Consider the following 54,221-nt stretch of genomic DNA (forward strand, 5'->3'; position numbering starts at 1 on the left):
TGACCTTTGGTGGGTCGCCACCCCTGTAGGTCGAGATCAATATCTACCCGCACCACTTTATATGGTGCAAGGAAACCATCCTCGATACCTTCTTTTAGGGAGTACATATAGGCGGGCTCACCAAAGTAATCGGTGTTGGACACTTCTTCGGTTTCTTTGGGGGTAGCGGTTAAACCTATTTGTGTAGCCGCACTAAAATATTCCAGTATTTCGCGCCAGGCGCTGTCATCGGCGGCACTACCACGATGACATTCGTCGATGATAATTAGGTCGAAGAACTCTGGATCGACTTGCTTGTAAGCTTTTTGATGTTCTTCCGGGCCGGTTAGCGCCTGGTATAAGGCCAGATGCACCTCGTAGGCAGGATCGACTTTACGACCAGTAATTTTGGTCATGGCCTGGCCGAAAGGCTGAAAATCATTGTTGCGCGTATGATCGACCAATACATTTCTATCGGCTAAGAACAAAATGCGTTTTTTGGCTTTGGCTTTCCATAACCGCCAGATAATCTGAAAGGCGGTATAGGTTTTGCCGGTTCCGGTTGCCATTACTAACAGCACCCGATTTTGCCCTTTTGACACTGCCTCGATAGTTTTATTGATAGCCTGCAACTGGTAATAACGAGGCGATTTACCGCTGCCGTCGTCATAGTAGTCTTGAGTAATTATGGGGAGTTGTTGATCGGTATAGCCTTTATAGGCGCAGAATTTAGTCCACAACACCTGGGGGCTGGGGAAGTCTTCTAAGGTGATTTCGGTTTCGAGCTGACTGGGATTGGTTTTATCGTGAAAAATAAAACCATCACCATTTGAAGCGAATACAAAAGGCACGTCTAAGAGATTGGCATAATCCAAACCTTGTTGAATACCCTTCCCTACTTCATGTTTGTTGGCTTTGGCTTCAATGACTGCCAGCGGCATCGACACCTTGTGGTAAAGCACAATATCAGCCGATTTCACCTTTTTACGCGCTGCCGCCATGCCGCGTACCACTACTTTACCATCGCGAAGTTTTACCTCCTGACGGATTTGGTACATATCATCCCAACCGGCATCCTTAATGGCAGGCATGATGTATTTGCTGATAATGTCGGCTTCGCTGAGTGCTTTTTTATTGATTGGAGCCACAATCAGTTCCTTAATCGTGTTTATTTAGTAATATCGTTACTTACAGCAAGCAGAACACCTATTGTTTTTTATGATTTTACTTTCTTTATGAAGAATAACAACGGGTTATATCAAACTACCATCTGTAAGCGAACCAGAATTTGTTAAGTGTTTCTCAAGCAATGTTAGTACTCTACTTATTTTGGTGATTTTATAGATAAGTTAGTGTGCGAACATTTTATGTCGCTACATGCGACAATGACCTGAAAGACCAATTTGACTGGTTTTTCGCGCAACATCGGGCACTAAACCGGTGAATTTTTGTCCCGACATGGTCGTGAAGTTCAGGTTGATTTCGGTAAGAAATAGTTCATTAGCACTTATAATTCTGCCTTCAGTATCCAGCGAGACATGTAACATTTCAGATTTTAGACTGGCAAAAATTTGTTCGTAAGCGGTAAGTTTTTCTTTAGCGATTGCTAATTTTTGCTCTGAGGCTTTATTGCTGAAGTTATACATATCTTGGAATTCCCTTAATTTAATATAAGTCGTAGCCCTGTGAGGCTTGTACTTACAATGTAGGAAATAAAATATAAATTCACTGAAATTTTTAACAATATCAATGCGTTAAATGTACCTTTGTTTATTTTTTAGAGAATTTATATTGAGTAAGGTTTATTTACAAAGCTAAAAAGCTCTCCGAAGAGAGCCTTTTTAATACAGACAATAAATAAATCTAAAGACGGGTAAAGGTTAAATTCACTATAGTTAACGGCGTTTTACCACTGTTAAGCAATCTAATTGTGTTTGTACCTTCATATAATGAAATATTATTTAGTGTGGCGAATTCTAATCCTTTTGAATCAGTTACTTTTGTTGATGCTGTCTGCTGATTATTGATCAATACCGATATCTGTCCTTTGGGATCTTCCGCTCGATATTTAATGCTAAGACTGTAACGACCTGCCTGTTGCGCATTTACGGTATATTGCATCCATTCCTGGTGAGTAAAGTCGTTAACAACCGGCTCTGATGCTAAATAGGTTATGTCGACACCATCATTTCTGTATGTCATGCCCTGGTTCCAGCGTTTACCTCCAGGCCGTGTACTAACGTTACTGGCCAGTTCATCATAATACCCTACTCCCTGCCCACCTAAATCATAATTTACAGCAGCGATACTGGTTTTATTAGTGATAACATTGTCTTTATAAGCACGGGCTTTTTTGTTGTGTGGCTGAATTAACATGGCGTCGGCAACATCCGGGTGTTTGATATTATTTTCGTATTTTACATCCTGAGTGAGTTGCATAAGTGCTTTGTAAGCATGTTCTGAACTGGGCTTTTCGCCGTTATTTAGCAGATAATTAACCACATCCAGATAGCCCTCATTGGCAGGCACCTGCAGAGGGTTATTTAACCTGATTTTTTTCAATGGCCAAAATGCCCATCCGATGCCATGGCTTTCGGCCAGACCAATAGCGTCGCTAAACCACTGATTGGAGTTCTCACCGGATTCACCCAACCAAACCGGCTTATTATATTTTTCACGCATGGCTAAATGCGTTTGAATGCTATCTGTGGTGGTATCGTTCCAGTATTTGTGGAAACTGATGGCCATATTATCATCCCAGTCTGGCGATATTCCCTGATAATTATTCCCCCAGCAGTTCCCTTCAATAATGATCATATGCTGTGTATCTTCACTGCGAATTGCCCTGGTAATATCTTTTAACAGGCTATCTAAAGGTTTATTACTGGTTTCATTACAACCATGTTTATCATCGACACTCTCAAATCCCCAGTTAGGCTCATTAATTATGTCATAGGCAGCAATCATGGGTTCATGTTTATAGCGACGTGCTAATTCTTTCCATAACGCAATGGTTTTATTACGGTTTTCATCGCTTTGCCATAAAGATGGCAAGCTTATATCGCGGTCGGAAATATTAATGTCATTGCCCTGCCCGCCCGGGGCCGCGTGCAGATCAAGGATTAAATAAATGTTATTGGCTTTACTCCAGGCCAGTAACTCATCAACCATATCAAAGCCTTTTGCCAGCCATGTTTGCTCGCCTTTCACCGGCTCCTGTTCGACAGGTAATGTAAATAAATTAAAATGCATAGGTAAACGCACTGAGTTGTATCCCCAGTTTGCCATTGCGTCGATATCTCTTTTGGTAATAAAGTTTTTAAGCCAGGCATCATAGAAATTTTGTGTTTTTTCAGGCCCAATAAGTTCGCTAAAGGCCTGTTTTATTTTGGTTTGTGTACCAATTGGACCAAGCTCCAGCATATAACCTTCCTGAAGCATCCAGCCACCTAAGCCCATTCCACGTAAAATGAGAGGCTGGTTGTTACCATCAACTATTTGCTGTCCCTCTGCATGCACAAATCCCTGTTCTGCCTTAGCGTAACTGCTGACAGATAATGCAGTGAAGAAGATTGCAATACTGGTTAACCTGATTTTATTCATTAATCTGAACCTCTTAATTGTAATAATTTTATTAATGTAAGGTTTCAGAAAATAACACACATACCATGAAATGTAAGCGCTTTCATGAATATGTATGTATCAAAGGGTTACCTAGGGGGAAATATAGTAGTGAGATGGCAGGCTAATTAATTTTAACCGATTTCGACACGATTACGACCAGACATTTTGGCTTTGTACAATGCATTATCTGCCCGTTTAAATAAGGTATCAGCATCGTCATTATGTTCATAACAACTTACCCCAATGCTAACTGTAAATGCAGGCAAATTATCATCACTAATAATGGCGATATGCTGTCGTATGGCTTCCGCTGTGACTCGTGCAGCCCCAAGGTCTATTTGTCTCAACAAAATGGCAAACTCTTCACCGCCTAAACGATAAATATGATCAGTCGCACGCAATCTGGAACGCAGACGGCTAACCAACATTCTCAGGACTTCATCGCCCGCATCATGACCATACTTATCATTAATGGTTTTGAAGTGATCGACATCCAGTAATAACAAACTCAGATAACTGCCTCGGGCAGCCAGTTTAAGTTCCACCTCTATTTGTTCATCCCATTTATGACGATTATAGGCATTGGTTAATTTGTCACGAGTTGCAATCTCTAACAGATGCTGTTGAATTTCTTCTCTGTCTGTCAGGTCCTGAGACAGACGTTCCATCATGCGTTTTAGTTCACTTTCAAGTTCGGTTAACTCATCATCCCCCTTTTGCATGTCTGGCATGACTTCATCAGGTTGCATCGTTTTAATTGAATGATTAAGTATTTGTACCTGGCCTTGCAAACGACCAATACGTTGTCTGAAGGTTTGAATAATATAAAGAGTAAGATAAATTCCGATTAATAAAGCACTGATACCAAGTACACTATTTACCAGTAAAAAATCCCTTTCATGTTTTTCGGTATAACTGGCAATTTGCTCTGTGAGGTTTTCAATTGATTTAAGCAACGACTCAATTCTACTATCCAGAACCAGATCCTGTTCATCTACTTTTTGCCATATTTGGAACTGATCATGCGTGGCATTGATGGCTGTTAAGAAATGTTGCTCGAATAACTGTCGTTGTTGATGTAACTTTTCCACCTCTTTAATAAATGTCCGGTGCTGTTCACGGTCTACCCGAATATTACCGTTGTTAAGACCGTGTCGGACAATATCTACTGCATTATCGAGTTGTTGAGATAATTGTTGGTTGAACTGATTAAATTCCTGAATAAGATTATGTTTATTCGCCTGATTACCTGTTGATTTATCAAGATATTCAACTTTTTCCATTAACAAATGTTGATGCAATTGCAGTATTTCAACTTCATCCATGACATCCGTTAACGGGATATCTATTTCAGCGACTTCACGCATTTCAGTATCGATTTGCTGTAGTGTATGCACCGAATAGATGATAACCAGGAACAAAAAGGATAAAAGTATGGCCGACAGGCCACCAATTTTTCGGGTGAGTGATGGGGAAAACCAGTTAAACATCAGAACTACATCTATACCTCAAGTAATTGAAATTCTATCAAATTTTTATCGGTAACAAATTTATACAGGCGTAAATTATGCGTAATAATTTACGCCTGTATAAGAGTAGCTATTGGCCTGTACTCTCCTGCCCTAATATATGTAACAGACCGTTAAATTAAAAATGATATTGCATCGTTAATCTGACGGTTCTGGGTTCCACAGGGTGATAATGCAAATCTTCAACACCTTCTACAGCTTCACCAGATAAACGTGAGGCATAATAATAGTCAATATCATGGTCGTTACTATCCAGCAGATTGAGCACTTCCAGGCTTAATGCCCAATCATGCCAATGTTTTGCCACACGTAAATTAACAATAGTACCGGGCTCCGCACGCTGTGAATTATCTTCAATCAGTGGACGACTCCCAAAGTAACGCAAACGAACCGTTGCCTGCCAGTTATTCGCAAAATTGCTTGTTGCCCCCAGTTGAACGACGTCACGAAGTGCTCCGGGAATATATTTTCCGTCGTCATTCTTGTCGGTAAACTCGGCTTGTGTATAGGTATACTCAGCATCAAAGGTCCACTGCTGGTTCGGGCGAAAATAACTGGTCACTTCAATGCCCTGGCGACGACTCGGACGGCTAGCTTCGGTATTACCGGCATCGCCCACAAAAAGCAGCTCTGAATCTAATGTCAGTCGCCAAAACGCAAAAGACGTATTCCATCTGTCCTGCCAGTTGAAACGATAGCCAATTTCACTGCCATGTGATTTAACCAGCGGATCAACCGGGTCAATATGACTGCCATCATTAGGATCTATTCTCGTTGTGGTACCACGCGCATCATTGGAATGGAAACCCTGTCCCGCCGCCAGATATATTTCGCTATTGTTGTTAAGTTGATAAGTGGCGCTGCCTTTAATACTCCATAAACCTTCTGACGTATTACCGTTGTTAGTACTAAGCGGTATATCATTGATGTTGTTGCTAATTAAACTATCAACCCCAAAGCGGTAATAATCATAACGTACACCTATGTTTGTGCGCAGATTGTCATTCCAGTCGTCACTTTGCTGAACATAAATGGCAGCACTTTTTTCATCAACGGCATCACTTCTTACTGCTCCCTGCCTGACGGTTTGGCGGGTTTTATATAATCCCACCTCGTCTATATCATCAAAACGGGTCTCAAACCCAACCGTTGTGCGCGACGCCTTACTAAAATCAACGTGATAGTGGCCCGCTGCGCCATAGATACGTCGCTTATCCACCTGTTCAAACTGATCACCTTTATCAGTATTATCTAAAAAGTAAGTGAAGTTAGAAAATAAATTAAGATCGTAATCTATGATGTAGGCAGATAATGCCGCGTTTTTAGCGTCCCAGTTTGCACTAACACTATAACGGCCAGACTCACCACCTAACGTTTTATCAATAGAGCCTAATTCATCAATTAAACCGCTGTTAGCTGCGCGCTGTGGGATTTGGTCTGCACTATTCCAACTATTGTCGTACCCCATAAAACTGAACGAGAGTTGTCCGTCTGCTACTTTGCTGGTGTGTTTAATTAATACGTTGGTTTTATTTACATCTTCGTTAATGTCAGTCCATGGACCATCGTAAGTTTGTTTTTCAACGGCATACAACAACTCACCATTGGCTATATTTTTAACACTATCAGCAAGCAAAACCCGGGCATAGGCATCTTTACCTAATGTTAATTTTGCAAGGCCACGAGACAGCTGCTGACGCAAACTAAAAAATGCACTGCCAGCGCCGGAGAAATCGCCGGTTTGAGCATAATACGGCCCTTTTTTGTAGGCCATACTGCTGACCATTTCCGGGATAAGGAAATTAATATCGGTATAACCCTGTCCATGCCCGTGAGTGCGCATATTTACCGGCATGCCATCCACAAACGTGGCAAAATCAGTACCGTGATCCAAATTAAATCCACGTAAAAAATACTGGTTTGCCTTACCGCTACCGCTATGCTGGGTTGCAACCATACCGGGGACCAGCTCGATTAACTCCCCTGCTCTTAATAAAGGGCGAACACTGATTTCCTGCTCACCCACCCATCCTTCAGAAGCAGAAATTGAAGAACCAATAAGATTAGTGTTATGACCAAGAACGGTGATTTTTTCCAGAGTGTCATCGGCAAAAGAGACAGAGTTCTGGCATATCAGGGCAACGGCAAGGCTAATACGAGCGGGATAAATAGATTTCATAAAATACGGCTTCCTGCATCAAAATATAATTTGATAAATTAATCTGCAAATAAAGATAGGCCGCGGAATTTACTGTTTTTTTACGGTTAAAACCAGCCAATTACTATCAATACCGTATTAGATAAGCTGGATTGCATCTGTCTGTTATTGCGTAACATCACTCCTTTTAAAGTAGCAATGACAATGTGGGTACAACTTGATTTCGACCACTACTTTTAGCCTCATAAAGCGCGATGTCGGCGTTGTTATATAACTGATCGAAATCATACTCCTGCTGACAGGAAGCTGTTCCAATTGAAGTGGTTAACTGAATACTTTTATTATTGTGAGTAAAAAACTGACCGGCAATGTAACAACGTAGTCTTTGCATAATATCCAAAGACTGCTTCTGGTTTGTATTTGGCAATAAAATACCAAATTCCTCTCCCCCCATACGGCCAAAAACATCATACTGACGTAGTGTTGGTTTTACCTTGTCAGCAAACATTTTTAAGACCTTGTCGCCAAAAACATGCCCGTATTCATCGTTGACTTGTTTAAAGTAATCAATATCCAGCAAACAGAATGTCACCGGATTATTAAAGCGATTAGCCCGGTTCAGTTCCGTCTTGGATTGCGCAATGAAACTTCGTCTGTTGGCTATCTGAGTTAACTCATCAATGGATGCCAGATTAGATAACTGGAAGGAATGTTCGTAGAGTGTCATCTCGCGTTGTTTTTGCTTGGTGATGTTTTTCGCCTGTACCAGCATATCGCCTGAACCAAGCAAAATTTGTTCTGAAATCAGAAACCATCGCCCGTCACTTAGTTCAATTTCAAACAAACAGTACGCTTTTGAACGCCTTTGCTGATTAACCTTTTTTAGCCAGCTATGTGGGTCAGAATCAGATATTTTGGGCCCCATGCCGTCTGCGACAGACAATAAAATAATATCATTAAAACCTTTACCAATTAGTTCTGCCTCATCCCGGTACAGGATGTTTGCATACGCTTTATTGCATCCCAACAAAATATCCTGCGGCGAATAAATGGCGTAGCCATCTTCACTGGTTCCCAGAAAATCACCAATACGTGACGTTAGTGTGGAAATTGCGGAATCCATATCAATGCACCTTTATATTATTTGCCTTGTTACCGCATGGCATAGAATGAATTACGAAAAGTATAGTAAGCCTTTAAGTATCACGCGATGAAGACATCGTATTCCCCTGAAATTTCATAGAAATAAGCAGAAAACTGAATAAATAGTGATATTGACTAAAATTGATGTTTCAAAGTGAGTGAATAAAATTAAAAACTTTCTATCCACTTGTTTTTAAAGGGATAGTTGGTTTGGCACAAGGCATGCAACAGATAAGATATTGAAAATAAAAATGGTTAATTTGACCACTGTTTAAATATATCTTAGGGAACATTGTTATGGCTCAATCAACGCTCAAACCTCTTTTATTCACCGCATTAATTGCGTCTTTACCTTTGCTTAACGGCTGTGGTGAAGCTGAAGCAACCGCACAAACTGATAAAGCAGCTGAAGTCATCAATATTCCTGTAGAAGTTGCAAGGGTAACAACAGGTAGCATCTCATCAAACTATTCAACCACTGCTGTGCTGGAAGCGAAAGAAGAAGCCTTTGTTGTGGCCAGAGCTTCGGGCATTATTCACGAGATCCTGGTAGAGGAAGGTGATTATGTTGAAAAAGGCCAGGTGCTCGCCCGTCTTGAAACAGAACGTTATCGCCTGAATTTACAAAAAGCGCAGGCCAATCTCACGGGTATTGAAAAAGAGCTGAGTAAAATTAAAGATGTTTATCAGAAAAAACTGGTTAGCGATGACGCATATGACAAACTGCAAGCTCAGTATAAGTCAGCTAAAGCATCACTCGATCTGGCTGAGCTGGACCTGCAGGAAACCACGATTCACGCGCCTATTTCCGGCTATATCGCTGAGCGCAATGCCAAAGTTGGTAATCTGACGGAATCTTTTCAACGTGAAAGAATGTTTCATATCGTGCAACAAAAGCAATTGTATGGTGTGGTTTATTTACCCGAAAAAGAATTGTCCAGGGTGCATAAAGGTCAATTGGCCAGCCTCAGTTTAAGTGCACTGCTCAATAAAACCGTCGCGGCAAATGTAGAGCGTATCAGCCCGGTTATAGATGCTAAAACGGGAACCTTTAAAGTCACCTTACGTGTGCCAAATGACGACAACAACCTTAAAGCAGGTATGTTTGCACAGGTTAAAATTAATTATAACACCTTAAACGATGCCATATTGTTACCGCGTCAGGCGTTGCTTGATATGGACAATAAACTTAACGTATTTGTTGTAAAAGATGGTATTGCAAGCAAAGTTGCGGTGAAAACAGGCTATCAGGAGGATGGGCTGATTCAAATTACTGAAGGTCTGTCCGGACAGGAACAGGTGGTGATAACCGGGCATCACAATCTAAAAGATAACGCACACGTTGAAATTGTAAACAGTTAATGTCAGGGACGAACCAATATGAATATTGTAGATGTTGCCGTAAAACGTCCCGTTACTATCTGGATGTTTACTTTTGCCATATTGTTATTTGGCTTTGTATCTCTGTCGCGTTTATCGCTTAATCTGTTGCCGGAACTCTCCTATCCGACACTGACTATCCGTACCAATTATGAAGGTGCAGCGCCTGGCGAAGTTGAACAACTTGTCTCAAAACCCATAGAAGAAGCCATCGGTGTGGTTAAAGGTGTACGACGGGTGGAATCCATCTCAAAAGCAGGGCAATCCGATGTGGTGCTTGAATTTGAATGGGGCACAGAGATGGACATTGCCAGTCTGGAGGTACGCGAAAAGCTTGACGTATTGTGGCTGCCGCTGGATGTTAAGCGTCCATTATTACTGCGCTTTAATCCAAGTCTCGATCCTATTATGCGACTGGGGCTTGGTTTTCAGAATGAAACAACGGCCTCCACAACTGATTTAGCACAAATGAAATCCTTACGGACTTTCGCCGAGGAACAGATAAAACGTAAGCTGGAATCGGTTACCGGTGTAGCATCGGTTAAAGTGGGCGGAGGACTGGAAAATGAGATTCAGGTTTTATTTAATCAGGACAAGGCCAGCCAGCTTAACATTAAAATAGAAGACATCATCAAACGTCTGAAAAGCGAAAACGTTAATCGCTCAGGCGGCAAGGTTGAAGACGGTAATCAGGAATATTTGGTCAGAACCCTTAATCAGTTTAATACCCTTGATGACATGCGTGATTTGTTTATTGCCACCCGCGATAACCGTCAGATACGCCTTGGCGATATTGCCGAGGTTTATGATGCGCATAAAGAACGTGATTCAGTGACACGTTTTAATGGGCTGGAAGGTGTGGAGATCACCATCTACAAAGAAGGTGACGCCAATACTGTGCAAGTTGCGCGAAATGTTGGTCAGCGACTTCAGGAAATAAAAAAGGAATTATCGGAACAATACAAGTTGTACACGGTTTATGACCAGTCGACTTTTATTGCCAACGCGATATCGGAAGTAAAATCAGCAGGGATAACCGGTGGATTACTTGCCATGCTGGTACTGTTTTTATTCCTTAAAAATATCTGGCCCACTCTGATTATATCCTTGTCTATTCCGGTATCCGTTATTGCCACTTTTAATCTTATGTACAGTAATGACATTAGCCTGAATATCATGAGTCTGGGGGGAATTGCTCTGGCGATTGGATTGTTGGTGGATAATTCAATTGTGGTGCTGGAAAATATTGATAGGCTTAAGCAATCATTGTCGGTTAAGGAAGCCGCAGCCAAAGGAACCAAAGAGGTATCAACTGCAATTATTGCCTCCACTTTAACCACTATGGCAGTGTTTTTTCCACTGGTATTTGTTGAAGGCATCGCTGGCCAGTTATTTAGCGATCAGGCTTTAACTGTTACCTTTGCTCTTGGTGCGTCACTCATCGTTGCCCTGACCTTAATTCCTATGCTGGCAGCTCGTGAAAAACAACCTGCGAGCACCGATACACTTGATCTGGATACACAATCATCAACATCGGTTCCTCACAGTGTGACGGCAAAAATATTTTATTATCTTACCCTGCCTTTTAAGTGGCTATTTAGTCTGACAGGAAAACTAATTTATGTTGTTTGCCTGAGTTTTTCTGCGGCAGTCGCTACACTATTTCGAATTGTAAAAAAAGGGTTAGGTCTGATATTTACGCCCGTTTTGGCTGTGTTTAACTGGGCCTTTGAAAAGGTAAACCACAGTTATCAACTTACATTAGCTCGTGCGTTGAAACGCCCCATCGCATTATTAGTGGTTATTTTAGGCTTGTCTGCGGCATCCCTGTTACTGGTACCTAAACTGGGCATGGAGTTAATCCCGTCCATGACACAGGGTGAGTTTTTTGTTGAGTTAACTCTGCCCAATGGCGCGAAGTTAGAACAAACAGATAACGCCCTGAAGTCACTGGCAGACTTCACTCAAACACTTACCGACGTTGAACGTACTTATTCTCTGGCTGGAACCGGCAGTTTAATGAACGCGTCTCCAGGTCAGGGAGGTGATAACTGGGGACGGCTAAATGTCGTGTTAGCTGCACACAGTAACGCACAGCAGGAAATACAAGTGAAACAAAAAATGCGTGAATTCCTGCGCGACCAGGCTGGAGTGACTGCAAAATTTGGTAAACCTCAATTGTTTAGTTTTTCTACTCCCCTTGAAATTGAAATTAGTGGATACAACTTGCAGCAATTGACGACTTATAGTGACAAGCTGGTTAACTTAATGCAGGAAAATCCGCGATTTGCAGATGTAAAAACCAATTTGCAAGCTGGCAACCCCGAATTGCGTATATATTTTAACCACGCAAAGTTGGCACAACTCGGTCTTAAAGCGCCTGATGTATCAAAACTCGTTTCAGCCAAAATTGGTGGAGAGGTGGCCACTCAGTTTACCTTAAATGATCGCAAAATTGATATTCTGGTGAGAGTACAGGAACAACAGCGCGATTCAGTCACCGATATCGGTAATGTGGCGGTTAACCCTGGCGGCTCCCCTGCTATTCCGTTATCAGCCGTTGCGACAATTGATATGGCAGTTGGCCCAAGTGAAATCACCCGCGTTAGTCAGCAAAGAGTTGCGGTTATTTCCAGTAACCTTGCCTATGGTGATTTAGGTGAAGCCGCTTTGGAAGCTAAGCAACTAATTGCAGAGCTGCAATTACCGGTTGGATTTAAAGCCAGTGTTGCAGGTCAGAATGAAGAGATGGAGGTGTCATTTGACTCTCTGAAATTTGCTCTGATCCTTGCCGTGTTTATGGTTTATCTGGTTATGGCGTCACAGTTTGAGTCACTATTACACCCTTTCCTGATTCTCTTTACAGTACCTCTGGCCTGTGCGGGCTCCATTTATGGCCTCTATTTAAGTGATACCAATGTATCAGTTGTGGTATTTATCGGGCTGATTATGCTGGCAGGTATTGTTGTAAATAACGCAATCGTACTGGTTGACAGAATAAACCAGTTACGTGAACAAGGAATGGAAAAACAACAAGCTATATTTGAATCTGCGGCCAGTCGATTACGCCCAATTCTAATGACGACGCTGACAACCACATTAGGACTGCTACCCATGGCTATGGGGCTTGGTGAAGGCGCCGAAATTCGTACCCCCATGGCGATCACTGTAATATTTGGTTTATTGTTCGCCACCCTGCTAACTCTGTTTATGATCCCGGTGTTGTATAGCCTTTTTGACAAAAAGCACTATAACGGAGAATCTGCATGAGTAAATTAGACCAAATGGGTGCATCCCTCGCATCATTTGCGATTAAAAAGCCCGTTACCATTTGCATGTTATTTTTGTCATTGCTGATTCTGGGGCTGTTTTCCAGTCGTTTATTGCCACTGGAGCGCTTTCCGGCAATTGATGTGCCTTTTATTGTAGTGGTTGTGCCCTACAACAACGGTACACCAGTGGAAGTGGAAAAAATGATCACCAAACCACTGGAAGAAGTATTAGCCACTATGTCGGGCATTACACGTTTACGCTCACGTTCAAATGAATCTCAGGCAGTGGTTGAAATTGAGTTTAAATGGGACGAAAACCTTAAAGCCAAAAGCGTGGAAGCCAGAGAAAAAGTCGACAGTATTCGTCATTTGTTGCCTAAAGACGCAGAACGCGTGTTGGTTTATCAGTTTAATACATCTGACAGTCCGATTTTTCAGTTTCGGGTATCCAGCGAGCGGGATTTATCCAATGCTTATGATTTGCTTGACCGTAACCTGAAAATGCCATTAGAACGGGTTGCGGGTGTATCAAAAGTTGAACTTTATGGTGTACAGAAACGCCAGATTTCGATTCGGTTGGATAGCGATCGTATTGCTGCGTTGCACGTCAACACTCTGCAATTAATTCAGCAATTACAGGCTGCTAATTTCTCTATCAATGGTGGTCACTTCTTTGAAGCAGACCGCAAAATTACGATTAATCCTCAAGGGCAGTTCAGCTCTAAACAGGATTTCGAAGATCTTTACATATCAAAGGGTATTCGTTTAAAAGATATTGCACAGATTAACTATGAAACGCCGGAACGCACAGAAGGACGTCATCTGGACCGTACTTATGCTGTTGGGTTTAATATCTTCCGTGAATCGGGGGCTAATCTGGTTAAGGTATCTGAACGCGTTAAAAAAGTGATTGAAGAAGCACGTGCCAACCCCGCTTTTGACGGCATTAAGTTATTTATGATGGATGATGAAGCACACAGTGTCACCAAGTCACTGGATGATTTACTGAATGCCGGACTTTTGGGGGCTGCGCTGTCGGTACTTGTTTTATATGCCTTTTTACGCCAGTTTACCACCACCATGATAGTGGTTTTATCTGTGCCCTTCTCTATTTGCATCACTCTGGCCTGCATGTATTTTATGGGTTACACCCTGAATATTTTGTCTATGATGGGATTAATGCTCGCGGTGGGCATGTTGGTGGATAACGCGGTTGTGGTGACAGAGAGTATTTTTCAGGAAAAGCAATCTACCAGTGATCCTGTTGAAGCCACCAGACAAGGTGTAAGCAAAGTCAGTTTGGCCGTCATTGCCGGTACCGCAACCACAGCCATTGTCTTTTTGCCAAATATCGTGGGTAAAAAAATAGATCTTACGGTGTTTTTGGAACACGTTGCCATTGCGATTTGTATATCTTTGTTTGCTTCATTATTAATTGCACAAACATTGATCCCACTGCTCACCACTAAAATGAAAGGCACCGCGCCTCAGCCTGATTCTGTCAGATCACCCAATGCAGTTGCTCGCTGGTATAAAAATGCACTGCACTGGACATTAACTCATCAGGGAAAAACAGGGCTTATTGCTTTAGCCATTTTAGTGAGCACTGCTATCCCCATGGGAGTCGTTACCAGTGATAATGACAATAATAACAACAATCGTATCTGGCTTAATTACGGTATCACCAGCAGCTATACGCTGGAAGAAGTGGAAAAGACCGTGAATAAAATGGAAACCTATTTGTATAACAATAAAGAGCGGTTTCATATCAAGCAGGTATACAGTTATTACAACCCGGGTCATGCCGTATCTGGTATTACATTAAATGATGATTTGCCGGTTACTCAGGCCGAAATTAAACAAGCGATAAGCAAGGATTTTCCCGCTTTCGTGCGGGCTAAACCCAGCTTTAACTGGGATGAGTCTGGCGGTGGCGGGGTAAAAATCACTCTGTTAGGTCAATCTTCAGAAACGTTAGTTAAATTATCTGACCAATTGGTACCGGTTATCGCGAATATAAAGGGTTTGAGCGACGTAAAAACCGATCAGCAAAGTCAAAAATATGAGTTACGCATAACTATAGATCGGCAAAAAGCCTACCGTTTCGGGCTCAGTGCCGAGGATATTTCCGGTATTATTTCAACTGCTTTACGAGGCCAGAACTTACGCACTTTCAGGCACAGTGAAACCGGTGAAGTGGGCGTAAAAGTCTTGTTTGATCAGGCTCTTCAACATGATATTACAGAATTAAAACGTCTGAGTTTAAAGCGAACAGAGCAACAAAACATTACGCTGGATATGGTTGCTGATATGCAAGTGGTACCGAGATTATCTGAAATTACCCGTCATTATCGTCAGACAGCAATCGTTATTGGTGCAAATCTGGATAAGGACACCACGATCGAGCAAGCCCGGGAGCGAATTGAAAACGCTCTGGCGAATATAGAATTGCCGGCCGGTTATAACTGGACGCTGGATGGTAGTTTTCGTCGTCATGATGAAGAAACGCAGGTAATGAAAACCAATATGTTACTGGCAATATGTATGATTTACGTTGTCATGGCGGCGTTATTTGAGTCTATTTTGCTTCCAACTGCAGTGATCACATCGTTATTATTTTCGTTTACCGGCGTATTCTGGGCATTTTTATTTACCGGAACCAGCATGTCGGTAATGGGCATGATAGGCATGCTTATATTAATGGGGATCGTGGTTAATAATGGTATCGTGCTGGTCGACAGAATTAACCAGCTGGTAAATGAAGGCTTATCTGTTGCCAATGCCATTGTTGAAGGTTGTTTAAATCGGGTAAGGCCTATTTTAATGACAGTAGCAACCACTGTACTGGGATTATTACCACTGGCGATTGGAAATACTCAGGTAGGCGGTGATGGTCCTCCCTATTCCCCTATGGCAATTGCCATTATTGGCGGACTGGTATTCTCAACCATGACCAGTTTATTTCTTGTACCACTGGCATATCTGACATTGTTAAAAATAAGACGTAAAACCGGCAAAATGGTAGCTAAAAGTCAGCTTTTGGTGGCAAAAGTTATTCAGTAGTTTAAACATTTCTGGAAGAGAGGCCGCTTTGAGCGGCCTTTTTACTGAGACTCAGTACCAAAGAGCCGGATCTGTTGGGGTTGTTTCCGGTAACCGAGGATTGTCCAGTGTAAATACTTTGCGTTGTTTCAGTCTGGCTTTTTGTAAGGCAATTTTGTGTTTGGCAAATCCGAATAACAACGCGTCAAACTGGCCATTTTGCTGCATAATTTTCAATCCCTTTTCGATAGCACTGGCAAGTTTTTGGTTGTCTTTTTGAACAAAGAAGTAAACCGCGGTTGGATACCTGATTAATAAGGTCTGTTCGATTTGTAAATCATCGAAGGAATGTTGGTTCAGTTCAGTATTTGCTTCGATCACTGAGCGGGGATAATAATCAAAATATCCATTGTGCAGCATTTTATAAATGGATTTATACCAGCTGGTAGTTTCAACTTTGTATTGGTTATCACGCAATATCGCCACATCCTGCCAGCCCAAACCCTGAATTGCAGTGAGGCGTTTTAGCTGATTTTCGTAGCTTATTTGCCTAAACATTGCCTGATCCTGCTTACGGATAACAAATAAACGATATCCTAACAATCCTTTTAATAATGGAATGCGAATGGGTAAAGTCTGTTCTTCGAGTTCGTTACTGGTCATTTTCCACATCACATTGATATCACCATTATTTAAAAACATCATATAACGCTGCTCAATATCCGGGATGTCGGCATGACGAGCCTCATACTCAGTTCCCGAAGCCTTAAGTGCCGCAGTTAATAACAGACAATAATATCCTTCACCTTTCACCTCACTGGCAGGATCAATATGATCTACAAATTGCACTGCTTTCGCCGAAAAAAGCGGGGCTGCTAATAATAAACACCCCTGAATAAATTTTGTGAATGGCATAGTGATATCAATATTAAATATGTTTGTTTTTATTATAACGTTGACTGCAACGCCTTAAATTAAAGCCCTGGCGTTTAGCTGTTAACGTTACCACTAAACTCTAAATATTGTCGATTTAAATGCATTTTGGTTACTTTTCTACATTTAATTTCCCCGCGATTTAAACTTTTTTGATTTCTACTTCGACTTATCTCCTGATTGTTCAAATTTTTCATACACAGGGGATGAAATGAAAATTTCAGATACCAGCGGGCAGGATGTAGTTCTGTCCCCCAAAAACAAAAGTAAAAAATACCTGTTGGCTGGCGCTGTTGCCGTCGCACTGTTGGCTGGGAGTGCCTTCGTGCTCCCTGGCCTCACAACATGGTCTAGTGCGGAAGCATCAATTAATGCCGAACGTATCCGCACTGCGGTGGTGACCAGAGGAGACTTTGTACGTGATTTATCCGTTCAGGGACAGGTTGTTGCAGCTGTTAGCCCACGTTTATACAGTACAGCACAAGGCACAATTACCTTTAAAGTTGATGCCGGTGATCAGGTTAAAAAAGGTCAGGTACTGGCCATTATCGACAGCCCTGAATTAACTAACCAGTTAAAACAGGAAGAATCCTCTGAACTAAGTTTAAAAATGGATCTGGATCGTCAGCGTATTCAGGCGAAAAAGCAGGCACTTGAGAATCAAAAAGAAGTGGATATGGCCAAAGTGTCGTTAACCGCAGCAGACAGGGAAAAACGCCGCGCTGATGCAGCCTATAAAACCAACGCGATTAGTCAGATCGATTTTGAAAAAGCTCAGGATGAACTGGAAAACGCCAAACTTGTATACAAACATGCGGTTGAAGACGCTCAGTTAAACAAAGAGAGTCTCAACTTTGAAATTCAGACTATGGAGCTTAAGCAAGAGCGTCAATCCCTGCTGGTTAAGGAACTCACGCGTAAAGTTAATGAATTGACACTTCGCTCACCGGTTGACGGTTTGGTTGGTAACCTTGCTGTTGAACAAAAAAATCAGGTCGCTAAAAATCAGCCTATTTTAAGTGTGGTGGACTTATCCGAGTTCGAACTGGAAGTCGCTATCCCGGAAAGCTATGCCGATGATCTTAATATCGGTATGGAAGCGGAAGTGACACTCAATGGTGAAACGCATCTGGCTAAACTGGTCACTATCTCCCCTGAGATTGAGAACAATCAGGTGACCGGCCGGGTGCGTTTTGCCGCCCAATCTCCTGCTGGTCTTCGCCAAAATCAGCGTCTTACCACGCGTATTCTGATGGAAAACAAATCCGATGTATTGATGGTTCAACGTGGACAGTTCCTCGAAAGCGGCAACGGTAAAGTGGCGTATGTTGTCCGTGATGGTGTTGCAGAGCGTCGCCGCATCAATACCGGAGCCCGCAGCCTTTCGAGTGTTGAAGTTATCGACGGATTAAACGCCGGCGACCAAATTATTATCTCTGGACTGGATCAGTTTCAGGGAGCTCAAACCGTATTAATCAATAATTAAGATAAGGGATCACACCATGTTAAGCATGAACAATGTGAAAAAGATTTTCAGAACAGATTTAGTCGAAACCCATGCGCTAAATGATTTTAACCTGCAAGTTGATGAAGGTGAATTTGTCGCGGTAACCGGTCCTTCCGGTTCAGGTAAAACCACCTTCCTTAACATCGCCGGCTTACTCGAAACATTTGAATCCGGAACCTATATGTTAGACGGCAAAGATGTCAGTAAATTAAATGACAATCAGCGAAGTGTTTTACGAAATCAGAAAATTGGCTTCATTTTCCAGAGTTTTAATTTAATCCCTGATCTTAGCTTGTTTGATAATGTTGACGTACCGCTGCGCTATCGGGGCTTCAATGCAGCGGAACGCAAACAACGTATTGAGCAGAGCCTTGAAATGGTGGGACTGGCAAACCGTATGAAACACCTGCCCTCTCAGCTTTCCGGTGGACAACAGCAACGTGTTGCCATTGCCCGGGCGCTGGCAGGTGAACCCCGTTTTTTATTAGCAGATGAACCAACCGGTAATCTGGATACCAAAATGGCACACAGCGTCATGGAGCTGTTGCAGGAAATCAATCAGAAAGGCACCACTATTGTGATGGTAACTCACGATGCCACGCTGGCCGCTCAGGCCGCACGTAATATTTATGTACGTGATGGCAGGGTAAGTGAATTACATGACGTTTCAGCTATGCCCGAAGCCGTAAACAGTTAAGGAGCACCGCATGTTTCAGTATTATTTGAAGCTGGCGCTGCTCAGCATAAAACGCAATCCCATATTGAGTGGACTAATGGTGACCGCTATTGCACTGGGCATCGGTGCCTGTATGACCACCATTACCGTCAATTATCTAATGTCCGCTGATCCTATTCCGCAAAAAAGTGACAAGTTATTTTATGTTCAACTGGACAGCTGGGATCCAAACGACCCCTTTGATGAGCCAAATGAACCACCCGACCAGCTCACCTGGACGGATGCAACAAACTTATTAAAAGCAAAGAAAGCAACACGTCAGGTGATGATGGCCCAAAGTGTGGGAGCCGTAGAACCGGAACAACAGGATGCAAAGCCCTATATGGCCAGCATTCGCTTAACCAGCAAGGATTTCTTTGGCGCGTTTGATACCCCCTTTTTATACGGCGGAGGCTGGTCCGACGAAGCCGATGTTAATCGTGAATTTGTCACCGTTATCAGCCGGGAAACCAATGATAAATTATTTGGTGGGCAAAACTCTGTAGGAAAGACTATTCGTGTTCTGGGTAATAACTTCAAGGTCGTCGGAGTGTTAGACAACTGGGTACCGGTACCGCGTTTTTATGACTTAACCACAGATCAGTTCGCAGAGCCTGAAGAAATGTTTATGCCTATCATGCTTAAAGAAGAGCTGGAACTACCCTCTAGTGGTAATACGAATTGTTGGAAACGTCCGGATGATGGCTTCAAAGGTTTCTTAAATTCGGAATGTGTTAATTTTCAGATGTGGGTTGAACTGGAAAGCGAGCAGCAAAAACAAGCCTATAAAGACTATATCGATAATTATGTTAAGGAGCAAAAAACACTGGGTCGGTTTGCCCGCCCATTAAATAATCGCTTGTCTGACGTAAATGAGTGGATGGAAAATCAGGAAGTGGTGGCTGACGATGCGCAAATCATGTTGTGGTTAAGCTTTATGTTCTTGCTGGTTTGTTTGCTCAACACTATCGGCTTGTTGCTGGCTAAATTTACCGGTAAGACTGGCGAGATCAGCCTGCGTCGCGCTGTAGGTGCATCCAGAAAAGACATTTTTGTACAACATTTAATTGAAACCGCCTGTATTGGTCTGGCTGGAGGCATTGCAGGGCTGGGACTGGCAATGCTTGGATTGCAGGGCATTAAAGTACTGTATGGCAGTTTTGCCGACCGGGTCAGTTCTCTGGATTTTAATTTGGTTATTATCGCGTTAATACTGGCATTGTTATCCAGTATTGCTGCCGGCCTGTACCCTACATGGCGAGCCTGTGCTATCGCACCTGCGCGCGCATTAAAAGACCAATAAGGAGAGCAGTTATGTTCGAAACAGGACCGATTTTACGCGCGCTGATGCGCAATAAAGTGGGTGCGATTCTAATCGCACTGCAAATAGCAGTCACCATGACCATTATTGTAAATTCCATTTTTATTATTATGGAGCGTAAGGAGCTGATGGCACGTGAAAGTGGTATGGATGAAGCCAACAGTTTTTATATTCGCAGTTCCGGGTTTGCTAAGGATTTTAATAATCAGGTCACTGTGCAGGAAGACCTGGCCATGATACGCGGCCTTCCGGGGGTGGTTGATGCGATCCAGGTTAATGCCATTCCAATCAGTGGTGGTGGCTGGTCTATGGGATTGCAAACCAAACCCGGTGACGATCAGGATGGTGTTGGCGTCGCCGTTTACATGGTAGATGAGCATGGCACTAATACCTTTGATGTGGATGTTATTGCCGGCCAGGACTTTAATGCGTCAGATATCATCTGGCGCGATGGGGATAGAAATGACTGGCCTGATCAGATCCTTATTACCAAAGCGATGGCTGAAGACCTCTACCCCGATGAAGATTATCGTAATGCGGTAGGAAAAACGGTTTATATTAATCGTAACGAGCCCATCATTATTAAAGGGATCATTGATAAACTGCAAGCGCCCTGGATCGGCTGGAACGGGCTGGAGCGAGTGATGTTAGTACCGCAATTAATGGACTTTAGCGCGTATCGTTACTTGGTACGCACTGAGCCAGGACAGCGCGATATTATTATGCCCAAAGTGGAAGAAATGCTTGCCAGTAGCAATAAAGGCCGGATCGTTCGTGAACTACGCAGTATGCAAGAAACCCGTGACCGTAGTTATCGTCGCCATAGTGCCATGATCAATATCCTAACCACGGTAATGGTGATTCTGACAATAGTGACTGCACTTGGCATCGTTGGACTGGCGAGCTTTAGTGTTAACCGTCGCAAAAAACAAATTGGTACCCGCCGGGCGTTAGGTGCAACCCAGGGCGCTATTTTGCGTTATTTTATGCTGGAAAACTTTATGATTAGTACGGTTGGTGTGATGGTGGGCGCGGCGCTAACCGTGGGTTTAAATATGTGGTTAATGCAGGCATTTGAATTAAGCCGTATTGACTGGTATCTAATCCCGGTTGGCATGGTGGTACTGTGGTTAGTGGGACAAATTGCTGTTTTGGGGCCTGCCAAACGTGCAGCGGCTATTCCTCCGGCAATCGCTACCCGTAATGTATAACTAAGTGATATATCTCAGGGCTGCATCGCAGCCCTTTTCTGCTTATTGCTGTAATAACGCACCAATCTTTTGCTGATTAGCATATTTTATGTAATTGGTCAGGGCCGCACTAACAGACTGATTTGTCATTAATTCCTGCATCGCAACTTTACCAACAACTTCAAATGAGTTTTTTAAGGCTTGAGGATCCTGCTTGTTAGCACTCATGAGTTCCTTCGGACAATCATCGGTGAGAAGCCTTGTGATTAATGTACCAATATTTTTATCCATTGATTCTTTCGCTTCGTCAGTTAATGTCGTGTACCCGGTGATTTCTGGATGAGCTGCCATTGCCATGAATACCCAAACCGCTAAATTTTTTCTCTCCTTGCCATTTAAGTGATCAACCAGACAAGTAGTTAAGTCTGTTGTATTGGCTGATACTGTGAAGGAAGAACACAACAGTCCCAAAGAACATAAAATTTTTGATAATTTTTTCATTTAATCTCCTGATAATCAGACATTGTTTGACGTTTGTCCTGAAGCCATCATACAAAACTATTCAAATAACAATCACCAGAAAAACATGTGACTTAAATTTTGTTTCTTATTTGAATTCAAATAAGTTTAGTTTTTAACAAAACCTGAATATTTGATTATGCTGCTTTGCAAAACAGAATTTGAATAGTCTAACAGCATGAAAACACCCCTATATTTACGACTAACGTTTGCCACCGTCTTTGCATTTTCAATTCAGGCACAAGCCAGTGTGAAATACCAGTTGCTGGTGGCTCAGGATGGCAGTGCAGATTACACCAGCATTCAGGATGCCATAAATGATACAAAGTCTTTCCCCGATAAACAGATTCAAATCCGCATAAAAAATGGCATCTATCACGAAAAAGTAAATTTATATGCGTGGAATCCCAGAGTAGCCTTAATTGGTGAAAGTAAAGATAAAACGATTATTGAATTTGCCGATCACTTCAAACACATTAACAAAGGGCGTAACAGTACTTTTTTAACCGCTACACTTGAGGTAAATGCTGACGACACCCTGATTAAAAATCTGACCATCAAAAATAATGCAGGCCCGGTAGGTCAGGCTATAGCGCTAGCGGTAAATGCCAATCGTGTTGTTGTAGATAATGTGGCGATTATTGGTAATCAGGACAGTTTGTATGTGAGTGGTGAAGGTAATCTGCAACTTTTTAAAAACTGCTACGTGGAAGGTACGACTGATTTTATTTTTGGCAATGCCAGCGCAGTATTCGATCACTGCCATATTCATGCGAAATCCTCCTCTTATATTACTGCTGCCTCCACAGATGACAATGCACCATTTGGTTTGGTGTTTCTTCACAACAAAGTGACTCTGGGAAATGGCATTGACCAGGTTTATTTAGGTCGCCCTTGGCGGCCTTACGCCCAGACAGTATGGATAGACAGTCAATTGCCAGCAGGTATTCACCCTGAGGGCTGGCATGACTGGTCAAAACCTCAGGTGCATCACACGAGTTTTTATGCTGAGTTTAATAACGTTGGCGCTGGCGCCAATACCGATAAACGAGTGAGTTGGAGCCATCAGTTAACCGGGAAACAGGCAAAAAAATACCAGTTAGATAACCTGCTTAATCAAGCCGGATACACAAACTGGTATTTACGTGACGCGACGTTTTTAAAGTAAAAAGGACTGAGATCAGTCCTTTTTGTCAACGCTCACTTTCTTTGCTTCTGCCGGCGTTTTGTCCAGCATCGCAATATCCTGATCCGAAATAATAGGCCCTGGTTGCATATTGATATCTTCAATTTGCTGTTCTGACAAATAAGTCAACATACAACTACTGTAATTTGATGTTGCCTTGGCCAGACGACGTCCATCATTGCTTCTCACCAAAATAGTATCACCTATCGAAAAGTCCCCTTTTACCTCAACAATTTCTTCCGAGGTTAATTGTTCGGAATTTTGGTTAAGCGGCTCGGAAAAATCTTTATCGACAATCACCTCACCCTGTTCCTTGGTGGTGTGCGTCATCCAGTGCAAACGTTCATGCAAAGGACTTTTATAAGGGGTGAACTGAGTACCCGGGTTAATGCCATTTAACAGGTCATTAAAAGCCGCTTCCTCAAAACCATTAATGATGAAGGTGGAAATACCATGTGATGTCGCTTTTTCCGCTGCTTCAATTTTGGTTTTCATTCCCCCGGTGCCAACGGCGCTATCTGCCCCACCTGCCATTGAATAGATACTTTCATTGATTTCGTGCACTTCCGGGATCAACTCTGCATCGTCAAATTTATTGGGGTTTTTGTTGTACAACCCTTTTACATCAGAACAGATAATAAGAGTATCAGCATCAGCCGCCGCTGCGACCATCGCCGCCAGATTATCATTATCCCCCACTTTTAAATCATCAGTGGTAACGGTGTCATTTTCGTTGATTATCGGCAATAAACCACCTTGCAATAACGAAAATACGGTTTCACGAATACTGACATAGCGTTCGCGATCGGCTAAATCGCCGTGGGTTAATAATATTTGTGCACAAGGGAAATCAAAAAAACGATCCCAGGTAGCCATCATACTGGTTTGCCCTGCAGCAGCCATTGCCTTTTTAAGCGCGATGGTTTCCTCCTCAATGTTGGAGAACAGGTGTCTTCCGGCTGCCACTGAGCCGGAAGATACCAATATGACCTCGATTCCATGCATACGGCAACGTAATATAAATTGAGCGATGCTGAGCAGATACTGGGAACTACAGCCCTGATTATCTGGCGCTATTAGTGCACTGCCTACTTTAATAACGACGCGTTGCCACTGGAATTTATTCATCATAATCCTTCTTGGTTAATTAACTATATTGCTCAAGTTGCTGTTGAGCAGCGAGAAATTGCTTTTGCACCGCTTCTTTTGGAGAGCCATCAAAATGACTGACCAACATAATGCTGAGTGAACTGACGATAAAGCCAGGGACAATTTCATAAATAACGGAACTCAGGCTCGCCCCATCAGCCAGCACAGGGGCATAAATCCAAAACAGTACAGTAGCAGCACCGGTTACAATACCCGCTACCGCACCGCGGTGTGTCATACCTTTCCAGAACAAACTAAATAATACCAATGGGCCAAACGCCGCTCCAAAGCCAGCCCATGCATTACTGACTAAATCAAGAATAGTACTGGAACGGTCCAGCGCCAGTAAACTGGCAACAATTGCGACCACTACAACGCCAATACGACCAATTTTAACAATCTGCCCTTCACTGACATTTTTATTTAAAAAGGCGCGGTATACATCTTCGGTAAGTGAACTTGATGACACCAAAAGCTGAGACGAAATAGTACTCATAATGGCCGCTAAAATGGCTGCCAGTAGAAATCCGCTGATAATCGGATGGAATAATATCTCTGAGAACAAAATGAAAATGGTTTCAGGATCGTCAATGGTTTGTGGAAATTTATTAATATAAGCCACACCAACTAATCCTGTCATAACAGCACCGATAAGCGTGACAGTCATCCAGCTCATGCCTATGCGACGCGCAGTTTTAATATCAGGTACTGAACGTATCGCCATAAAACGAACAATAATATGAGGCTGACCAAAATAACCTAATCCCCACGCCAGACTGGAAATAATCGCCAGCAAACCAACATCGTTAAACATGGAGGAAAAAGGTTTAATGGTTTGTTCTGCACTACTCATTAGGTCACTGGCATTATCAAACTGGGTATAGGCCACAAACGGCACCAAAACCAGCGCAACAAACATAATGCAACCTTGCACAAAGTCAGTCATGCTCACGGCCAAAAAGCCGCCCAGTAAGGTGTATGCCACAACCACTGATACGGTGATAAACAATCCCAGTTCGTAGCTTAATCCAAATGCAGATTCAAATAACTTACCGCCTGAAGTAATTCCGGCAGAGGTATAGAGTGTAAAGAAAATAATAATAACTGTGGCTGATATCACCCGAATCGGACCATTTTGCAAACCAAAACGTTTGGCGAAATAGTCGGGTAACGTTAAAGCGTCATCCGCCACTTCAGTAAAAACTCTTAATCGAGGTGCCACAAGCAGATAATTTGCCAGCGCGCCTATTAATAGCCCTAATGCAATCCACAGGGTTTCAAATCCCATAACAAACATTGCACCCGGCAACCCCATTAACATCCAGCCGCTCATATCCGAAGCGCCTGCTGATAATGCAGTGACCTGAGGACTAACTTGTCGGCCCCCTAAAATATAACCCGAAATATCACTGGTTGAATTTCGATAGGCAAAAAGCCCAATCATTAACATAGCGATGAAATAAATCGCCAACGATATATAAGTACTGTAATGCATATTTTTATTGCCCTACTTGGCTCTTGTTATGATTAATTGATGCAGAGTGGTTTTTGTTTTTTTGAATAGACGTAATTGTTAACACGTTTACCAATCTTAGGTGTAACCCCGAACCGACAACTCTGGCAAGCTGAAAATTCGTTTCAGGTAAATCAAACATCTACATCCTCTCGTTAAAAGTACGTTTTTTTTGAATAAAACCAGCTGAATTAATCAGCGATTAAAATAGTACTCTAATCATTAGTTCTCTAACTATTATCCGGATTATCCTGCAAAATTCAAGGCCGATGCCGGTTTTAGGCCTGTTGAAAGTACCGTTTTAGCCATGCCCGTTCTTTTAAAGTAAAACAAAATCGTTAGATTTACTCATCAACACAGCTAGTTGATACATAAGGATTAATGACTAGTTTAAGCGATAAAAGCAGGATAAAATTCAATGCAAATTAATTTAAATATTTGATAGAGTTCTATCGATTTATTCATTGTCGAGATATAACATGCAAAAATATGATGAATTGCTCGTTTCACTAAGGCGCGTAATACGCGCGATAGATCTCTACTCCAAAAAACTCAGCAAGGAATCAGGCTTAACCACACCTCAACTTATCGTGTTACAGGAAATTTCTGTTAATAGCGGCATTATGGTTCGTCAGATTGCCGAAAATATTAATTTAAGTTCGGCAACCGTTACCAATATTCTTGATCGTCTGGAAAGCAGGCAGTTGATTTTACGTGAACGTTCGACAACAGATAAACGTAAAGTAGGTATTTGGTTAACGGAGTTGGGAACCGAAGCGATTAAACAGGCACCCCGCCCGTTGCAGGATCACTTCATTAAACGGTTTGAAGCTCTCGACGAATGGGAACAGACACAATTAGTTGCAACCATGCAGCGTATTGCCGCAATGATGGACGCAACTGATATTGATGCTGCACCATTATTGGAAGTGGGTTTAATCAATAGCAGTAAGTAAATTTCTTTAAATCTTAATTATTTATTCAAATAATCGAAAACAAACCGATAAATAATAAAGTGTCTGGCTCATATTTCCATGTTGGGCTAGGCTTTTTATTGGGTGTGCTTTACGCCAGGATGCGCTAAGCCTAAACGGACAGGTTGGTATATCACTCAGGCTTAAAACTGTTCGCAATCTGTTGGAGTATCGATTTTGATTAACCTGAATACGATCAAACATAAACTCATTCTTATTTCAGCACTGGTTATTGTTGGCATGGGTGGGTTAATACTATTGCAAAACAACCTCAATTCTACCCTGTTAGACTTAAATCGTACCGATATGAAAGTCGCTGACATTAAAAGCGCAATGTTAAATTTACGACGCGATGAAAAAGATTTTTTAATGCGGCTTGACCTAAAGTATGCCGATGAATTTTCAAATGAATATGCTTCTTTAAGTCGCCATCTTTCCGAGTTACAGCTACTCCTTAGCAAGCATGATCTTCCAGATAATAAAGCCAATCAGTTAAGTTCAATACTTAAAGATTATTCTGAGCAATTTAAAGTCATCGTTAAGCAGCAACAAGTAATTGGACTGGACCATGAAAGTGGTTTGTATGGCGATTTACGAAATGCTGTGCATGATGTTGAGGCTCGGGTTAATAACGCCAGTAACGTACAACTGTTAGCAGATATGTTGATGCTACGACGCCATGAAAAAGACTTTATGCTGCGGGTTAATCAAAAATATATCGATAAATTTAGCAGTGCATTTACCAGCTTCATGCAACATTTAGATAGCTCCAATTTGTCAGCATCAGAAAAGTCTGCTGTCAGGCAGTCAATGCTTGAATACAAGCAAAAATTTTCCAGTTTTACTGATGGTAAACAACAACTGGGTTTTACCAGCGCTGATGGCATGATGGGAAACATGCGCGCAACAGTCAGACAAACAGAGGATTTATTACATGAACTGGCATCTGAGATCGAAGAATCAATCATTAGCAGCAGACAACTGTCAGATGTGATCACTCAAATCACAGCAATCGTTATTGCGGCGGTACTGGTCGCGATAGTGGTATTACTGTCACTGAGTATTTCACGGCCTATCGCCTATTTAGACGAATTAATGTCAAAAATCAGTGACAATAAAGATTTAACCTTAAGGTATGACTACGACGGCGCTGAGGAAATTAACCATGTTGGTCATTCGCTGAATCTTATGTTGACCAGTTTTGAACAGTCAATGAACGAGGTATTGCAATCAACCTTAATGCTCAGTGCCTCAGCAGAGGAGCTAAGCCATATAACTCAGAACACCAGTAACGGTGTAAAGCGACAACAAACTGAAACAGAATCAGTAGCAACAGCCATGAATCAGATGACCTCGACCGTACAGGAAGTTGCGAGATCAGCTAATGATGCGGCTGAATCGTCAACTCTGGCTGACAGTGAATCGGTTAAAGGTCGTCAACTGGTGGATGAAACCATTAAGCGTATTCGTGTACTGGCAGATCAGGTAGTGAATACAGCACAGGAAATGGATCAGTTACGGCAGGAAACGGACAATATTAATACCGTATTACAGGTAATTGGTGGGATAGCAGAGCAAACAAACTTACTTGCGTTAAATGCTGCTATTGAGGCAGCCCGCGCCGGTGAGCAAGGTCGTGGTTTCGCGGTTGTTGCAGATGAAGTACGCACACTCGCCTCCCGAAGTCAGGATTCAACCCAGGAAATTCGGGAAATTATTGAGCGTTTACAGGCAAAATCACACTCTGCTGTTAACGTAATGAATCAGGGAAAAGAACAGGCTCAGCGCTGCGTGGAACAAGCTGATGTTGCGGGGACGGCTCTGGAAGAAATCACCAAAGCGGTATCAGCCATCAGTGAAAGAAATTATCAGATTGCCAGTGCCGCTAAGGAACAAAATCAGGTTGCAGAAGAAATTAACAAAAGTGTGACCAACATAAATGATATCGCCCAGGAATCGACCATTTCTGCAAGACAAACCCTTGAAACCAGTGAGTCTCTGGCCAAATTGTCGACTGAGCTTGAAACAATTGTAAGTCAGTTCAAGGTTTCTAAAGCCTGATTAAACAGGTAACAGACATATCATCTGTTGCCTGCTTTTCTTTATTTTAGTAACGATACTTTGTACAAATCATGACGTCTGTCGATTAAATTACGTACAGTCCCTTCACTGTGCAGTATTTTGAGTTTAGCCATATCCAAATCAGAAAAGAGTAACATCTCAGTGTTTGGGGTAGCTTCCGACAAGATCGCATCATGTGGGAATGGGAAATCTGAAGGTGTCAGAACCGCAGATTGGCTGTACTGAACATCCAGACTTTCTACTTTGGGTAAATTACCCACACTGCCAGCTATGACTACATAACATTCATTTTCAATTGCACGTGCCTGAGCACACAAACGCACCCGCAAATAACTGTTTTTGGTATCTGTCCAAAAGGGAACAAACAGTATTTCAACCCCCTGCTCCGCTAAAATACGTGACAACTCAGGAAACTCAACGTCGTAACAAATCAGGATCCCAACCCGACCGGCATCGGTTTCAAATACCCTGACTTTATCCCCCCCCTGAATAACCCAGTCATTTTGCTCATGTGGGGTGATATGTATTTTGCGTTGTTCGTCTACCTTTCCGCTGCGGTGACATAAATAAGATACGTTATAAATATTGCCATCTTCAGCCAGTGGCATTGATCCGGTAATAATGTTGGCATTATATTCAATCGCCATTTGCGACATACGTTCACGAAAAACTTCAGTATATTCAGCAAGATTACGAATGGCCTCTGTTTGGGAGGATGCCTTGCGTAACCCCATTAGCGGCGCGTTAAAAAACTCAGGAAAAACAATGAAATCACTTTTATAGTCTGACACCGTATCCACAAAGAATTCAATTTGATCAAGCAGCTCCTGCACTGAATTAACTTCTCGCATTAACCACTGTACAGCGCCAACCCGTACAACAGATTTTGGTGAAGTTAATACAAGGTCGCTGGCTTCATATAAGATATTGTTCCACTCGAGTAAGGTCGCATATCCAACTGATTGCTCATCTTCAGGCAAATATTTTTTTAGCAGACGCTTAACCTGAAAATCATTGGATAACTGAAAGCTTAATATAGGATCATATATGGATTTATTATCCACTTGCTCGATGTATTCCATTGGGCTCATTTGCGACTTGTAGTTGTGGTATTTTGGAATACGACCACCCGCCAGAATCGCGCGCAAGTTATATTGACGGCATAGTTCCTTGCGTGCGTCATATAATCGTCTGCCAAGACGCAGCCCGCGATGTGTGGGTTTAATCACTACATCCAGCCCATAGAGTGCGTCCCCGTCCGGATCATTGTTAACATTATCGTTGCTATCAACAATATCATCATAGGTATGCGGGTTAGAAAAGCGCGTGTAATCCACCTGTACACTTAACGCAATACCGACTAATTCACCATCATCCAGTATGCCGATTTGCCCTTCAGGAAACTCATCAATCAGGTACGACATAGTGTGGTCAGGCCATGCACCACCAAGATCCTGGTAACACTCATCCATCAATTGTTTGATTTGCGGATATTGCACCATTGACAGGTTACAAATTTCGATACGGGCTTTTTCTAATGGCATACTGGATAGATTCCTTATACAACGTTGACCTGCTTTACCTTAACAGAAAACCGTTTTAGGCGTCGATTAACCAGCCGCGCTCTGTGGCTATATCAATTTGTTCACAGACAAATTTCCATAGTTTTGGGGCCGCGGTTTGCAAATGCAGATTTCGTTTCAACACCTGTTTTTTTCTAACCTGATGTTGTGACCAACTCCCGCCATTATTTTGCATGTTTTGCAACAACGGCAATACACGATCCATTGATTTGGCAAAACGGGCATCGGCGGTTTCTGCATCTTCAAATTCTAACCACAAATCCAGAAATTGTTGCGACTGTGTTGCAGGTAATAACCCAAATATGCGTTTAGCTGCAGCTACTTCTTTTTGATTTTGTTCTGCGAGGTCAGCGTGTTCACCAAAGGCAAAAGTATCACCTGCATCTATCTCAACAATATCGTGAAGAAGAAGCATGGTAATCACACGTGATAAATCGATTTTTTCTTCAGCATAAACAGACAGCACTTGTGCCATTAAAGCGATATGCCAGCTGTGTTCTGCACTGTTTTCAAAACGGTTGTTATCGCATTTAATCAGCGCTTTTCGATACACTCGCTTTAACTGGTCTAATTCCATAATAAAGTCGAGTTGTTGCTTAAAGTCTTGCATGTCACTCCTGATAAATAATGATGATAAGACCGGTTTTACCAGGGTAAAACGTCACCATTGGCATGCCAGAATGTGCCGGTATTATCTATTGATAACTGGTCAATTCTTTCTACAAGACCCTGAGCTGACTGCTCGGCACTTACGTCACCTGCACCGCCAACCATATCCGTTTGTACAAATCCCGGATGCAGAATCGCCACACTAAAACCACTGGCTTTTAGGTCATTAGCTAAAGAAACCGCACCCGCATTAAGCGCAGCCTTTGACATACGATAACCGTAATATCCACCAGAACCGTTATCCGCCATTGAACCCATACGGCTGGTTATCATCACAATTTTTGCATGCTGCGCTAATTGCGACAGTAAAAACTGTGTGAAAACAACCGGCGCCAACGCGTTGACCTGAAACTGATACATCATGCGGTTACAGTCCATATCATTAATGGTTTCATTACCCAGTACACCCGCGTTATTAATCAGAATATCAATCGTATTTTTACCCAGCGCTTCCTGCACACGTTGAAAACCAGCGGGTTCTGTCATATTGACTCCACTGATAATGGTCGCACCGGATTTCTCCAGTTCAGGCGAAGGGTGGCGACATACGGCAAACACCGTATCATTGCGTTTAATAAATTGTTGCGTGAGTGCCAAACCAATTCCGCGGTTTGCCCCTGTTATTAATACATTAGCCATGTGTCACTTCCTTTAAAATTCGTTGCAAATCGGCAGGTGTATCAACCCCGGCAGGCGGTAATTCACGGGCAATGTCCACATGAATCCGTTCGCCATGCCATAACACTCTGAGTTGCTCTAAAGACTCTATTTGCTCAATGCCTGAGGGCGGTAAATTAATATATTGTTTTATAAATCCGGCTTTATAGGCGTAAATACCGATATGTCGCAGATAAAAGTCACCAATTTCGTCAATAAACTCTTCATCCATAAAACGATTACGATCATAAGGAATCGTGGCGCGACTAAAATACAAGGCATAACCCAGTTTATCAGTTACCACTTTTACTGCATTTGGATTAAAGGCCTCTTCTGCTTCATCTATTTTAACGCCAAGAGTTGCCATCGAAGCAGCCTGATATTGATGCAGATTCTCTGCCACCTGAATAATATTGGCCGCCGGTACAAAAGGCTCGTCTCCCTGAACATTGACGACTACTTCATCATTGTTTAATTGCAATAGTTCGACTACTTCAGCAAGACGTTCGGTACCGGATTCATGGTGACTGCCCGTCATACAGACATTACCACCAAACCCTTCTACGGCTTGTTTAATTCTTTCATCATCGGTTGCTACCCAGATCTGCTCAGCCCCGGCTTCCTGTGCACGTTCATAAACATGTTGCACCATGGGTTTACCATGAATATCAGCCAGGGGTTTTCCGGGAAAACGGGTTGATGCATAACGTGCAGGGATAACAACGGTGAATTTCATGATTATTCCTTAATCTGTTCTAACTCATCACTACTTAAATTACGTGCCTCATTTTCCAGCAATACAGGGATGTTATCCCGAATGGGGTATGCCAGCTTGTCAAAGCGACATATCAATTCATTGTCATTACTTAATTGTAATTTTCCTTTGCACACAGGACAGGCCAGTATAGTGAGTAAACTTTTATCGAATGCCATGAGTTTTTATCGCCTTTATTTTTTTTAAAAAAAGTTGTCGAAATTCTTCGGTCAACTTAGCACTGACCGGCAGGTACCACCAATCATCCGCAGCAAAGTCTTTACACTTAACCGCATCTTTTTCAGTCATGATCACTGTACCTTGTGGTAAGTCCTGTTGCTTAAACGCATGGTGATCTGCAAACGTAAGGCATTGTTTGAGTTTTACCTGCCTGGATTTAAGCAAATCAAAAAAGCGTTGTGGATTACCAATCGCGGCAACGGCTGTCACTTCAGATTTTAAATCGCTTAATGACTGACTTTTACTTGGATGTTTGATATTGACTAACCGACCGGACTCAAGTGACATCAGAAAATCACCTTTTCGTACCATGCCGCCATTAATCACCACAAAATCAACCTGTTCCAAACGTTCTGCGCTTTCGCGTAACGGGCCCATAGGTAACAAATAATTGTTTCCCAGCCTTCTCTGACCGTCCATAACAACAATCTCGATATCACGTTCCAAAGCGTAATGTTGCAAACCATCATCACACAAAATCACATCACAACGATGTTGCTTCAACAAAAAGTCACCACCACGCGCACGATTCGGGTCTATCACTATCGGACATTGTACATGTTGACGCATAAGAGCCGGTTCATCGCCTACGTTTGCAGGCGAATCGGATTCAGCAACAAAATGTGGATAATCAATATTTTTGCCACCATAACCTCGTGACAAAATGCCCGGATGGTAACCTTCCTGACGCAACAACTGCGCTAATCGAATTACCAGAGGCGTTTTACCTGTTCCACCTACACTGATATTGCCGACTATGATAACTGGCACGGACAGACGATGCGTTCGACGCCAACCATTTTGGTAACTAATCCGACGTACCGTAGAAATTAACCAAAATAGTGCGGTTACAGGCCACAACAGCCAGACAACAGGATTTTTGTTATACCAGCACTTTTCCAGAAAACTCATTTAGACTCCATAAATTGCATTTGATGAAGTGATGCATAATGTCCATCTTTCGCCAACAGAGACTGATGATCTCCCTGCTCAATAATTTCTCCCTGCTCAATAACCAGGATCTGATCCGCTTTTTCAATCGTGGACAAACGATGGGCTATAACAATGCTGGTTCGTCCTTGTTGCAGGACATCCAGCGCATCCTGAATAAGTCGTTCTGACTCAGTATCCAAAGCAGACGTAGCTTCATCTAAAATCAATACCGGGGCATTAGTTAAAATAGCACGGGCAATGGCGATCCGCTGTCGCTGACCTCCAGACAACATCAGGCCATTTTCACCAACCTGTGTATCCAGCCCCAAAGGAAAATTATCACTGAATTCCAGTACATGAGCGGTTCTGGCAGCTTCGATTATTTGCTCACGAGTGGCATTATCGGCTCCGTAAGCGATATTGTTGGCGATTGTGTCGCTAAATAAGATAACTTGCTGAGAAACCAATGCGAACTGACGTCTCAGATCCTTGAGGTTTAGTTGCTGTATATCCTGTTCATCCAGTGTAATTGTGCCATGGTCAGGCTGATAGAAACGGGTAATTAAGCTGGAGATGGTTGACTTACCGCTACCTGAGCGCCCAACAAGCGCCAGTGTCTGACCATGGGATAAGTCAAAACTGATATCACGCAGAGCGTGTTGTTCTTTCCCTGGATAAGTGAAATCCACCTTGTCGAAACGAATATTCCCCTGCGCTTTTTGCAAAGAAACCACACCACTATCCTTTTCAGTAGCGCGGTCAAGAATATCGAAAATGCTTGAACAGGCTGCCATACCACGCTGAAAATCACTATTTATTGTAGTTAGCTGTTTCAGTGGTTTTAACAACATAATCATATTTACCACCACCTGAGTAAAAATCCCCGGTGTTAAATGCTCAACCATTTGCGGTACGCTGGCGATATAAAGCACCACAGCCAATGCAATTGACGCAATAATCTGAATAGAACTTACGCTTAAAATCTGTGCTACCAACAGTTTCATCACTTGCTGACGATTATAGTTATTGCGCTGAGCAAATTTCCGTTGCTCTTTATCCTGCCCCCCAAACATCAGTACAACTTTATGCCCCTTTACCGCTTGTTCAACATTGGCTGTAAGGTTGCCCATTGCATCCTGAATGCTGCGGCTGACTTTCCGAAAACGCTTGCTGACAACAGACACAACCAGCGCTACGGCGGGTCCGATTAGTAAAAACACCAGAGACAATTGCCAGGAGTAATAGAACATAGCGATTAATAATCCAACGACAAATGCCCCCTCTCTCACCATGGTTGCCAGCGCTTTACCCGCGGCATTAGCGACTTGTTCGGTATCATAAATTACTTTGGAAATCAGACTTCCAGCAGAGTTGCTATCGTGAAAGCTGACTGGCAAATGTAAATAATGCTCAAACAACTGTTGTCGAAAATTCATCACTACTTTGTTACCAATCCAGCCCAGGGTATAAGTCCCCATAAAATTGAACAGGCCGCGAAGAATAAAAATGGGCACCACAAACCAGGCCGCCATTCGTAAAAACTCGTAATTGCCACCGCCCAAACTATCATCGATCAAGGGTTTTAGCTGCGCAATAACCAGTGCATCGAGTAACGCATATCCAATCATGCCAATGGCAGAAACCAAAAAGGCCAGCTTAAAGTGACGCAAATATTGACTAAAACGACGAAATGTCGCCAATGATGTTTGTTTTTCGTTCATGTTTTCTCGATAAACGTGATTTACGAGGTCTATTGTACCGTTGGCAATAAAATTACCCAACTATCAAAGACATATTTAACAAAAAGATGCTTAATCAGCCGCTGTCACTGATTTGCATACCAGTATGGCAGGGTATCCTTTCTGAAGGTTTTTACCTTAATCGTTCGCTCAATAATAAAGCTAATCTGTCCTGTTTTAGCAGTATTTAAGGTGACTATATGGTTATCTTTATAACGTTTTACAACCTCAGGGCGCGGAAATTGCCACCGATTCAGATAACCTGTGCTGAACACTGCAAACTCGGGCATAACCCGCTGAATAAACGCTGTCGATGATGAGCTTTTACTCCCATGATGAGGCACCAGTAAAATATCTGCTTTTAATTGTATTGGAGTCTTCTCAACCAATTCCAGCTCTGACTTGCGTTCAATATCCCCTGCAAATAAAACACTGTGATGCCCATCGGAAATGTGAATAACACAGGAGCGGTTGTTTTCAGACTCCTTTAACGCAGCAGGTGGCCATAACAACCTAATCGTCAGAGATTGCCATTTTAATTGTTTTCCATGAACACAGCTGTCAGTGTTAGACATGACTTTTGCATCAGGATAGTGTGTTGACAACGGCCTCAGTGAGCCATCATGGTCCATATCGTGGTGAGTTATAAAGATATAATCCGGAGCCTGCAGGCCTTTTCGCTGTATGAGTGGCAATATAACGGCGTCAGCCATATTAAAGCCACTGTTGTAGGAAGGGCCAGTATCAATCACTATCGTCTTACCGTTACGACTAACAACCGCTGCTGCCCCCTGACCGACATCAAGTACCTCTATACGCCACTGTTCGCTGAAAACCGGCATTAAATAACTAAGAAATGGTACACATAACAAAACAGCAATAAGTCCTCGCCACTTAAAGGCTGGGATGATACAAATAAACAAACCAATTCCCATCATAAACCAGACAGCTAAAGGTGGCGCAGGGACTTGCATAACAGCAACCGATTCAGACAAATAACTTAACCCTTTCACTCCCAGTGTAATTGCCTTATCCACCAACCCAAACAGATATTGTGCTCCCGCAGGATAGACAGGCAGCAGACATAATCCGGCAAGGCAAACAGGTACCATTATTAACGTTACCAAAGGTACTGCCAAAAAATTTGCCAATGGAGAAATAAGACTAATAAAACCAAACTGCCAGGCCACCATCGGGATCATTAAAATACACAACCCCAGTTGTAATCTCGCGGCAATTAAAAAACGTTGCCAGTTCCCCCCACTTTGGCTGGTGACAGGCCACTTCCATAAAATAACGCCAATCAAACACACAGCATAAAAACTAAGCCAGAAACTGGCGGTTAAAATACTAAGCGGACTCACCAGTAACACCAATGCACAGCAACATATAATCAGTCTTCGCAATCCCAAATGCTTGGCATATATCATTAAAACACTGACTAAAACCAACATAAGGCAGGCACGTAACGTAGGTAAACTCATGCCCGCCAGAAACGAGTACAAACAGGCAACAATAGTGGCAAAAACCGCAGAGATCAGACGCAGATTAGTCTGCTTTCGGCTAAAAGGCGCAAGACATAGAGGCAGGAGCAAAAAAACTAAAGAGGCGACTATGCCCAAATGCAATCCGGATATAGCAACTAAATGTGCGACGCCCGTGTGTTGCAGCAATGTCCAGTCTTGCGTGTCAAGTAATCCCCGATATCCCAGTGTAAGTGCAGCTATCCAACCTTTGTTTTTTAGATTGAGTTCAATCAATGTATTTAATAACGATTGTCGCCAGCTAATTGAATCGTCGATAATTTTTGGCCGCAATTGACTAACCTGATAACCGGTCGCTCTTATTCCCTTGCTAATCAGCCATTGTTGATAATGAAATCCAACATCATTCGCCAGTGAATGTGCAGGTTTGAGTCTTAATTGCATAAGCAGGGTTTGCCCCTGACCGGGTATGAAAGCGGGTTGATGCCAGCTTATCCTGACTTTTACGTTATCACTTTTGATATTCAGTCCGTTAATTTTGTGGACTTTGAGTGTGAAGCGCAGAGATTCGTCTGGTGTTACCAGTGTGTGGACCTGCCCTTCAACTTGCAGGGTTTTCGAGATTAATAATGAAGGAAGTGTCCAGTTAGTAGCGTGATAAGCATTAAATTGTAACCACAACATACCTGTAATCAAACCAGTCACAAACCGCCATTTTGTGTGCATACAACACACAAGGGCGATAAGCACCAAAACAACGGTTTGTATGGTTGATAGCAATGAGGTCCAGTAAAGCGAAGAAAGGATGCCTGTGATAAAACCCACAAGCAGGTTAACCAAGACCCGCCCCCGGATCCTGGTCAATCATGGTATTACGCGTTATTAAATGTCTTGGAAAGAGAGGCAATTTTGTCTACCTCTTCACTTAACTGAGTAGCAATCTGATCCACTTTCTCAGCACTCATAAACGTATTGTCAGCCCCGGCGCTAATACGTTGCAGGTTCTGGCTAATCTCTTCACATACTTGCTCTTGCTGGTCTGTAGCCGTTGCTATTTGCATGGTATTTTCGGTTACCTCCTGCATCAAATCGTAAATATCATTAATGGCAGTTGCTGATTCTCCCGCATTTTCCACGCAACTCTCTGCCTGATGTTTACTTTCTTGCATGACTGCAACCCATTCCTGAATGGTTTTTTGCATACCTTCCAGATTTTTATGGATATTGGTGGTTGACTGCTGCGTTCGAGATGACAAGGCCCTTACTTCATCGGCAACAACGGCAAAACCACGCCCCTGCTCACCTGCACGCGCCGCTTCAATAGCCGCATTTAACGCCAGCAAGTTGGTTTGTTCCGCGATTGCCTCAATTTCGCTCATGGTTTCACCCACTTTTTCAGCTTCAGCAACCAGTTTATTTGCTGAGCTTGCCGCCTGCTCTACTGTATTTGCCAGTGTCTGTATCTTATTAGTACTGTTGGAAATTAAACTGCGGGTATTAGCACATTGCTCCCGGGTTTTATTAACCGTTTCACTGGTTTCAGCGGTATTTCTGGCGATATCCTGTGAGGTAGTCGTCATTTGATTAATGGCAGTGGCAATTTGCTGAACTTCTGTGGTCTGCGCTTCAATACTTTGTTTAGCATCAGTGGCTGAGGTTCGCATTTCACGCGCTAATGTCTGTAAATCCTGCCCCTGTGCCTGAGTCATGCCCAGAATGGTTCGGATTTTTGCCCGGGCAATCTTAATAGCAAAATCCAGCACAGAAACGGCACCTTTACCTGAATAGACAAAACGACTGACGCTGTCGAAATGGTTTTTCATTTCGGTACTGGTTGAGCTCAGGTTAAGTAATTCATTTTTAAACAAGATAAGTAAAAATAATGGAGATAATAACGCGGGTAATAAACTGGCCCAGCCTAGTGTTGCCCCACAAACAATCGCAAAAATAAGGGTTAATCCACTGGCAATTGCCCATTTTTGGGTGGTTGAAACCTCTTTTACAGCAGACATTTTGCCGCTGTTTACTGCACTGTAAAGTTCGGACGCGCGCTGTTTTAATTCCTCACTGGGCCGGGTTCTAACCGATTGATACCCAACTACGTTGCCATTACGGTAAACAGGTGTAACAAATGCATCAACCCAGTAGTGATCACCGTTTTTACAGCGATTTTTTACTACACCACGCCAGGAGCGTCCCTTTTTGAGATTATCCCACAAATCCTTAAACGCTGCGGCCGGCATATCAGGATGGCGAACCAGATTGTGATTTTTACGAAGCAATTCTTCTTTGCTATAACCACTGACATTGATAAAAGTCTGGTTAGCAAACTGGATAATGCCTCTGGTATCGGTAATACTCACCAAATCTTCATCCTGAGGAACAATCACTTCACGACCGGTTACTGACTCATTTCTGCGCATTGAACAATCCTATTAAAAGCTACTACCTTGGTCCCTAATCGGAACGATTGGCAATTAAGAGGTTAATTTTAGTTTATTTACTATTTTCTGTTCGAAAGGTTTTACAGTTGCCAAACACCCCTCGCTTAGCCTAGACTTCCCGCTTGCAACACGTCTTCTGGCCGAACCTTTTCCAGTTATTTTCGTCATAATGTATGTTTACCCATGACCAGAAAATAAAACATCCTGAGTGTCATAATTTTGCAAGCCTGATACTGCAGGATGACGAGGCCTAAACCTTTCAGATGTAGGATAGTATGCCTAAAAAACTACTTAAACGTTTTATTCCTGATCATCAGAGCATAAAACAAAACAAGTTTATCGCCTTGTTTGGCACCTTACTTCATGATGCTAACTTATGGCATTTAAACCGGCGCTCTGCCGCAGGCGCTCTGGGGATTGGGCTGTTTTATGCATTTTGGCCCGTGCCCTTTCAAATGTGGTTATCGGCCGCAACGGCTATCCCATTAAGGGTTAATTTACCACTTTCCGTAGCGACAGTATGGATTACCAATCCTTTTACTATGCCACCCATTTTTTATGGTGCCTACCTGGTTGGAGCCTGGCTCCTTAATACGCCACCAGTGAGTTTCGAGTTTGAAGCTAGCTGGCAATGGGTAGTTCAAAGTCTCGAAACTATTGGTCCCGCATTTCTGCTTGGATGTGGCGTCTGTGGCATCTTTTTTGGATTGCTTGGTTATTTTGGTTTACACCTAATCTGGCGCTGCTCGGTATCCCGGGCGTGGAAACAACGCCAGTTAGCAAGACAATCTGCTTAAAAACTTAATGCCCCAGTACTTTCGCGGGTTCTATTTTGGCGGCTTTTATCGCGGGAAATAAAGTCGCCAATAAACTTAAGCACAATGCAATACTCACCGTAAATATCACATCAGGCCATTGCAGTTGTGATGGCAGAAAATCGATAAAATACACATCTCCAGATAAAAACGCATGGCCGGTCAGTTTTTCAATTGCTCGCGCAATATCACTGACATACCAAGCACACACCACTCCGGCTAAAGAACCAAACAGGGTACCTAATATTCCGTTAATCGCTCCTTGATAGACAAAGGTACGGATAATAAAAGGATTCGCTGCCCCCATGGTTTTTAGCATGGCGATTTCGGCTTGTTTTTCAGCTACGGCCATCATTTGTGCAGACACAATGTTAAAACAAGCTACCGCAATAACCAGTGTTAACACCACGTATACCACCCAGCGTACCAATAAAATATCCTGATAAAGGTGGCCCTGAGTACGGGTCCAGTCAGAGATATAAACATGTTGCGCCAGACTAAAACCAATTTGACGCGTTTTTAGTGGCGCAATAAAGGCATCATCAAAATAAAATTGCAGTGCTTGTGCGCCTGAATCAACTGACACAATATCTTTAGCAAACTGTAAATGCATCAGCGCGATATGTTTATCCAGCTCGCCGCCCATACTAATACTGCCCGCAACCTCCAACCACTGGCTTTTAGGCGCAAGCAGCTGATTTTGTTCACCAAATTGCGGCAATAAAAGTTGGACTTTGTCCCCTACTGATACGTTTAACTGCTTCATTACCCCACTGCCTAACATAATGCTGTGAGGTTTGCTGGCGAACGCTGGCCAGTCGGGAATATCAATTGCTTTAAACAATGGGCTTTTACGATAAAGTGCGCTGTCGATGGCTGTTACTTCCACCGCTTTCATTTCAGCGCCTTGTTGCAATAACCCGGTTAATTTGATCACTGGTTGGGTAAAAACCACGTGAGGATCTTGTGCATATTGCTGCTGAATAGCTTGCCAGTTTTGCAAACCTTGCGTATTCACTGCAGTAATTTCACCATGCGGAATGATATTTAACAGTTCGTCTTCCAGCGCCTGCTCAAAGCCATTCATTACCGACAGAATTAAAATCAGGGTAAAACAGCCAAGTGCAATACCTAAAGTGGATGAGGCAGAAATAAAAGAGATAAAACCGCTTTGACGTTTATCACGCCTGAATCGCCACGCCAGTTGCCAGGATAAACTAAACATTAACCATCATATCCTTTGGAGCAGACTGGGTTAATACCCCGCTTTGTAGTTGCCAGATTTTATCCAGCTTTGACGCTAATTTTTGATCGTGAGTCACAATCACAAAACTGGTTTGAAAGTCCTGTTTTAACTCCCGGATTAGCTCGTAGATCGATTGCCCGGTTTTATCATCCAAATTGCCGGTTGGCTCATCGGCCAATACTATGGATGGGTTAGTGACTAAAGCACGGGCAATCGCAACCCGCTGTCGTTCACCACCAGAAAGCTGTGACGGTTTATGCTCTAATCGATGTGACAACCCCACTCTATCTAGCATATTTTGCGCGCTTTTTTTCGCTTTTGATGATGACTGTTTACCAATTAAAAGCGGCATCGCGACGTTTTCGATAGCGCTGAATTCAGGTAGCAAATGATGCATCTGGTAAACAAAACCGAGATGCTGATTACGAAACTGCGCCTGTTGCTTAGCACTAAAGGCAAAAATATCCTGTTGTTGAAAGGTAACCTGCCCTTCAGTCGGCGAATCGAGCGCACCCAGAATATGCAACAGAGTACTTTTCCCCGAGCCTGAGTTACCTAAAATCGCGACTTGCTCGCCGCTTTGCAGTGAAAAGTTAACCTGTTTTAATACATCAACCTGACTGGTGCCATCGTTATAGCTTTTAGACAAATTGGTACAACTTAATAAATTCATAAACTATTACTCATAACGAAGTGCTGACGCCGGATTAACATTCGCCGCGCGATAAGCAGGATAAAGCGTTGCCACAAAAGTTAACAGCAAAGACAATACCACCACTGTGATAACCTGATTTGGCGCAATCACCACCGGTAATTGGCTGCTCCCCGGTAATACCACAACGCCCAATAACGCAGTAAGGTGATTGAGTTGCGTTGCCAGCAATAATCCGCCGGCTAAACCAAGTGACGTACCTTTTACGCCGTTATACAAACCGTTGGTTAGAAATATCTTTAAAATATCGCCTGCTGTCATGCCCTGGGTACGCAAAATAGCAATATCACCGCGTTTTTCGGTAACCACCATAACCAACGCCGACACAATATTAAACGCGGCAACCGCCACAATTAACATCATCATCAGTGCCATCATGTTTTTTTCCATTTTTACCGCGTCAAACAATGCACCTTCGCGGGCACGCCAGCTTTCTATTTGTAATTTATCTGACATTGCATATAGTTGGTTTTCTACTTGTTTGTATGCAAAAGCATCGTCCAGAAACAGGCGTTGTTGCGCGACGTTATTCAAAGGTTTACGCATTAACCGCGCAGCATCAGAGATATTCATCAAAACGACTTTATCATCAAGTTCAGAACTTAAATCAAATATGCCGCTTACGGTAAACATACGCTGACTAGGCATAGGACCTAATGGCGTATACACCATCGCACCTGCCACAATTAATCGCACTTGATCACCTGTTTGCACGCCGAGTTGCCGGGCTAAAGCCGCGCCAATCACCACCTGATAAGATTTAGGTGCCAGCTGCAGCAAGCTGCCGGTTAACATATTCTCTGTGATGGCAGAATATTTTTGCATAACATCAGGCTCTACGCCTTGGATCTGCACGCCCTGCAACCCACGCTGTCCCTGGACTAACGCCTCGGCTTCAACCTGAGCGCCAGAGCCAATAACATGTTGCATAGCTAATACGGACTCTGAAGATAACGTTTTTTGCGGATCCTTAATTAGCAGATGTGGCACAATGCCCAGAATGCGTTGCTTGAGTTGATCTTCAAATCCGTTCATCACCGACGATACGGTTATTAACGCCGTGATCCCCAACGCAATGCCTGCAACAGAGAAAAAGTTGATAAATGCAATAAAATGCGAAGATTTACTGGCTCTTGCGTAACGCAAGCCGATAAAAGCAAAAGCTGGTTGAAACATGATTGGCCGTGCAATCTCTATAAATAACCGAAACCCAAACTGGCTGGCTTGCCACTTTGATTTCCGTGTGGTTTCCTTAATAATTCAAGATGATACGTGTTCAAACACAGTGGTACAAGCGGAGTAACAATGGACAATTTGAGTCTGGAACAAAAACAGCAACAATTTAATGAATTTTTTACCATAAAACACCCGCTTAAAGTCAATTTGCAGTGTTTGGAACATGACTATCCGCTGCCAACCAATGATGAAGAATTACAAGCCTGCATGCCCACACCGTTCAAAATTTCCAGTGAATTGACAGTGATCGAAACCCATGCACTTAAACCTTTGCGTCACTTAGGTGAACAAGCAACGCAATTAGTCGAATTTTTAAAACTTCAATCACATAAAATCGATTTGATCATGAGCATGGTGTTGCAAATGCAGGACGATGCGGAACAGCAATATCAAGGCATTGAGTTTGGTGGCAGCGGCATCAAAATAGTGTCAGATAAAGCTATGACAATTGGGCAGCTTGCGGAGCTAAAGTTGTTTTTAACTGAAGAAGCCGCAGCGGTTTACTGTTTTGGTGAAGTTATCGCTTGCCATGAAGAAAATGACCAGTACCATATCTCGCTGATTTTTAACCAGATCCGTGAGCAGGATCAGGATTTGCTGGTCAGAGCCAGCTTACATATTCAAACACAACAACTTAAAAAGCGCCGACAAAACTAATTCATGAGCATTAATATCCTTCAACCGGAGTTACCCGCCACAAAAGGCGATCATCAGTATTGGGGAAATCTACAAGGTAGCAGCGTCGCACTCGCCATCGCCCAAACAGCTAAAACAGCCAACAGTCAGATTTTGGTAGTCAGTGCGGATACGCCTTCAGCCATAAAGTTACAACAAGAACTGGCTTATTTTCTAAAGCCTTCGGCGTTAGAGGTTAAAGTTTTTCCGGACTGGGAAACCCTGCCCTACGATAACTTTTCACCGCACCAGGATATTGTCTCGCAGCGTTTAGAAACCCTGTTTCGTCTAACGCAAAAACAATCCGGCATCTTTGTGGTGCCGGTTAATACCTTGCTGATGCGCCTGGCGCCGGTTGATTTTTTATCTCAGTACCTGCTTATTCTCAATCGCGGTGAAACGCTGGATATCGAGGCGTTTCGTACTAATCTGCAAAAAGCCGGTTACCATGCGGTAAATCAGGTGATGGAGCATGGTGAGTTTTCCATTCGCGGCAGTATTATCGATATATACCCGATGGGCTCCGAACTGCCGTTTCGTATTGATTTATTCGATGATGAAATCGACACTATTCGTTTATTTGATCCGGAAACGCAGCGCGGTGGGGACAAAGTCGATAACATCCGTTTATTACCCGCACATGAATTTCCAACTGATAAACAAGCACTGAATTTATTTCGCGACCAATACAGCACCTTATTTGAACCAAGCAATGCCAAAGAATCATTGTTTTATCAGGTAAGCAAAGGCGTGATGCCAGCGGGCATTGAATATTATTTACCGCTATTTTTTGAGCAAACCGCTACCTTGTTCGATTATTTGCATCAGGACACTCTGATTGTGAATATGGGTGATCTCAAGCCTTCTATTGAGTTTTACTGGCAGGATTTACAGGAGCGTTACGAGCAGCACAGATATAACCCTATGCGCCCGCTGCTGCCACCGGACAAACTGTTTTTACGCAAAGAAGAGTTATTTGCCCAATATAAAGGCTGGCCACGCATTAGCCTGAGTAAAACCCAAATAGACGCCAAAGCAGGTCGGCATAATTTCACGACGTCATTAGCTGGCGATATCGCGGTTAAACCGCAGTCAAAGGTACCCACCGCATCCATTAAACAAGCGGTATCTGACTGGCAGCAACAAGGTTACAAAATTCTGTTTTGCGCAGAAACACAGGGACGGCGCGAATCTCTGTTAGAACTGCTAAAAAAAGCCGGCATTAAACCCAAAGAATTTGCCGACTTAGATAGTTTTTTAGCTGGCAATGCCGCTATTGGCATTAGTATCAGTTGGGCTGAGCACAGCTTTTTATTGCATCAGGATAATTGCAAACTTGCATTTATCACTGAAACCGAATTATTAGGCCATCGCATAAGTCAGCGACGTTTGCGCGATAAACGTCAGGCTACCGATGAGAATGCCATCATTCGTAATTTGGCCGAATTGGCAATTGGGCAACCGGTTGTGCACCTTGACCATGGTGTTGGCCGTTACCTTGGTTTGCAAACCTTAGATGCAGGTGGCGTAAGTACCGAATATTTATGTATCGAATACGCCAGGCAAGCCAAATTGTATGTGCCGGTGGCGTCACTGCATCTCATTAGCCGTTATACCGGTGGTGATAATGAGCATGCGCCAATCCATCAGTTAGGTTCTGACACCTGGGCTAAAGCCAAAAGTAAAGCGGCAGAAAAAGTACGAGACGTTGCAGCGCAATTGCTTGATGTGTATGCCCAGCGTGCCGCCAAACCCGGTTACGCGTACCCTGTAAACTGGGATGAATACCGCTCTTTTGCAGACAGTTTTGCTTTTGAAGAAACCGCTGACCAGCAACAAGCCATCAATGCCGTTTTAAATGATTTGGGCAGCCCGTCAGCCATGGACAGATTAGTCTGTGGTGATGTTGGTTTTGGAAAAACCGAAGTGGCGATGCGCGCCGCATTTATTGCCGCCAACGGCGGTCGTCAGGTCGCGGTTTTAGTGCCAACTACCTTGCTTGCCCAACAACATTTTGAAAATTTCCGTGATCGTTTTGCTAACTGGCCGTTTCGCATTGAAGTGATGTCGCGTTTTCGTACAGCCAAGGAACAAAAAGCCTCACTGGAGGCCTTAGCCGAAGGTAAAGTTGATATTTTGGTTGGCACGCACAAATTGTTGCAGGATGACGTTAAGTTCAACAATTTAGGTTTGGTAATTATCGATGAAGAACATCGCTTTGGTGTGCGCCAGAAAGAGAAATTTAAATCGCTGCGCGCCGAAGTGGACATTCTTACCCTTACCGCAACGCCTATTCCGCGCACCTTAAATATGGCCTTTAGTGGCATGCGTGATTTATCGATTATTGCGACACCGCCGGCTAAACGACTTGCGATTAAAACCTTTGTTAATCAAAAAGAAAAACAATTAATACGTGAAGCCATCATGCGTGAAATTTTACGTGGTGGCCAGGTGTATTATTTGCATAATGAAGTGGAAAGCATAGACAAAACGGCTCAGGAACTGAGCGAAATTGTGCCTGAGGCCAGAATAGCCATTGGACATGGGCAAATGCGTGAAAAGGAACTGGAACGTGTGATGTCGGACTTTTACCATCAGCGTTTTAATTTACTGGTATGTACCACCATTATTGAAACCGGTATAGATGTACCGTCCGCCAACACCATTATTATTGATCGAGCCGATCATTTAGGTTTAGCGCAGCTCCATCAGTTGCGTGGACGTGTGGGTCGTTCGCACCATCAGGCTTACGCTTATTTGTTAACGCCACATCCTAAACGCATTACCAAGGATGCCAAAAAACGCTTAGAAGCAATCGCGGAAGCGGAAGATTTAGGCAGTGGTTTTACCCTCGCTACACACGATTTAGAAATCCGTGGTGCAGGTGAATTATTAGGTGATGGCCAGTCAGGTCAAATCGCCTCGGTTGGCTTCTCATTGTATATGGAAATGCTCGAACAGGCAGTTAACGCGCTTAAAGATGGCAAGGAACCTTCACTTGAAACTGTGATGTCTACGCAGGCAGAAATCGACTTACGTTTACCTACATTATTGCCTGAAGATTATATTGCTGATGTGAATATTCGTCTGTCGATGTATAAAAAAATTGCAAGTGCCAAAAACAGTGAAGAGCTGGAAGAGTTGCAGGTAGAACTGATCGACCGCTTTGGCTTGTTGCCACAAGCCACTAAATATTTGTTTAAAATCAGTGAACTAAAACAAGTCGCGCAGCGTATCGGCATTAAAAAAGTTGATGCCAATGAACGCGGTGGCATAATCGAATTTAATGAAGTCACCAAAGTCGATCCGAGTTACATTATTAAACTCATTCAAACTCGTTCTGACACGTTTAAATTAGATGGCCCACAGAAGTTGCGGTTACAGTTTGAACTTGCAGAGCAACAAAAACGGTTGGATTTCATCAGCAAAGTGCTGATGGATTTAGCACAACACTTGCAGGCGGATCCCTCTTGAAAAATGCATTAGTGCCAGCGTTAGCACTGATATCAACGCTTATCTCTCCCGTTAGCCAGGCAAAAGGCAATGACTGGTGGTTTGATATCGAAGTGATTGTCTTTAGCCGTAATAGCGATAGTGTCAAAGAACAATTCGACCCGGTGGTAACTCCTATCGATATAAGTTCAGCCAAAGATATCCTGACGCCTTATCTTGCACCTGACTTAAGTTACTTACGACAGATGTTGTCAGGTTGTGAATCTCAAAAACAAGGCCAACAGGTTTCACCTTTATTTTATACAGAAGACTTTGACTCCGGTATGCAGGCCTCTGTGCAAATACCTGATTGGCTGATAGATATAAATAATCATATTGGCAATCTCGGTTGTATATCCGATGGATTGGCTTTTTCGCCCCGCGACTATGATATACCGCAGTTACCCGATGAGGTCCCAGCCAAAATAGATGGTGTTAGCATGCGTTATCCATCTGATTTTGATTTACTTGAATATAAAGATTTGGAGCTCACCAGTTTATACCGACAACTTACCAGACAACGTGGTGTACATCCTTTATTGCACCTGGGCTGGAGACAAGACGTTCCCTTTGGTCGCAATAAAGCCACAGCCATTCGCCTGTTTGCCGGCAAAAACTACTCTTCCGAGTTTGATTACTGGGGAAACACGGTTGAAAAACCACAGGAGCCCTCAGGTTTAAATACAGAGCTTGGGGATTACCAGGCTGCAAACCAGCAAAATATTGTTGATCGTATTGAACAGGCGATCAGCGATGATGACACGCCTGCGGTAATTAAAAAGAAAGAACAATTTGTGCAGCAATCTTTCGATGGCCAAATCCCAACGGAAGTGTGGCAACTTGATGGATTATTTAAAGTCTTTTTACAATATACCCCGCAAAAAGTGCCTTATTTACATATTGATAGTCAATTAAATTACCGACAGCCCGGGGCACTTTTAAATAATAACCAAGCGGTGTTAACTGAGGCAGGTGCGCCAAAACAGTTTTTATACAGTTACCCGTTTAACCAGTTACGGCGTGTTATCAGTAAAGAGTTACATTATTTTGATCACCCCTATTTTGGCATGATTGTACAAATACGCCGTTATTACATGCCCGACCCACCACCGGAATCTGAAGAGTAATAAAAGGAAAACCGTTGAAAATATACACGCGAAATGGTGACAAGGGTGAAACTCAGATTTATGCCGACAAACCCATTCGTAAAAAGAAATCTGATATCGAACTTAATTGCTACGGAACACTGGATGAATTGAATAGCCATATCGGTTTATTAATTGCCAATATGACTGAGCACCGGATAGAAATACCGGCACGTTTAGCAAATATTCAAACCGCATTGTTTGAAATTGGTTTTGGCATATCGGCCCAAAGTCAGTTGCAAAGCTCACAAATCAAACAACTCGAACAGGATATCGATAGTTTTACGGCAGCGCTTGCCCCTCAAACCAGCTTTATCCTTCCAGGCGGTCACATATGTGCTGCTCAGGCGCATATATGCAGAACAATCGCCCGACGCGCTGAACGTGAGTTAGTTGCATTGACCGAATATTATCAAGTGGCAGATATCCACCTGCAATATATTAATCGCCTGTCCGACTACTTTTTTGTTTTGGCGCGTTTTATTAATGTAAAACAAGGGGTGGAAGACACCCCATTATCAAGAAGTTAAGGCTGACGATGTAAACGCCAGTCATTGATATATCCCAGTAATCCGGTAAGCAAAACTAACCACCCCAAAAGCAGCAATAATTGGTTTGCCCGGTTTATTGTGTCTTTTACGGCTGTCAGCCTGAATGTTCGGCTACCGCTTTCAACGTCAATATTAAATAACTCTCCCTGGTAGTTTGATTCCACCAGATAGTATTCGTTTTCACGCTTAATCATTTCAACACCTTTTGATGCCATTTTCTGCCGAATTTCATCTCTTTGCTCGTCAGAAGCACCTTCCATCTGTTGATGATAGATATGCCGCCAGTTAGAAAAAACCTCCTTGGATTCTCCTGGATATACGATGCCTTTAGAAACATACTGGTAACTTTTTTCACCAAAAATCAGTGCCTGTGATCCAGCAACAATACAGCATGAGCCCACAATAACTGCAATGGCATAGATTTTAAGCCAGATTTTACGTTTACGTTGCAGGTTATACTGAGTATTTGATTGCCATTCTTTTACAGCTGGAATGGTACTTAAACTATTCATAGCGGTCGCTGACAGTGGTGATAAAAATTGCTGCAATGACATATTGAGACAACCTAAAATTGCATCCAGCATATCGGCAGACGGCACCGATTTGTCATTTTCCAGTTTTGACAAATAAGACTGCTCTATACCAATCGCCTGTGCCATTTCTGGTTGAGTTAAGTTCTGTCGCTGCCTAAGCTGCTTCAATCGTTCACCAAATTTCATTATTTTATCCTAAGTCATTGAAATGCAGGTGTAGTTTTTGTTATTCATGCAGGAATAAGAAGATGAATATGGATGAATTTTAACGAATATTATGATTTGGATAAATCTGCAGCTAATTGACTGGCTTGTTTCCATTTCTCTTTTTGTTTTAAACCATGAAAGGTGTACTCGGGATGGCTCAACAGCCTGCTTAACCTTGCACTGGCAATATAATCAATGGGCAAACCATCTATCACTTGTATTGCTGCGCTTTGATTTTCACACAACAACACCATATCACACCCGGCTTGCATTGCATTTTGGGCACGCTCAAGATAACTCTCACTTTTAGTTAACGGGCTGCTCGAAAGATCATTGGAAAATACCACACCATCAAAATTCATTTCCAATCGTAAATATTGTCGCAACCAAATTTTTGAATAACTCACATCTTGTTTATCAACACTGGGATAACTGGCATTGGCCGCTATTACAGCATCAAGCATGCCCGCCTGATGTAATTCAGTGAATACCCGCATATCGCCCTGAGTGAGCATGGATGCAACTCGTTTATCAACATATTGCGATTTATCAGAACTTTTTAAAACATGGCCTGCTCCCGGATAATATTTGCCACAACTTTTCATACCCGCAGAACGCATGCCATTAATAAAGCACCCGGCTAACTGGGTAATAATGGTTTCTTTTGCATGAAAAGCACGTGATGGTATTGCGGCTGATTCTGTAGCGATATCCAGTAAAGGAGCAAAATTTACGTCAATGTTGCAGGCGAGTAACTCGGCACAAATTAACCAGCCAAGCTTTTCTGCGTAATCTGAAGCTATATCTAAGTCACCTGAGGCTTTCAGATACACTCTTCCCATATCAGGCACGGGAGTAAACTCACGTTTAAAGTTAACTGTATGACCGCCTTCCTGACTGGTGGCAATAAGTATATCTCCCCTTGAGATACTCCGAATGTCATAGGTTAAGCGAGACAATTGCTCAATATCGAAAAAATTATTTGCATCAAGGTACACACCACCAACCAGCGGATGTTCCAGTAATTCTTTTTCATCTGCACTGATTTGATAGCCTGATAATGCCATCATAACTGGCCCCATAGCAGTCATTCCTTAGTGCACTAATCGATGATTAGCATTAAACATTAAATTTATTAACCGCGCCTCTTAACCTGACGACTAATTCAGACAAACGTTCGAGGCTGGTAGACACTTCATCAGTGGTGGTAGCGCTCTCCTGCGCCAGCGTAACGACTTCATTTAAACTTGAGGTAATACTTTGCAATAAATTATCCTGATGACTGGAATCGGTTACGATAATTTGGTTTGCATCTTTCACTTCGTTAATCGCAGTTTGAATCTCCACCACTGCACTGGATACTCTCTGGCTTGTCGCTACTGAAGAGGATGCCTGCTCCTTACCTTTACTTATAGCACTAACCGCTTTTGATGCACCATCCTGTAACTGATTAATCATCGACTCAATTTCAGCCGTGGATTGCTGAGTACGTGTCGCCAAAGTTCGTACCTCATCGGCAACAACAGCAAACCCCCGACCTTGTTCGCCCGCGCGTGCCGCCTCTATTGCGGCATTAAGTGCAAGCAAATTAGTCTGCTCAGCAATGGTTTTAATCACATCCAGTATTGAACTGATGCTTTCTGTATTGTGGTGCAATTGATTAATAATTTGTGCAGATTCTTCTGCTTGTTGGGCTTGTTGCGTCGTTTGAGACTGATTGTCCTGAACCAGTTTGCTGATCGTGGCAGTTTGAGCATTGGCGCGCTCTATCGCCAGCATATTAGAATTAATTTGTTCGAGTATCGTGTTTGAGCTTTCACGAACCTGTTGTGTGTTATTTGATGTGGAAGCGATTTTACTTTGCTGCAAATCGGCTTTTTTAAGCGTTTGTTCACCTAATACTGAACTGCGTTTTATTGCCTGCTCAAGTGTATCTGCATGTTGTGCAATTTCCTGTACCGCATCATGCATGTTCGCAGCCATGCGATTTACGTTTTTCGCCAAAGCGGAAAATTCGTCAGAACCACTATCATCGGCTTTATGAATCAAGTCTCCCTGACTCAAAATTTTCAAACTTGTGCTGATTTTCCCCAGCGGAACCGAAATACTTTTTGCCGCCCAAACCCCAATACCAACAACCAGTAACAAGGCCAGCACAGTAATCCCGTTTGTTCGCCAGATATTGCCCTTAACCACATCAAGAATATCCTGCTGACCTTGTAACGTGCTGTTATTGATATCATTAAACAGCGTAGCCATTATTTGCTCTGCGTTAATCAGCGCCGTCTCTGCTAAAGCTGAATGTTCGGCCACATCGCTTAGTAAAACTATTTTTTGTTGATGTAGCTCAATTAACCCACCCTCACCTTTTAGCAATTCGACAGCTTTATTTTTCTGTTGATTGTAGGCTTCTAGCAACCCATCTGTATTTAGACTTGCTCCAATTCGATTAATAAACTGGGTATTGGTGGTTAAGTCCCCCAGTGAAAACTCAATCGTTTGTTCTATCGCATCAGAATTTTCCTTGTCTGATGAAGCCAGCAATTCTTTTGTGCTATTCACCAGTGCCACCAGAATGTAGTCCAGTTTAGTACCCACTCCAACAACTTCGGCTAACTGCTGATTCGTCTCGGCGCCATCAAGGTAAGACATATCGAGTAAATTGGCACCTGCATCTTCAGCAGCAAACCTAAAGTCCTTAAACTGCAGTTCTAACCGGGTTGATAAAGAAAAAACCTTTATTTTGTTTTGATACATCTGACGTGTTTTTTCTATGTAATCTTCAATGGCGGCTCTTCCCTTATCAAACATGCCATCGCTTTCCTGTTTGATGATCAGGGATTGTAACGATTGCCAGGTCTTATCAAGCTCTTCTGCACTTTGACTAAATTGGGTCTGACTGCTGTTTAAAGCCTGCATATCCTTAGAGAAAAAGCCTCGCAGGGATATCTTGGATAGCTGAATAACTTGTGATTGCAACTTAATAATTTGCGCCTGAACCGGCATTTTTTGTTCTGCAACTACCGCGGCAGACTGACGAATGTTAGATAAGCCAAAATAGGATAACAAATTGGTAAACAGCAACAGCAACGCAAAAATAACAAAGCCTGCAACAATCTTACTTACAACAGTAGTTGGCATGAAAGGTTTTCCTCCTGCGCTGCAGAATAATGGCGAATGTTAAGAAAAAGCTAAATCTATCTTAAATATGTATCGCTCCAGATGCCAAAATATTTACTGCAAAATTGAAAACTTATGTTGAAATCTTAGTCAAACTATTTAATTTTGTAGAAGATATCAGCACAAATCGGAATTGGCTCTAGGAACTTCAAGCCTAACCTGATTATAATGGCAATTGAATTTACGCAGACAAAAAAGTATACCTAATGGATCAGAATCAAGAATTGAAAAAGGCAGGTCTCAAAGTCACCCTACCCCGACTTAAGATTCTGGAAATACTCCAAGACCCGGCAAACCAGCATATAAGTGCAGAAGAAGTATATAAAATACTACTGGAGCATGGAGATGAAATTGGCTTAGCCACAGTATACCGTGTTCTTAACCAATTTGACGATGCTGGCATACTGAATCGCCATCACTTTGAAGGTGGTAAATCAGTATTTGAAATAGGCCATAAGGAACACCATGACCATTTAGTCTGTTTAAAATGCGGCAAAGTTATTGAGTTTGAGGACCCGATTATTGAGCGCCGTCAGGAAGAAGTCGCGGCTGAAAATAATATAAAACTCACTCACCACAGCTTGTATCTTTATGGTGAATGTAAAGATAAGTGCGACGAATAAGTTAATTGATTGTGTCGTCCTGAAATAGGTTGACGGTTTTTCAAAGGCCAGTAGATTTTCTACTGGCTTTTTTCATTGTGCACTTGA

General features: G+C 42.8%; 41 protein-coding genes (1 of these 41 only partly in view). 16 read left to right on the forward strand and 25 right to left on the reverse strand.

The window, feature by feature from the left end:
* The 6 genes from hsdR to H8B19_RS13960 form a co-directional block, all read right to left on the reverse strand.
* Positions 1–1,127, reverse strand: the 5' portion of a protein-coding gene (gene hsdR, locus H8B19_RS13935) for an EcoAI/FtnUII family type I restriction enzme subunit R (protein WP_338401531.1). It extends 1,294 nt beyond the left edge of the window; the window shows 1,127 of its 2,421 coding nt (coding positions 1–1,127); its start codon is at positions 1,125–1,127; its stop codon lies off the left edge, out of view.
* 225 nt (positions 1,128–1,352) lie between these two features.
* Complete coding sequence (locus H8B19_RS13940; protein WP_186507498.1) at positions 1,353–1,625, reverse strand: hypothetical protein; 273 nt, start codon at positions 1,623–1,625, stop codon at positions 1,353–1,355.
* A gap of 217 nt (positions 1,626–1,842) precedes the next feature.
* Positions 1,843–3,582 carry a cellulase family glycosylhydrolase gene (locus H8B19_RS13945; protein ID WP_186507499.1) on the reverse strand — a complete coding sequence of 580 codons (1,740 nt, stop codon included), beginning with the start codon at positions 3,580–3,582 and terminating at the stop codon, positions 1,843–1,845.
* A gap of 152 nt (positions 3,583–3,734) precedes the next feature.
* A complete protein-coding gene (locus H8B19_RS13950) occupies positions 3,735–5,093 on the reverse strand; it encodes a GGDEF domain-containing protein (protein ID WP_186507500.1) in 1,359 nt (452 codons plus the stop codon).
* Between the two features lie 157 nt (positions 5,094–5,250).
* A complete protein-coding gene (locus tag H8B19_RS13955; RefSeq protein WP_186507501.1) occupies positions 5,251–7,311 on the reverse strand; it encodes a TonB-dependent receptor in 2,061 nt (686 codons plus the stop codon).
* A 166-nt stretch (positions 7,312–7,477) separates the two neighbouring features.
* Entirely contained in the window at positions 7,478–8,413 is a 936-nt protein-coding gene (locus tag H8B19_RS13960; protein WP_186507502.1) for a sensor domain-containing diguanylate cyclase, read from the reverse strand.
* A 317-nt stretch (positions 8,414–8,730) separates the two neighbouring features.
* Between H8B19_RS13960 and H8B19_RS13965 the strand changes: the two genes are divergently transcribed.
* From H8B19_RS13965 to H8B19_RS13975, 3 genes are read left to right on the forward strand one after another with little or no spacing between them, the layout of a single operon-like run.
* Positions 8,731–9,795 (forward strand): efflux RND transporter periplasmic adaptor subunit, encoded by a 1,065-nt coding sequence (locus H8B19_RS13965; RefSeq protein ID WP_186507503.1) that lies wholly within the window; start codon positions 8,731–8,733, stop codon positions 9,793–9,795.
* An 18-nt stretch (positions 9,796–9,813) separates the two neighbouring features.
* A complete protein-coding gene (locus H8B19_RS13970; RefSeq protein ID WP_186507504.1) occupies positions 9,814–13,083 on the forward strand; it encodes an efflux RND transporter permease subunit in 3,270 nt (1,089 codons plus the stop codon).
* Entirely contained in the window at positions 13,080–16,148 is a 3,069-nt protein-coding gene (locus tag H8B19_RS13975; protein ID WP_186507505.1) for an efflux RND transporter permease subunit, read from the forward strand. The genes H8B19_RS13970 and H8B19_RS13975 overlap by 4 nt, the downstream gene beginning before the upstream one ends.
* A 51-nt stretch (positions 16,149–16,199) precedes the next feature.
* On the opposite strand, the gene H8B19_RS13980 is transcribed toward H8B19_RS13975, so the two are convergent.
* Positions 16,200–16,976, reverse strand: a complete 777-nt coding sequence (locus H8B19_RS13980) for a type 2 periplasmic-binding domain-containing protein (protein WP_186507506.1) — start codon at positions 16,974–16,976, stop codon at positions 16,200–16,202.
* A gap of 295 nt (positions 16,977–17,271) precedes the next feature.
* Between H8B19_RS13980 and H8B19_RS13985 the strand changes: the two genes are divergently transcribed.
* Genes H8B19_RS13985 through H8B19_RS14000 form a run of 4 tightly spaced genes read left to right on the forward strand, consistent with a single transcriptional unit; the run spans position 17,272 to position 21,814 of the window.
* Positions 17,272–18,546: an efflux RND transporter periplasmic adaptor subunit gene (locus H8B19_RS13985; RefSeq protein WP_186507507.1), complete on the forward strand. Its 1,275-nt coding sequence runs from the start codon at positions 17,272–17,274 to the stop codon at positions 18,544–18,546.
* 16 nt (positions 18,547–18,562) lie between these two features.
* Positions 18,563–19,264 (forward strand): ABC transporter ATP-binding protein, encoded by a 702-nt coding sequence (locus H8B19_RS13990; protein WP_186507508.1) that lies wholly within the window; start codon positions 18,563–18,565, stop codon positions 19,262–19,264.
* Positions 19,265–19,274: 10 nt separating this feature from the next.
* The gene (locus H8B19_RS13995; RefSeq protein ID WP_186507509.1) at positions 19,275–20,585 is read left to right on the forward strand and encodes an ABC transporter permease; all 1,311 of its coding nucleotides are present in this window, start codon (positions 19,275–19,277) and stop codon (positions 20,583–20,585) included.
* A gap of 11 nt (positions 20,586–20,596) precedes the next feature.
* A complete protein-coding gene (locus tag H8B19_RS14000; protein ID WP_241737618.1) occupies positions 20,597–21,814 on the forward strand; it encodes an ABC transporter permease in 1,218 nt (405 codons plus the stop codon).
* 42 nt (positions 21,815–21,856) lie between these two features.
* On the opposite strand, the gene H8B19_RS14005 is transcribed toward H8B19_RS14000, so the two are convergent.
* Positions 21,857–22,294: a hypothetical protein gene (locus H8B19_RS14005; RefSeq protein ID WP_186507510.1), complete on the reverse strand. Its 438-nt coding sequence runs from the start codon at positions 22,292–22,294 to the stop codon at positions 21,857–21,859.
* A 196-nt stretch (positions 22,295–22,490) separates the two neighbouring features.
* Between H8B19_RS14005 and H8B19_RS14010 the strand changes: the two genes are divergently transcribed.
* Complete coding sequence (locus tag H8B19_RS14010; protein ID WP_186507511.1) at positions 22,491–23,480, forward strand: pectinesterase family protein; 990 nt, start codon at positions 22,491–22,493, stop codon at positions 23,478–23,480.
* A gap of 12 nt (positions 23,481–23,492) precedes the next feature.
* On the opposite strand, the gene proB is transcribed toward H8B19_RS14010, so the two are convergent.
* Together proB and putP are read right to left on the reverse strand one after the other, a co-directional pair.
* Positions 23,493–24,626: a glutamate 5-kinase gene (proB, locus tag H8B19_RS14015; protein ID WP_186507541.1), complete on the reverse strand. Its 1,134-nt coding sequence runs from the start codon at positions 24,624–24,626 to the stop codon at positions 23,493–23,495.
* 19 nt (positions 24,627–24,645) lie between these two features.
* Positions 24,646–26,142: a sodium/proline symporter PutP gene (gene putP / locus H8B19_RS14020; RefSeq protein WP_186507512.1), complete on the reverse strand. Its 1,497-nt coding sequence runs from the start codon at positions 26,140–26,142 to the stop codon at positions 24,646–24,648.
* A gap of 497 nt (positions 26,143–26,639) precedes the next feature.
* Between putP and H8B19_RS14025 the strand changes: the two genes are divergently transcribed.
* Positions 26,640–27,116: a MarR family winged helix-turn-helix transcriptional regulator gene (locus H8B19_RS14025; protein WP_186507513.1), complete on the forward strand. Its 477-nt coding sequence runs from the start codon at positions 26,640–26,642 to the stop codon at positions 27,114–27,116.
* Positions 27,117–27,311: 195 nt separating this feature from the next.
* Positions 27,312–29,195 carry a methyl-accepting chemotaxis protein gene (locus H8B19_RS14030; protein WP_186507514.1) on the forward strand — a complete coding sequence of 628 codons (1,884 nt, stop codon included), beginning with the start codon at positions 27,312–27,314 and terminating at the stop codon, positions 29,193–29,195.
* 41 nt (positions 29,196–29,236) lie between these two features.
* Here H8B19_RS14030 and H8B19_RS14035 read toward each other — a convergent pair whose 3' ends face one another.
* From H8B19_RS14035 to H8B19_RS14075, 9 genes are all read right to left on the reverse strand, one after another.
* Positions 29,237–30,760 (reverse strand): carbon-nitrogen hydrolase family protein, encoded by a 1,524-nt coding sequence (locus H8B19_RS14035; protein WP_186507515.1) that lies wholly within the window; start codon positions 30,758–30,760, stop codon positions 29,237–29,239.
* Positions 30,761–30,815: 55 nt separating this feature from the next.
* Complete coding sequence (locus tag H8B19_RS14040) at positions 30,816–31,409, reverse strand: HD domain-containing protein (protein WP_186507516.1); 594 nt, start codon at positions 31,407–31,409, stop codon at positions 30,816–30,818.
* Positions 31,410–31,444: 35 nt separating this feature from the next.
* Entirely contained in the window at positions 31,445–32,107 is a 663-nt protein-coding gene (locus H8B19_RS14045) for an SDR family oxidoreductase (RefSeq protein ID WP_186507517.1), read from the reverse strand.
* Complete coding sequence (gene kdsB / locus H8B19_RS14050; RefSeq protein ID WP_186507518.1) at positions 32,100–32,861, reverse strand: 3-deoxy-manno-octulosonate cytidylyltransferase; 762 nt, start codon at positions 32,859–32,861, stop codon at positions 32,100–32,102. The genes H8B19_RS14045 and kdsB overlap by 8 nt, the downstream gene beginning before the upstream one ends.
* Positions 32,862–32,863: 2 nt before the next feature.
* Entirely contained in the window at positions 32,864–33,058 is a 195-nt protein-coding gene (locus tag H8B19_RS14055) for a Trm112 family protein (RefSeq protein WP_186507519.1), read from the reverse strand.
* Positions 33,045–34,031, reverse strand: a complete 987-nt coding sequence (lpxK, locus tag H8B19_RS14060; protein WP_186507520.1) for a tetraacyldisaccharide 4'-kinase — start codon at positions 34,029–34,031, stop codon at positions 33,045–33,047. Before lpxK ends, H8B19_RS14055 begins: the two co-directional genes overlap by 14 nt.
* On the reverse strand, positions 34,028–35,773 hold the full coding sequence (gene msbA / locus H8B19_RS14065; protein ID WP_186507521.1) for a lipid A export permease/ATP-binding protein MsbA: 1,746 nt from the start codon (positions 35,771–35,773) through the stop codon (positions 34,028–34,030). The genes lpxK and msbA overlap by 4 nt, the downstream gene beginning before the upstream one ends.
* A 104-nt stretch (positions 35,774–35,877) precedes the next feature.
* Positions 35,878–38,100, reverse strand: coding sequence for a DNA internalization-related competence protein ComEC/Rec2 (locus tag H8B19_RS14070; protein WP_338401533.1), 2,223 nt, complete (start codon positions 38,098–38,100; stop codon positions 35,878–35,880).
* Between the two features lie 47 nt (positions 38,101–38,147).
* Entirely contained in the window at positions 38,148–39,698 is a 1,551-nt protein-coding gene (locus tag H8B19_RS14075) for a methyl-accepting chemotaxis protein (protein WP_186507523.1), read from the reverse strand.
* 296 nt (positions 39,699–39,994) lie between these two features.
* On the opposite strand from H8B19_RS14075, the gene H8B19_RS14080 reads away from it, so the two are divergent.
* Positions 39,995–40,516 carry a DUF2062 domain-containing protein gene (locus H8B19_RS14080; RefSeq protein WP_186507524.1) on the forward strand — a complete coding sequence of 174 codons (522 nt, stop codon included), beginning with the start codon at positions 39,995–39,997 and terminating at the stop codon, positions 40,514–40,516.
* Between the two features lie 4 nt (positions 40,517–40,520).
* On the opposite strand, the gene H8B19_RS14085 is transcribed toward H8B19_RS14080, so the two are convergent.
* The 3 genes from H8B19_RS14085 to H8B19_RS14095 are packed head-to-tail and all read right to left on the reverse strand — an operon-like array spanning position 40,521 to position 43,668.
* Positions 40,521–41,759: a lipoprotein-releasing ABC transporter permease subunit gene (locus H8B19_RS14085; protein WP_186507525.1), complete on the reverse strand. Its 1,239-nt coding sequence runs from the start codon at positions 41,757–41,759 to the stop codon at positions 40,521–40,523.
* Positions 41,752–42,453, reverse strand: coding sequence for a lipoprotein-releasing ABC transporter ATP-binding protein LolD (lolD, locus tag H8B19_RS14090; RefSeq protein ID WP_186507526.1), 702 nt, complete (start codon positions 42,451–42,453; stop codon positions 41,752–41,754). Before lolD ends, H8B19_RS14085 begins: the two co-directional genes overlap by 8 nt.
* 6 nt (positions 42,454–42,459) lie before the next feature.
* A complete protein-coding gene (locus H8B19_RS14095; RefSeq protein ID WP_186507527.1) occupies positions 42,460–43,668 on the reverse strand; it encodes a lipoprotein-releasing ABC transporter permease subunit in 1,209 nt (402 codons plus the stop codon).
* A gap of 129 nt (positions 43,669–43,797) precedes the next feature.
* Between H8B19_RS14095 and H8B19_RS14100 the strand changes: the two genes are divergently transcribed.
* Genes H8B19_RS14100 through H8B19_RS14115 form a run of 4 tightly spaced genes read left to right on the forward strand, consistent with a single transcriptional unit; the run spans position 43,798 to position 49,570 of the window.
* Positions 43,798–44,385, forward strand: coding sequence for a PilZ domain-containing protein (locus tag H8B19_RS14100; protein ID WP_186507528.1), 588 nt, complete (start codon positions 43,798–43,800; stop codon positions 44,383–44,385).
* A gap of 3 nt (positions 44,386–44,388) precedes the next feature.
* Positions 44,389–47,877, forward strand: coding sequence for a transcription-repair coupling factor (mfd, locus tag H8B19_RS14105; RefSeq protein ID WP_186507529.1), 3,489 nt, complete (start codon positions 44,389–44,391; stop codon positions 47,875–47,877).
* The gene (locus H8B19_RS14110; protein ID WP_186507530.1) at positions 47,874–49,022 is read left to right on the forward strand and encodes a CsiV family protein; all 1,149 of its coding nucleotides are present in this window, start codon (positions 47,874–47,876) and stop codon (positions 49,020–49,022) included. The genes mfd and H8B19_RS14110 overlap by 4 nt, the downstream gene beginning before the upstream one ends.
* A gap of 14 nt (positions 49,023–49,036) precedes the next feature.
* Positions 49,037–49,570, forward strand: a complete 534-nt coding sequence (locus tag H8B19_RS14115) for a cob(I)yrinic acid a,c-diamide adenosyltransferase (protein WP_186507531.1) — start codon at positions 49,037–49,039, stop codon at positions 49,568–49,570.
* On the opposite strand, the gene H8B19_RS14120 is transcribed toward H8B19_RS14115, so the two are convergent.
* The 3 genes from H8B19_RS14120 to H8B19_RS14130 all read right to left on the reverse strand — a co-directional run bounded on the left by H8B19_RS14120 (position 49,567) and on the right by H8B19_RS14130 (position 53,472).
* Positions 49,567–50,310 (reverse strand): helix-turn-helix domain-containing protein, encoded by a 744-nt coding sequence (locus H8B19_RS14120; RefSeq protein ID WP_186507532.1) that lies wholly within the window; start codon positions 50,308–50,310, stop codon positions 49,567–49,569. The two genes, H8B19_RS14115 and H8B19_RS14120, sit on opposite strands and share 4 nt — an antisense overlap.
* 89 nt (positions 50,311–50,399) lie before the next feature.
* Complete coding sequence (nagZ, locus tag H8B19_RS14125; RefSeq protein WP_186507533.1) at positions 50,400–51,401, reverse strand: beta-N-acetylhexosaminidase; 1,002 nt, start codon at positions 51,399–51,401, stop codon at positions 50,400–50,402.
* A gap of 49 nt (positions 51,402–51,450) precedes the next feature.
* Positions 51,451–53,472 carry a methyl-accepting chemotaxis protein gene (locus H8B19_RS14130; protein ID WP_186507534.1) on the reverse strand — a complete coding sequence of 674 codons (2,022 nt, stop codon included), beginning with the start codon at positions 53,470–53,472 and terminating at the stop codon, positions 51,451–51,453.
* Between the two features lie 245 nt (positions 53,473–53,717).
* Between H8B19_RS14130 and fur the strand changes: the two genes are divergently transcribed.
* Complete coding sequence (gene fur / locus H8B19_RS14135) at positions 53,718–54,134, forward strand: ferric iron uptake transcriptional regulator (RefSeq protein WP_186507535.1); 417 nt, start codon at positions 53,718–53,720, stop codon at positions 54,132–54,134.
* The last annotated feature ends 87 nt before the right edge of the window (positions 54,135–54,221 follow it).

It is taken from the genome of Neptunicella marina, assembly GCF_014270035.1.
Classification (GTDB): Bacteria; Pseudomonadota; Gammaproteobacteria; order Enterobacterales; family Alteromonadaceae; genus Neptunicella; species Neptunicella marina.

Bases quoted from the DNA above. Each gene is read 5' to 3' on its own strand.
- H8B19_RS13940 (WP_186507498.1), bottom strand. From the start codon at position 1,625: ATGTATAACTTCAGCAATAAAGCCTCAGAGCAAAAATTAGCAATCGCT.
- H8B19_RS13945 (WP_186507499.1), bottom strand. From the start codon at position 3,582: ATGAATAAAATCAGGTTAACCAGTATTGCAATCTTCTTCACTGCATTA.
- H8B19_RS13950 (WP_186507500.1), bottom strand. From the start codon at position 5,093: ATGTTTAACTGGTTTTCCCCATCACTCACCCGAAAAATTGGTGGCCTG.
- H8B19_RS13955 (WP_186507501.1), bottom strand. From the start codon at position 7,311: ATGAAATCTATTTATCCCGCTCGTATTAGCCTTGCCGTTGCCCTGATA.
- H8B19_RS13960 (WP_186507502.1), bottom strand. From the start codon at position 8,413: ATGGATTCCGCAATTTCCACACTAACGTCACGTATTGGTGATTTTCTG.
- H8B19_RS13965 (WP_186507503.1), top strand. From the start codon at position 8,731: ATGGCTCAATCAACGCTCAAACCTCTTTTATTCACCGCATTAATTGCG.
- H8B19_RS13970 (WP_186507504.1), top strand. From the start codon at position 9,814: ATGAATATTGTAGATGTTGCCGTAAAACGTCCCGTTACTATCTGGATG.
- H8B19_RS13975 (WP_186507505.1), top strand. From the start codon at position 13,080: ATGAGTAAATTAGACCAAATGGGTGCATCCCTCGCATCATTTGCGATT.
- H8B19_RS13985 (WP_186507507.1), top strand. From the start codon at position 17,272: ATGAAAATTTCAGATACCAGCGGGCAGGATGTAGTTCTGTCCCCCAAA.
- H8B19_RS13990 (WP_186507508.1), top strand. From the start codon at position 18,563: ATGTTAAGCATGAACAATGTGAAAAAGATTTTCAGAACAGATTTAGTC.
- H8B19_RS13995 (WP_186507509.1), top strand. From the start codon at position 19,275: ATGTTTCAGTATTATTTGAAGCTGGCGCTGCTCAGCATAAAACGCAAT.
- H8B19_RS14000 (WP_241737618.1), top strand. From the start codon at position 20,597: ATGTTCGAAACAGGACCGATTTTACGCGCGCTGATGCGCAATAAAGTG.
- H8B19_RS14005 (WP_186507510.1), bottom strand. From the start codon at position 22,294: ATGAAAAAATTATCAAAAATTTTATGTTCTTTGGGACTGTTGTGTTCT.
- H8B19_RS14010 (WP_186507511.1), top strand. From the start codon at position 22,491: ATGAAAACACCCCTATATTTACGACTAACGTTTGCCACCGTCTTTGCA.
- proB (WP_186507541.1), bottom strand. From the start codon at position 24,626: ATGAATAAATTCCAGTGGCAACGCGTCGTTATTAAAGTAGGCAGTGCA.
- putP (WP_186507512.1), bottom strand. From the start codon at position 26,142: ATGCATTACAGTACTTATATATCGTTGGCGATTTATTTCATCGCTATG.
- H8B19_RS14025 (WP_186507513.1), top strand. From the start codon at position 26,640: ATGCAAAAATATGATGAATTGCTCGTTTCACTAAGGCGCGTAATACGC.
- H8B19_RS14035 (WP_186507515.1), bottom strand. From the start codon at position 30,760: ATGCCATTAGAAAAAGCCCGTATCGAAATTTGTAACCTGTCAATGGTG.
- H8B19_RS14040 (WP_186507516.1), bottom strand. From the start codon at position 31,409: ATGCAAGACTTTAAGCAACAACTCGACTTTATTATGGAATTAGACCAG.
- H8B19_RS14045 (WP_186507517.1), bottom strand. From the start codon at position 32,107: ATGGCTAATGTATTAATAACAGGGGCAAACCGCGGAATTGGTTTGGCA.
- kdsB (WP_186507518.1), bottom strand. From the start codon at position 32,861: ATGAAATTCACCGTTGTTATCCCTGCACGTTATGCATCAACCCGTTTT.
- H8B19_RS14055 (WP_186507519.1), bottom strand. From the start codon at position 33,058: ATGGCATTCGATAAAAGTTTACTCACTATACTGGCCTGTCCTGTGTGC.
- lpxK (WP_186507520.1), bottom strand. From the start codon at position 34,031: ATGAGTTTTCTGGAAAAGTGCTGGTATAACAAAAATCCTGTTGTCTGG.
- msbA (WP_186507521.1), bottom strand. From the start codon at position 35,773: ATGAACGAAAAACAAACATCATTGGCGACATTTCGTCGTTTTAGTCAA.
- H8B19_RS14075 (WP_186507523.1), bottom strand. From the start codon at position 39,698: ATGCGCAGAAATGAGTCAGTAACCGGTCGTGAAGTGATTGTTCCTCAG.
- H8B19_RS14080 (WP_186507524.1), top strand. From the start codon at position 39,995: ATGCCTAAAAAACTACTTAAACGTTTTATTCCTGATCATCAGAGCATA.
- H8B19_RS14085 (WP_186507525.1), bottom strand. From the start codon at position 41,759: ATGTTTAGTTTATCCTGGCAACTGGCGTGGCGATTCAGGCGTGATAAA.
- lolD (WP_186507526.1), bottom strand. From the start codon at position 42,453: ATGAATTTATTAAGTTGTACCAATTTGTCTAAAAGCTATAACGATGGC.
- H8B19_RS14095 (WP_186507527.1), bottom strand. From the start codon at position 43,668: ATGTTTCAACCAGCTTTTGCTTTTATCGGCTTGCGTTACGCAAGAGCC.
- H8B19_RS14100 (WP_186507528.1), top strand. From the start codon at position 43,798: ATGGACAATTTGAGTCTGGAACAAAAACAGCAACAATTTAATGAATTT.
- mfd (WP_186507529.1), top strand. From the start codon at position 44,389: ATGAGCATTAATATCCTTCAACCGGAGTTACCCGCCACAAAAGGCGAT.
- H8B19_RS14120 (WP_186507532.1), bottom strand. From the start codon at position 50,310: ATGAAATTTGGTGAACGATTGAAGCAGCTTAGGCAGCGACAGAACTTA.
- nagZ (WP_186507533.1), bottom strand. From the start codon at position 51,401: ATGATGGCATTATCAGGCTATCAAATCAGTGCAGATGAAAAAGAATTA.
- H8B19_RS14130 (WP_186507534.1), bottom strand. From the start codon at position 53,472: ATGCCAACTACTGTTGTAAGTAAGATTGTTGCAGGCTTTGTTATTTTT.
- fur (WP_186507535.1), top strand. From the start codon at position 53,718: ATGGATCAGAATCAAGAATTGAAAAAGGCAGGTCTCAAAGTCACCCTA.